Annotated in this window: 41 protein-coding genes and 6 pseudogenes (2 of these 47 cut by a window edge); 20 read left to right on the top strand and 27 right to left on the bottom strand. The window is 68.2% G+C overall.

What is annotated here, in order from left to right:
- Together ABZ434_RS22720 and ABZ434_RS22715 are read left to right on the top strand one after the other, a co-directional pair.
- Positions 1–727, top strand: partial view of a phospholipase D-like domain-containing protein gene (locus ABZ434_RS22720; protein ID WP_359139695.1) — the 3' portion only. It extends 497 nt beyond the left edge of the window; the window shows 727 of its 1,224 coding nt (coding positions 498–1,224); the start codon falls outside the window, past its left edge; its stop codon occupies positions 725–727.
- A 442-nt stretch (positions 728–1,169) separates the two neighbouring features.
- Entirely contained in the window at positions 1,170–4,706 is a 3,537-nt protein-coding gene (locus ABZ434_RS22715) for an AAA family ATPase (protein ID WP_359139692.1), read from the top strand.
- Between the two features lie 366 nt (positions 4,707–5,072).
- On the opposite strand, the pseudogene ABZ434_RS22710 reads toward ABZ434_RS22715, so the two are convergent.
- The 4 genes and pseudogenes from ABZ434_RS22710 to ABZ434_RS22695 form a co-directional block, all read right to left on the bottom strand.
- Positions 5,073–5,618: pseudogene (locus ABZ434_RS22710) on the bottom strand (Tn3 family transposase); the annotation flags it as partial.
- Between the two features lie 167 nt (positions 5,619–5,785).
- Positions 5,786–6,535, bottom strand: coding sequence for a hypothetical protein (locus ABZ434_RS22705; RefSeq protein ID WP_359139689.1), 750 nt, complete (start codon positions 6,533–6,535; stop codon positions 5,786–5,788).
- A 427-nt stretch (positions 6,536–6,962) separates the two neighbouring features.
- Positions 6,963–7,631: a DUF6000 family protein gene (locus ABZ434_RS22700; RefSeq protein WP_359139731.1), complete on the bottom strand. Its 669-nt coding sequence runs from the start codon at positions 7,629–7,631 to the stop codon at positions 6,963–6,965.
- 538 nt (positions 7,632–8,169) lie between these two features.
- Positions 8,170–9,726 carry an RICIN domain-containing protein gene (locus tag ABZ434_RS22695; protein ID WP_359139686.1) on the bottom strand — a complete coding sequence of 519 codons (1,557 nt, stop codon included), beginning with the start codon at positions 9,724–9,726 and terminating at the stop codon, positions 8,170–8,172.
- A 383-nt stretch (positions 9,727–10,109) separates the two neighbouring features.
- Here ABZ434_RS22695 and ABZ434_RS22690 point away from each other — a divergent pair, with 383 nt between their 5' ends.
- Complete coding sequence (locus tag ABZ434_RS22690; RefSeq protein ID WP_359139683.1) at positions 10,110–10,418, top strand: hypothetical protein; 309 nt, start codon at positions 10,110–10,112, stop codon at positions 10,416–10,418.
- A 320-nt stretch (positions 10,419–10,738) separates the two neighbouring features.
- Here ABZ434_RS22690 and ABZ434_RS22685 read toward each other — a convergent pair whose 3' ends face one another.
- Together ABZ434_RS22685 and ABZ434_RS22680 are read right to left on the bottom strand one after the other, a co-directional pair.
- Positions 10,739–11,011 (bottom strand): hypothetical protein, encoded by a 273-nt coding sequence (locus ABZ434_RS22685; RefSeq protein ID WP_359139680.1) that lies wholly within the window; start codon positions 11,009–11,011, stop codon positions 10,739–10,741.
- Entirely contained in the window at positions 11,008–11,286 is a 279-nt protein-coding gene (locus ABZ434_RS22680; protein WP_359139678.1) for a hypothetical protein, read from the bottom strand. Before ABZ434_RS22680 ends, ABZ434_RS22685 begins: the two co-directional genes overlap by 4 nt.
- Before the next feature lie 667 nt (positions 11,287–11,953).
- Here ABZ434_RS22680 and ABZ434_RS22675 point away from each other — a divergent pair.
- Positions 11,954–12,289, top strand: a complete 336-nt coding sequence (locus tag ABZ434_RS22675; RefSeq protein WP_359139676.1) for a hypothetical protein — start codon at positions 11,954–11,956, stop codon at positions 12,287–12,289.
- Positions 12,290–12,336: 47 nt separating this feature from the next.
- Here the strand turns inward: ABZ434_RS22675 and ABZ434_RS22670 are convergent.
- A protein-coding gene (locus ABZ434_RS22670; protein ID WP_359139728.1) for an IS5 family transposase occupies positions 12,337–13,160 on the bottom strand; the annotation gives its coding sequence in 2 pieces (ribosomal slippage) (positions 12,337–12,852 and positions 12,855–13,160; 822 coding nt in all).
- Positions 13,161–13,644: 484 nt separating this feature from the next.
- Here ABZ434_RS22670 and ABZ434_RS22665 point away from each other — a divergent pair.
- The 4 genes from ABZ434_RS22665 (at position 13,645) to ABZ434_RS22650 (ending at position 22,044) form a co-directional block, all read left to right on the top strand.
- Positions 13,645–15,837, top strand: coding sequence for a discoidin domain-containing protein (locus ABZ434_RS22665; protein ID WP_359139673.1), 2,193 nt, complete (start codon positions 13,645–13,647; stop codon positions 15,835–15,837).
- 239 nt (positions 15,838–16,076) lie between these two features.
- Positions 16,077–18,206 carry a discoidin domain-containing protein gene (locus ABZ434_RS22660; RefSeq protein WP_359139724.1) on the top strand — a complete coding sequence of 710 codons (2,130 nt, stop codon included), beginning with the start codon at positions 16,077–16,079 and terminating at the stop codon, positions 18,204–18,206.
- Positions 18,207–18,345: 139 nt separating this feature from the next.
- Positions 18,346–19,437, top strand: a complete 1,092-nt coding sequence (locus ABZ434_RS22655; protein WP_359139671.1) for a DUF1996 domain-containing protein — start codon at positions 18,346–18,348, stop codon at positions 19,435–19,437.
- A gap of 162 nt (positions 19,438–19,599) precedes the next feature.
- Complete coding sequence (locus ABZ434_RS22650; RefSeq protein WP_359139721.1) at positions 19,600–22,044, top strand: glycoside hydrolase family 3 C-terminal domain-containing protein; 2,445 nt, start codon at positions 19,600–19,602, stop codon at positions 22,042–22,044.
- Between the two features lie 238 nt (positions 22,045–22,282).
- Here the strand turns inward: ABZ434_RS22650 and ABZ434_RS22645 are convergent, their stop codons facing one another.
- Entirely contained in the window at positions 22,283–23,593 is a 1,311-nt protein-coding gene (locus ABZ434_RS22645; RefSeq protein ID WP_359139668.1) for an ROK family protein, read from the bottom strand.
- 178 nt (positions 23,594–23,771) lie between these two features.
- Here ABZ434_RS22645 and ABZ434_RS22640 point away from each other — a divergent pair, with 178 nt between their 5' ends.
- The 4 genes from ABZ434_RS22640 to ABZ434_RS22625 all read left to right on the top strand — a co-directional run bounded on the left by ABZ434_RS22640 (position 23,772) and on the right by ABZ434_RS22625 (position 28,435).
- A complete protein-coding gene (locus tag ABZ434_RS22640; protein ID WP_359139665.1) occupies positions 23,772–25,085 on the top strand; it encodes an extracellular solute-binding protein in 1,314 nt (437 codons plus the stop codon).
- Between the two features lie 11 nt (positions 25,086–25,096).
- Positions 25,097–26,089 carry a sugar ABC transporter permease gene (locus tag ABZ434_RS22635; RefSeq protein WP_359139662.1) on the top strand — a complete coding sequence of 331 codons (993 nt, stop codon included), beginning with the start codon at positions 25,097–25,099 and terminating at the stop codon, positions 26,087–26,089.
- 37 nt (positions 26,090–26,126) lie between these two features.
- Complete coding sequence (locus ABZ434_RS22630; protein ID WP_359139716.1) at positions 26,127–26,966, top strand: carbohydrate ABC transporter permease; 840 nt, start codon at positions 26,127–26,129, stop codon at positions 26,964–26,966.
- 68 nt (positions 26,967–27,034) lie between these two features.
- The gene (locus tag ABZ434_RS22625) at positions 27,035–28,435 is read left to right on the top strand and encodes a GH1 family beta-glucosidase (RefSeq protein WP_359139659.1); all 1,401 of its coding nucleotides are present in this window, start codon (positions 27,035–27,037) and stop codon (positions 28,433–28,435) included.
- Between the two features lie 233 nt (positions 28,436–28,668).
- Here ABZ434_RS22625 and ABZ434_RS22620 read toward each other — a convergent pair whose 3' ends face one another.
- From ABZ434_RS22620 to ABZ434_RS22610, 3 genes are read right to left on the bottom strand one after another with little or no spacing between them, the layout of a single operon-like run.
- Entirely contained in the window at positions 28,669–29,022 is a 354-nt protein-coding gene (locus tag ABZ434_RS22620) for an STAS domain-containing protein (RefSeq protein WP_359139656.1), read from the bottom strand.
- Positions 29,019–30,302 (bottom strand): SpoIIE family protein phosphatase, encoded by a 1,284-nt coding sequence (locus ABZ434_RS22615; RefSeq protein WP_359139713.1) that lies wholly within the window; start codon positions 30,300–30,302, stop codon positions 29,019–29,021. The genes ABZ434_RS22620 and ABZ434_RS22615 overlap by 4 nt, the downstream gene beginning before the upstream one ends.
- Before the next feature lie 2 nt (positions 30,303–30,304).
- Positions 30,305–31,105 carry an alpha/beta hydrolase gene (locus ABZ434_RS22610; RefSeq protein WP_359139653.1) on the bottom strand — a complete coding sequence of 267 codons (801 nt, stop codon included), beginning with the start codon at positions 31,103–31,105 and terminating at the stop codon, positions 30,305–30,307.
- A gap of 121 nt (positions 31,106–31,226) precedes the next feature.
- On the opposite strand from ABZ434_RS22610, the pseudogene ABZ434_RS22605 reads away from it, so the two are divergent.
- Positions 31,227–31,486 (top strand): annotated as a pseudogene (locus tag ABZ434_RS22605) (hypothetical protein); the annotation flags it as partial.
- A 487-nt stretch (positions 31,487–31,973) separates the two neighbouring features.
- Here ABZ434_RS22605 and ABZ434_RS22600 read toward each other — a convergent pair.
- The 4 genes from ABZ434_RS22600 to ABZ434_RS22585 form a co-directional block, all read right to left on the bottom strand.
- The gene (locus tag ABZ434_RS22600; RefSeq protein ID WP_359139650.1) at positions 31,974–32,099 is read right to left on the bottom strand and encodes a hypothetical protein; all 126 of its coding nucleotides are present in this window, start codon (positions 32,097–32,099) and stop codon (positions 31,974–31,976) included.
- Positions 32,100–32,538: 439 nt separating this feature from the next.
- Positions 32,539–34,698 carry a cellulose binding domain-containing protein gene (locus tag ABZ434_RS22595; RefSeq protein ID WP_359139647.1) on the bottom strand — a complete coding sequence of 720 codons (2,160 nt, stop codon included), beginning with the start codon at positions 34,696–34,698 and terminating at the stop codon, positions 32,539–32,541.
- A gap of 485 nt (positions 34,699–35,183) precedes the next feature.
- Complete coding sequence (locus ABZ434_RS22590) at positions 35,184–35,720, bottom strand: hypothetical protein (protein WP_359139644.1); 537 nt, start codon at positions 35,718–35,720, stop codon at positions 35,184–35,186.
- A gap of 188 nt (positions 35,721–35,908) precedes the next feature.
- Positions 35,909–36,805: an aminoglycoside phosphotransferase family protein gene (locus tag ABZ434_RS22585; protein ID WP_359139641.1), complete on the bottom strand. Its 897-nt coding sequence runs from the start codon at positions 36,803–36,805 to the stop codon at positions 35,909–35,911.
- A 799-nt stretch (positions 36,806–37,604) separates the two neighbouring features.
- Here ABZ434_RS22585 and ABZ434_RS22580 point away from each other — a divergent pair.
- Positions 37,605–38,729 (top strand): hypothetical protein, encoded by a 1,125-nt coding sequence (locus tag ABZ434_RS22580; protein ID WP_359139638.1) that lies wholly within the window; start codon positions 37,605–37,607, stop codon positions 38,727–38,729.
- Between the two features lie 986 nt (positions 38,730–39,715).
- Here the strand turns inward: ABZ434_RS22580 and ABZ434_RS22575 are convergent.
- Positions 39,716–40,438 (bottom strand): winged helix-turn-helix domain-containing protein, encoded by a 723-nt coding sequence (locus ABZ434_RS22575; protein ID WP_359139634.1) that lies wholly within the window; start codon positions 40,436–40,438, stop codon positions 39,716–39,718.
- Positions 40,439–40,574: 136 nt separating this feature from the next.
- Here ABZ434_RS22575 and ABZ434_RS22570 point away from each other — a divergent pair, with 136 nt between their 5' ends.
- Positions 40,575–41,123, top strand: a complete 549-nt coding sequence (locus ABZ434_RS22570) for a GNAT family N-acetyltransferase (RefSeq protein ID WP_359139631.1) — start codon at positions 40,575–40,577, stop codon at positions 41,121–41,123.
- A gap of 117 nt (positions 41,124–41,240) precedes the next feature.
- Here ABZ434_RS22570 and ABZ434_RS22565 read toward each other — a convergent pair.
- Both ABZ434_RS22565 and ABZ434_RS22560 read right to left on the bottom strand, forming a co-directional pair.
- A pseudogene (locus ABZ434_RS22565) lies at positions 41,241–41,869 on the bottom strand (helix-turn-helix domain-containing protein); the annotation flags it as partial.
- Between the two features lie 167 nt (positions 41,870–42,036).
- Positions 42,037–43,191, bottom strand: a complete 1,155-nt coding sequence (locus tag ABZ434_RS22560; RefSeq protein ID WP_359139628.1) for a pentapeptide repeat-containing protein — start codon at positions 43,189–43,191, stop codon at positions 42,037–42,039.
- Positions 43,192–43,914: 723 nt separating this feature from the next.
- On the opposite strand from ABZ434_RS22560, the gene ABZ434_RS22555 reads away from it, so the two are divergent.
- A complete protein-coding gene (locus ABZ434_RS22555; RefSeq protein WP_359139710.1) occupies positions 43,915–45,207 on the top strand; it encodes an MFS transporter in 1,293 nt (430 codons plus the stop codon).
- Between the two features lie 699 nt (positions 45,208–45,906).
- Positions 45,907–47,340, top strand: a complete 1,434-nt coding sequence (locus ABZ434_RS22550; RefSeq protein WP_359139625.1) for an endonuclease/exonuclease/phosphatase family protein — start codon at positions 45,907–45,909, stop codon at positions 47,338–47,340.
- 607 nt (positions 47,341–47,947) lie between these two features.
- Here ABZ434_RS22550 and ABZ434_RS22545 read toward each other — a convergent pair.
- A pseudogene (locus tag ABZ434_RS22545) lies at positions 47,948–48,652 on the bottom strand (transcriptional regulator); the annotation flags it as partial.
- A 91-nt stretch (positions 48,653–48,743) separates the two neighbouring features.
- Between ABZ434_RS22545 and ABZ434_RS22540 the strand changes: the two are divergent.
- The 3 genes and pseudogenes from ABZ434_RS22540 (at position 48,744) to ABZ434_RS22530 (ending at position 51,915) form a co-directional block, all read left to right on the top strand.
- On the top strand, positions 48,744–49,526 hold the full coding sequence (locus ABZ434_RS22540; RefSeq protein ID WP_359139622.1) for an aminoglycoside phosphotransferase family protein: 783 nt from the start codon (positions 48,744–48,746) through the stop codon (positions 49,524–49,526).
- A gap of 140 nt (positions 49,527–49,666) precedes the next feature.
- Positions 49,667–50,564 (top strand): annotated as a pseudogene (locus tag ABZ434_RS22535) (transposase); the annotation flags it as partial.
- A 226-nt stretch (positions 50,565–50,790) separates the two neighbouring features.
- Positions 50,791–51,915, top strand: coding sequence for an MFS transporter (locus tag ABZ434_RS22530; protein ID WP_359139707.1), 1,125 nt, complete (start codon positions 50,791–50,793; stop codon positions 51,913–51,915).
- 3 nt (positions 51,916–51,918) lie between these two features.
- On the opposite strand, the gene ABZ434_RS22525 is transcribed toward ABZ434_RS22530, so the two are convergent.
- From ABZ434_RS22525 to ABZ434_RS22490, 8 genes and pseudogenes are all read right to left on the bottom strand, one after another.
- Positions 51,919–52,164: a hypothetical protein gene (locus tag ABZ434_RS22525; protein WP_359139737.1), complete on the bottom strand. Its 246-nt coding sequence runs from the start codon at positions 52,162–52,164 to the stop codon at positions 51,919–51,921.
- A gap of 195 nt (positions 52,165–52,359) precedes the next feature.
- Positions 52,360–52,440: pseudogene (locus tag ABZ434_RS22520) on the bottom strand (hypothetical protein); the annotation flags it as partial.
- Between the two features lie 108 nt (positions 52,441–52,548).
- Positions 52,549–53,895: a metallopeptidase TldD-related protein gene (locus ABZ434_RS22515; protein WP_359139619.1), complete on the bottom strand. Its 1,347-nt coding sequence runs from the start codon at positions 53,893–53,895 to the stop codon at positions 52,549–52,551.
- 1 nt (position 53,896) lies between these two features.
- Complete coding sequence (locus ABZ434_RS22510; protein WP_359139616.1) at positions 53,897–55,318, bottom strand: TldD/PmbA family protein; 1,422 nt, start codon at positions 55,316–55,318, stop codon at positions 53,897–53,899.
- Positions 55,315–56,391 carry a hypothetical protein gene (locus tag ABZ434_RS22505; RefSeq protein WP_359139613.1) on the bottom strand — a complete coding sequence of 359 codons (1,077 nt, stop codon included), beginning with the start codon at positions 56,389–56,391 and terminating at the stop codon, positions 55,315–55,317. The genes ABZ434_RS22510 and ABZ434_RS22505 overlap by 4 nt, the downstream gene beginning before the upstream one ends.
- 68 nt (positions 56,392–56,459) lie before the next feature.
- A complete protein-coding gene (locus ABZ434_RS22500) occupies positions 56,460–56,660 on the bottom strand; it encodes a hypothetical protein (RefSeq protein WP_359139610.1) in 201 nt (66 codons plus the stop codon).
- A 70-nt stretch (positions 56,661–56,730) separates the two neighbouring features.
- Positions 56,731–57,477 carry an ABC transporter permease gene (locus tag ABZ434_RS22495; RefSeq protein ID WP_359139608.1) on the bottom strand — a complete coding sequence of 249 codons (747 nt, stop codon included), beginning with the start codon at positions 57,475–57,477 and terminating at the stop codon, positions 56,731–56,733.
- A gap of 3 nt (positions 57,478–57,480) precedes the next feature.
- Positions 57,481–57,671: the final stretch of a hypothetical protein gene (locus ABZ434_RS22490; RefSeq protein WP_359139605.1), read on the bottom strand. The gene runs 544 nt beyond the window's last position; the window shows 191 of its 735 coding nt (coding positions 545–735); its start codon lies beyond the right edge, outside the window; its stop codon occupies positions 57,481–57,483.

Raw genomic sequence — 57,671 nt, 5'->3', positions numbered from 1 at the left:
CGCCGAGGAATGGTGCGGGGATGCGCGCAACGAGAACGAGTGGCGCGACACACACGTCCAGGTTCGAGGCCCGGCGGTGGACGGCCTCGCAGCCGCGTTCGCCCAGAACTGGGCCGAGTGCCACGACGAACTCTTCGACGATCGCGACCGCTTCATCGAACACCGCCAGGAGGGGAATTCGATCGTGCAGGTGGTGCGTGGCTCAGCCAGCTTCGGCTGGCAGGACATGCAGACCCTGATCCGCGTCATGGTTGAATCGGCAGAGGAACGATTCCGGCTGGCCACCGCTTACTTCGCACCTGACGCCCACTTCATCGAGTTGCTCTGTGCCGCCGCACGGCGCGGTGTGAAGGTGGAGATCCTGCTGCCGGGCCCGCACACCGACAAGAGGGTCTGTCAGTTGGCCGGCCAGCGCTACTACGAGGATCTCACTGCCTGCGGGGTGAAGATCTTCCAGTACCAGCCCACGATGATGCACGCCAAGGTCATGACCGTTGACCACGTCGCCGCCCTGATTGGGTCAACGAACTTCAACCGGCGCTCTCTCGACCACGACGAAGAGGTCATGCTCGCGGTTCTGAATCCGGAGTTCACTGCAACGCTGGACGAGCACTTCGATCAGGACGTAGCCGTGAGCGAGCCAATCCGGGAGGGCCGCTGGAAGAGGCGCTCGTTCATGCAGCGTGCCCGTGAGACAGCTGTCGTGCCCATCCGCAGGTATCTGTAAGCACGGGCGACCACTTTGGCCACGTAGCCCCACATCTATGCCTGACTCGACGGGGTGCCCGGTGAGGACCGGGGGCCGGCCGCCGTGCTTGCCCTTGCGGGCCGCGGTGTCGAGCCTTTCGCGCAATGCAAGTCTCAGAAGGGGTGCGACCCGCTTTTGAGTAAGAACGGGTTCTGAGAGCGAATCCGGGGTCGTCGGGGGTCTGGTGGCTCGTGATTGATCTTTCTCGCGCAAAGGATCGTTTGTGAGATCCGTTGTGGCTGAGTGCCTCAGTCGGCGAATTTGAAAGCTAGTTGGCGATAGTGCAGGTGTGGGTGTGCTGCCGCCGGGCGGAGCCGGTCGAGCCGAACAGTCATGCATAGGGTTGGCTGGAGCACGTGGGGCGATAGCGGACTCTGATTCTGATGGGGGATGTGTGGACCGTCGTCCGGTAAAGCTTGTCGTGGACGTCTTGCTCATGCTGCTCGGGGCGCTGTTGGGCATGGCGGCCAACTACGCCACCAGTCAGACGGATCATGTCCCGTGGCCACTGCGCCTGTTACGGGAATGGTCGGTGCCATTGGTAGCGGTCGTGCTCCTGCTTCTCGTCGCGGGACAGGTCTGGCTGCACTTCCTGGAGCGGCCCGTCGCGATCACGCGTACGTGGAACTCCTCGCAGCCGCCGTACCCCGGGCTGGAGGCATTCACCGAGGACGATGGCGGCGTGTTCTTCGGCCGTGACCGGGAGATCAGGGATCTCGTCGGCAGGCTCAATCCGTCCGCCCCGGCCCGTGCGCACCGGTTTGTCGCGGTGATCGGTCCCTCGGGGAGTGGCAAGTCCTCGCTGGTGCGGGCGGGGCTGCTGCCCGCCCTGGGGCGGCGGCGCGGCCGGTGGGTGATCGCGCCGGCGTTCGCACCGGGCGCTGATCCGCTGGTGAGCTTCGCATCGAGTCTTGCGGCGCTGCTGCCCGATACGACCGTCGATCATATCCGGGCGGAACTGGTCCAGGGGTCTGCGGGCGTACGGCGGTGCCTGGACCGGCTGCGCACGGCGCAGGGCGGACATGCCGCGCCGGTGCTCCTGGTCGTCGACCAGCTTGAGGAACTCCTCACGTTGACCGGAGCCCAGGACCGGCGCGCGTTTCTCTCGCTGATCGACGAGTCGCTTGCGGCGGACCCGCATCTGTGGGTGGCGGCCACCTTGCGATCGGATTTCCTGACCGACTTCCTGGGGACCGGACACGCCGGGCTGATTCACCAGCCGACGCTGGTTGGCGTGCTCGGCCGCACAGAGCTGTTCGAGGTGATCGAGAGACCCGCGGAACAGGCGGGCCTGAGCTTCGCTCCCGGGGTCGTGGCACGGATGGTGGACGACACCGGAGGCGGGGACGCACTGCCGTTGTTGGCGTACACCCTTCAGGAACTCTTCCTGAGGGTCGGCTCCGGTGGGACGGTGACGGAGGACGACTACCGTCGCCTGGGCGGGGTCGCCGGGGCACTGTCCGACCACGCGGACCGGATCACCGCCGACTTGCGTACGGCCGACGCGGACACGCCTGTGCTCTCCACACTGCTGAAATTCGTGACCATGGAGCACGGCGAACCGACCCGCCGCCGCGTGCACCGCGACGACCTCACGCCCGAAGAGCGCACCGTGACCGATGCGTTCGTCACCGGACGCCTGCTCACCAGCGACAATGCCGTGCTGGACGTCGCCCATGAGGCGCTCTTCCGGCAGTGGGCTCCGCTGCGTCAAGCTGTCGCTGCCAGTACGGACAAGCTGCGGCGCCGTACGGAGCTGGAAAGGTGGGCACAGGACTGGGAACGCTCGGGCCGGCAGGACGCCTATCTGCTGAGTGGCGAACGGCTGGCTGTCGCACGCGAATGGTCGGGCGAGGCGTCCGAAGCCCTCACCGGCGTCCCGCTCGTCGCCGCCTTTCTGGAACGCTCCATCCGCCAGGACAGAGCCTCCATGGAACGTGTCGCCGACGCGGTCGCCCACCGGGCTCTGGAAAGCGCCGAACGTGACCCGGAGCTGGCGATCCTTGCGGCGCTCGCCGCCATCGAGGAGTGCGCGCCCACCTCGGCGGCCCAACAGGCGCTGCACACCGCTCTGGGTGCCTCCCGGCGGCGTGCAGTCTTCCGCGGTCACGAACAGGACGTCAACGCTGTTGCCTGGTCTCCCGACGGGTCGCGACTGGCGACCGCGTCGGACGACGGCACGGTCCGGATCTGGGACGCCCGGGAGGCCGGGGACCCCGTGGTCCTCACCCGCCGCCACGGCGACAGGGTGTATGCCGTGGCCTGGTCACCGGACGGGAAGTGGCTGGCCGGCGGCTCGCGGGACCGCAGCGTCACCATCTGGGACGCCGAGACCTGGGCCGAAACGGGCGTACTCACCGGTCATGGCGACAGCGTGGGGGCTCTCGCGTGGTCACCGGACGGCGACCGGATCGCCACGGCGAGCAGCGACCGTACCGTACGGATCTGGGACGCGGAGACGCATGCCGAACTGACCGTGCTGACCGGCCACGAGCTGCCGGTGTGGGACCTGGCCTGGTCACCCGGCCGACGGCAACTTGCCAGCGCGTCGGACGACGGCACGGTGCGCGTCTGGTCCCTGACATCAGGCGGGCGTACCACCGAGCTGACCGGGCACCGGGCCAGTGTCTCGGCCGTTGCCTGGTCTCCCGACGGCTGCCGTCTCGCCTCGGTGTCGGAGGACCGCACGGCGCTGGTCTGGAACATCGCCGAAGCAGAGGAAGAGGGGAACGAGCCGCAGGCCCGGAAGCTCACCTCGCTGACACCGCTGAACTGCGTGACGTGGTCCCCTGACGGCCGCCACATCGCCGTCGGAGACGACGACTGCACCGTTCGCGTCTGGGACACAGACACAAATGAGGAATCCCTGCTGATCGGCCACACCGACAGCGTCCACGGCATCGCCTGGCACGGCCGACGTATCGCCACCGTCTCCCGCGATCGGACCGTGGCCCTATGGGACGCCACTCGGCGCGGCAGCCGGACCGGCACCCTGCTCGGCCACGATGACTCGGTCCAGAACGTCTCCTGGTCGCCCGACGGCACCCGCCTCGCCACCGCGTCCCAGGACGGCACGGCCGTGATCTGGGACGTCGCACAGAACTCTGCGGTGGCCACGCTGAGACACGAAGGTGCCGTGTCCGACCTGGCGTGGTCCCCCGATGGCGAGCGGCTGGTCACCGTCTCCAGCGGCGCCGCTGCCCGGATCTGGGACGTACGCGGCCGGACGCAGCTCGCCGTACTGCGCGGCCACGGCGAGGAACTCACGACGGTCTCCTGGTCCCCTGACGGCACCCGGATCGCCACGTCATCGCGCGACAGCACCACCCGTATCTGGAATGTCTCGGACGGCACCGAACTCACCGTGCTCCGCGGGGCCAGGTACTGGATAGGTGGGGCCGCATGGTCTCCCGACAGCCGCTACCTCGCCACCTCGTCGACCGACAAGGCGCTCTGTGTCTGGGACATCCGCCGGGGAACGGCCGTGACGACCCTGCACGGGCACACGGACTACGCGTGGCGCGTCGCCTGGTCACCTGATGGCCGTCGTCTCGCCAGCGGCTCCCGGGATCGCACCGTTCGCCTCTGGGACCCCTTCAGCGGTGACGAGCTCGTGACCATGACCGGGCACCAGGAACGCGTTCAAGGCGTCGCCTGGTCACCTGACGGGCGACACCTGGCCACCGTGTCCTGGGACCGCACCGTACGGCTCTGGGACCCCGACGACGGCCGAGAGCTGACCGTCATCGGGGTCCACGACGACCAGGTCAATGGTCTGGCATGGCATCCGGACGGCTCATACCTGGCCACTGTCTCCCGAGACCGCAGCGTGAGAATCTGGGAACCCGCCACCGATATGGACAGCCTGCTCAGACTCGCCCGGTCCCGGGTCTTCCGCCGGCTCACCGACGACGAACGCCGCAGCTTCCTGCTGCCGACAACCCGAGCAGGAGTGTGAGGGCATCGGGTCCTTCGGACAGGGGTTCACCTCGCTCCCGGTGAGGAGTTCGTGGGTCTCGTCCTTCGCCCTCATGGTGCCGATTCGGCCGTACCGTCTGCTGCTGGCTTCCCGGCCTCCGCATACGGCGCGGCGCGTGGGCCGGGCACTGACGCCCCGAGGGCCAGGTCGAGCCGGTAGTTCATGTCGAGCTCGAACCGGCCGTATGGGTTCACGTGAGGCCAGACCAGCGGGGACGTTGCACACCGGTCGGCGTCGGTGAGCCGCTTCCGCCCTTTGTCCTCGCCGGTGTACTGCCGGTCGATCCTCCACGTCCGTGCAGTGCCGCAGCACGCCCTCGATCATCGCGGCGACCTCGGAGGCCGAGCAGGACTTGAGCCGGCTGTAGACGCACAGCGATTTCTTCTCGACGCGCCAGTAGATCATCACTCCGGGTCCGCGGTACCGCTGGTGCCACCCGGTCATGAAATTGCTTGAGCAGGAACCGAACTTCTTCGCATCGCTCGCGCAGGCGGTGCCCTCGCCCCACCACGCCTGATCGCGGGCGGCGAAGGTGGCGTTGACCAGCCGTCCCAGCGCCGAGCGCAGGGTGGTCCGGTTGACGAACAGGTGCCCGACCCGGAGCAGGAAGGCCTCGCTCTCGCCATGCTTGCCGGTGAGCGCGACCCGCTTGATGCCCATGTTCGTCCCCAGCGCGAACAGCACCAGCAGTAGCCGGCGCCGCAGTACCGCCTTCGGGACCGCCTCCCGCTGGCGACCGACGTGAACTCGCCGGTGAAACCGGTGGCGAACTCGGCCTCCTTGAGGATGTCGATCAGATCGATGATGCCCCAGCGGCGCTCGATCTCCGCCTTCGGGGCGACGAGGACCGGGGCCGCACCCCCTTCGTCGGATGGTTGTCCAGGCCGCCATGCGGGTGGGTGCATCACCTCACGGCGTGCGCCACCTCGAATCCATCGCACCGGATGAGGTGTGCGACCTTCGGACAACCCTGTGCGGTTACGACCGGCACGAGCCGGGGGTGTGCCGGGAGGACGGGTGAGCCGGTGGGAGTTGTGCGCGGCGGAGGCCGCTGCTGCTCAGGTGCGGTTCTCGTCGGCGAGTCGTACCAGGACATCCAGGTCGGGGACGTCGAGCGCCGGTATCCGCAGCCAGGCGAACGGGAACCCGTTCGCGCCGCCGTCGACCTCGTACTCCATGCGGAGCATCGCGCCCAGTTCGTCCTCGTCCTCGTGGAAGATGACGAAGGCGTAGCGGCATGAGGTGATGGTGTGCCAGGGGATCTTCCTGCCGTCATGGTGCAGCCCGTCCGCCGTGGCGGTCAGTGGGCCGAACTCCACCTGGCCGCCGGCCGCGAGTGCCGCCTTCGCCCTGGCGAGATGCAGTTCGGTCACCGGTGCGTTGACGCGTTGCATCACCGGCGCGATGACAGAGGGCGGCGAGGATGACAACCGGCCGGTGCGGAAGGCGGCCTCCGGCGTGACGACGGGCGGGTCGGCCAGGAGTGAGTTCACGACCGTGCCGTCGGTGAACTCCAGCAGCAGTTCGTGCAGCCACTTCGTGATCATCGAACCGTCGGCTGCTTCGCCGTCCATGTCGTTGGCGCGCCACACATGGGCGACCTCCGACCACCCATAGGTGCGGCGCTCATCGCCGTCGGTCAGCACCACCCCGTCGTCGTGCACGGCGAGCGTCACCGCCCGCCGCCCGCCGGGTCCGTCAATATGCGCAGGCAGCGTCCCGTGTGCCGACCCGGCCAAGAACTCCGGCGTGTCCGCCTCCGGCACGTTCTTCTCCCGCGCGGACTCTCTTCGCCACCAACCAGCCATGAGCTCTCCCCCCGGCGCCGGCATTCAACACCGGTGGCCGTCAACCGAGTCAGCCGCTTTGCCCCGGCGATCACACTATCCGCTGGACAAGTACCGGGACCAGAGCACCGCAACGCCGCCGTCCCTCCCGCTTCGTGGTCGCCGCCGACGGCATCCCCCGGCCGGCCGTGACTGAGGGCTCAGTGATCATGCTGCTTCGCTACCGGCGGAGGGGCGCGAGCCGTGCCCACTTCGTCCAACAGCGGTTACTCTGCGCAGAATCAGCTCCGGACACTCCCGGCACGCCGACCTAGGCGCCGAGGCGCTCGGAATCGTCCACATGCCCAGCGCGCCGGCGACGTCGTACAGAGCAGCCCGGTTCTGGTCGCCTCCATCTGGGCCGAACGCTGCTGGAAGCCGGGCCGGTCCTGGAGGACGACGACCCAGTTCAGCAGTTTCGGCGCTGTATCAACGACGACTCGTCGCCCTTGGCGTCCACCGCGGGTCGACTCGGGTTGACACACTCTTCGACGAAGGCACAAAGCCGGCGAATGAGGCTCAAGTAGGAGGCGGGGTCCGTGGTGTCCTGCATGTGAGGTGCACCCTGGAGCCACTGTTGCCACAGGGCGCCGGGTGCCAGGAACCGGGCAGCTCGTTCGCCTTTGAGGTTCAGGTCGACGAACAAGAGAGCGCCCATGCCCACGGGCTGATCGTATGCAAGGTCGGGGCGGCGAAGGTAGTGGTCGAGGTAGGCAACCAGCAGATCAGCGTCGCGCGGCGTTCCGAAACTGGCCAGGGCTACGCAGTAGGCCGGGCCGGCACAGCAGACCTCGCTGGCCAGCAGGAGTTCCCCGAGGCGCTCACGGAACTCGGTCCGGCGGGAGACAGCCACGAGCCACGCCGCAGTTCTCCGCTCGCGCCACCCGCCCGCAAGGAGGGTGGCGATCTCGCTTGCGGTGATGACTCCTGCGTCCTCGCTCAGCCGTCGCAGCAATCGGTCGTACTCAGGCCCCTGGATGCGCAGCAAGTTGCCGCTGAGCTTCATGTAGCGCCGCTCGGGCGTGACAAAGCGCCGAACCAGGGCCAGCAGATCGGGATCCTCGTGGGGATGACGCATCACAGGAGCGATCCTGCCTCTCGGGGCGCGACGAGACCACCCTCTTTTGACGTTGCGCCACTCGTGGACGAGGGGTGCGACCGGGTGGCGTTGTGTTCTGGCTGCCCAGACGTAGGTGTCCGGGTGCAGCCCGCCGCCGCTCTTGCGGTGCCAGTACGCCACGTCGGCTGCCGTCAGGCGGGGCACCTTGCCTGGGCAAATCCGATTCAGGATCTCGTCCTGCCCCGGCTCGGTCAGCAGCGCGAACAGTGGGCCCGGGCCGTGTTCCGTGCCTGCGCGGCCTGGTTTTACGTCGACGAGTCGTTGCCGGCGCACGATCATCGTGTCGCATTCCAGCGGATGCGGGTTCCAGGCGTCCTCCAGCAGGCCCGCGACCTGGCGAAGGACTCCGTCCACCGCACCAGCAGCTGGGTGAGGTCCTGGTCGGACACATGGGCCAGCACTCCAGCTGTGTGGTGCACATGCGCGATCGCCTTCCAGCAAGCCGGACGGCTGGGGGCGGCAGTCCCTGGCCCGGTTCACGCGTGATGAATATCCCTCACCACCCTGTCGGCAGGCTGCTGAGGAACGGGGCAAGCCGGTCGGCGATCACCCGGTCGTCGTGAGCCGAGGTGTGCCCGTCACATCCGAGGAAGTCCAGGCCGGACTGATCGAGGAACCAGTAGTGGACCCCGCCGTCGCCGGCGTCGTTGCGCGCCTCGACCACCTGCCGCACCTGCTCGGCGTTCCTGTCGAAGCCAACTGCCACGAGGGTGGTGTCGGCACCGTAGCGCGTCCGCAGTTCCCGGAGGAACTCCTCGTAGGCGGTGCGGTAGGCGGCCGCGAGGCTGTCGGGCGTCCAAGTTTCACCCGGGGTGAGGTCGGAGAAGTCGTTGGAGCCGAGGTTGACCACCACGATCTGGGGGCGCCACGTCGCCGGGTTCTCCCAGACGTCGCCGTCCACGTTCAGCAGGGCGCGGTCGTAGTAGGTCCGGTACGTGAGCTCCGGGCAGATGCCGGCGACGTTGCGCACCATGCCGAGGCCGGAGAGGCCGTTGATCTGGTAGTCGGCGTTCAGCTGCCGGGCGGTGAGGGCCCCATGGCTCACGTCGGCGTTGGTGTTCCGCTTGAGCTGCGCCGGATTGCATTCGCGGGTGCCCGAGACGTTGCCGTAGCCCACCGTGAGGGAATCCCCGATGAACTCGATCTGGCGGTCCCGGGGCGCCGGCTTGCTCAGTACGGCGCCGCCGGGCGCGGCGACGAAGCCTCCGAACGTGCTGATGCTCCCCGGGCTGTCGTTGCGTTTGACGACCCGGACCGTGTGCTCGCCGTCCCGCAGGCCGTTGATCCAGTGCGTGCTGTCGCCGGGTGTGACCAGGGTAGCGACGGTGGCCCCGTCGACCTGGACGTCGTAGTCGGCGGCTGCGCAGTCGATCAGCACCCCGAGGCCGGTCCCGCGGAAGCGGCCCTCGAAGTACACCCCGGGCCAGCTGAACTGCACCGTCTTGCCGAGGTCCTTGACCCGCCCTGCGGTGTGCACCTGCTCCGAGACGCTCTGCACGGGCACCAGTTGCCACTGCTGGTTGGCGCCGCCCCAGTCGGTGAACTGCACGACCTCGGCGCCGTCCGTGGTGGCAGCGTTCCGGACCTCGACGGCCTTGCCGCTGTTGCGGTTGATCAGACGGACGTAACCGTCCGCCGAGTCCTCCAGTCGGAACTGCTGGTTCGAGCCGTTGGTATCGCCCCACTGCACGATGTTCGCGTGGTCGGCGCCGGACCAGCCGTGGACGTCGAGCACCTTGCCCGAGTGCTGGGCCTTCAGCCGGTAGTAGCCGTCGCCCGAGTCGACGAACTGGAACCGCTGATGGGCACCGCCGGTGCGGGTCCACTGCCGAACGGCGGTTCCCTCAGCGATACTTGCGCCGGATATCTCCAGCGCCTTGCCGCTGCCGTGGTTGATCAGCTCATACCACGAGCCCGCGTCCACCGCTGCCGCTTGCACGGTCCCGGTCGCGCCCGGCCCTGCCGGCGGAGCCGCGGGCAGGGCCGTCACCGCGGCAAGCGCCGCCGGGCGTCTCCCGCGCCCCGGCTTCGGGTCCTTGTCTCTGAAAGTCATCTGCTTGCCATCTCTCCAGCCCTGTGGCGCATCGGGGAGTCAGGGCTGAACCTCCGATATTCCGCACCGGAATGCCAACCGATTTGAAGGGATGAAACAGATCAATAGGTGTCCAATTAGCGCGACTTGCTGAACTCTCTCCACTGAGAGAGCCGCCCTCCCACCCAGCCGAACACAGCACGGACGAGGGCTCGCCACTGCCCGTTGCGTGTAGACCCCCTCAGCCGGCCCCAGCTCACAGCAACTGCTGCGAGCCCTGAGATCCCGCCGCTCTCCGCTCTGGGAGTCGATCTGCTGATCGTTTCAGAATGACGTCCTTGGCCAGACAGTTGTGTACTGCGAGGATGTGACTGCGACCTGGTGGCTGAGAGCGGGGGCGAGGCGTGACGCAGTGGCAGCTCTTGCAGGGGAACGTGTTGATCGGTGAGCTCAGCGAGTACGGATCTGACCAGCCGTTCCTTTTGGCCCGCTTCACTCCGGGGCCGGGCTGGGAGAGCGTGAGGGCCTTGTTCGAAGCATGGGCGGCCCTCCGGGGCCCGGACCCGGATGGCTCTCGCACCGTCGCGGTGGTGAAGCCGTTGCGGGACCTGGAGCTCACGCTGGCTCCGGTCGGCGGCGAGCAAGCTTTGCTGCAGGTCTTCAGGAACTGCACGATGCGTATCGACGGGTCCGAGGCACGCCTTCGCTACTGACCCGGCGAGCGGCGATTGTGCTGGAGTCTTCGCAGGCAGATCACGCTGCAGGCCAATTCGAGGAGGCCCCGATGATGACGGTCTGCGCGTCGCTCGTAGCGGATGCGGAGCAGTCTGCAGGCGAGGGGCCGACGTGATCCCCCTTGAGGGCCCGGGCATGTGAAGTGTTGATGGCGCAGTCGTCCAGGTCAAGCAGGTCCGGTCGCGAAGCCAGACGCGCCCGAAGGCGGTCTGAACAAGATCAGCACGCACCCGCACAGACTGCCGACCAAGATCACCAGGCGCAGGACCTTGGGCTCAACCCATTTTTGAACGATCAGTTAGAAGAACCAGACGAGGACGGGAACGCGGATCTCTTTCGCGTCTCGCATGATCATGTACTCCACGATGACAGGCTCTTCGGGTACTTCGAGGGAGTACCGCACACCGATGTCGTCCATCGGGTCGCCTGGCGGGCGCCGCCCGAGATCGAGCGCACCTCCCACCTCGATCGCCAGTGCCCTCAGGAAGTTTCCTGTTTTCCCCCGTAGGTCCGCAGGCATGTCCAGGACGGTCTGCGCAGGGATCTCCTCGGTCCAGACGCTCCAGCTCATGCGGCGTCGATGCGGGCGATGAGATCGTCCACGGAAAGCAAGGACTGCCCACTCTCCGCGTTCATTCGACTGCGTGCGGCACCAGGGGCACGGCTGATCATGGCTGTCTTCCACCAGCGGCGCATCACCCCGGGTACGGCTGCTTCCTCCGCGGCAAGTACTTCCGATTTGAAACGGGCGCTGTCAGTACCGTCGAGGGCGTCTGCGATGGCATTGATCGTGTGCGGAATGCCAGGGATCCGGCGGTCTCGCGGGGTCTCGGGCTGGGCGCTCATGCTCGTCCTCCAGGTCGGGACTTCGAGTGTCCTACACGATCGCGCGCGGCGTGTCCGGCGCGGGGGACTTCCATCGTCCTTCATCACGGCCGGAGCGTCTGGACAACGCCGTCTTGCAGCCCCAGTCCGGTCTGTTCCGGCGTCGCGGTCAGCCTAATCCCCCCAAAGTGCATTCGTGTCGCCGGAGCGACCTGCGGGGGACCGGGCGGCAGACCGGCTCGGCGGGGGCGGCGAGCGTGCCTGGCCTCCGGTACAGGGAGGCGGATCACCGTGCTGACCGCCTTGCATCATGGCCGGGGTGCTGACTCCGGCGGAGGTCGGCACGGCCGTTATGCGAATCGCCGCCTGCAGCGACTTCGAGCCCGAGGGGAGGAGCAAGGGCCGTGCCCGACCCACTCGGCACGTTCTTGCACGGGCTGCTCACCATGTCTGACGTTGCTCGCCGCCGGCGGCTAGGGCGTGTTTGAAAGTCGTGTCCCATTGCCGGGGGCGACGATGGAAACGGCAGTCCGTCCCCGGGAGCGAATCTATCGGGAGTCCACCCGCCAGCATCCGAAGTGTCACGGGGCACGCCTATGAGAGCATCGATCACCTTGTACGCGGCCGGTCCTCTTTGCGCCTGCGCCTACCGTCGGGGTCTCGTTCGACCAAGGCGTCTGATGTGTGGATGCTGGTGGCAGCATTCCGCGAGGAGGGAAGCGTGGTTGTGCCACAGCCGGAGGGGTTGATTTCGGTTCTGCTGGACAGGGCTGCTCGTATCGACGAGCGCGATGATGCCGCGATGGACCTTGAGGCGTACTCGGGTGAGCACGTGGTGAAGGCGCTGGTTGAGGTGGCCAGTTCGCCGGTCGAGGACGAGCTTGTGCTTGACTCGGCAGCGGAGTCCTTGGGTCGGATTCTGGCCCGGGACGGCGGGTGCCCTGAAGCTCTGCTCGCGTCCCTTCGACCTGACGCAAAGCGGATTGTGGAGGAAATACTGCGAGCGAGTCGCCAAGTGGAGTAGACGTCGGTGTCTCTCGGGTCAGGGGCATTGTCGCCAGGTGATCCTGGTCAGAGCCATTCGCCGATGGCAGCGATGGTTACAGCGGCCTGGTAGCGGACAGCAAGCTTGTCGCACCGGGTCGCAACGGCGCGGTTCCTCTTCAAGCGGTTGATGCCGCATTCGACGGCGTGCCGGGCCTTGTAGCCCTTGCGGTCGAAGGTCGGCGGACGTCCGCCGGCCGAGCCGCGCAGTTTGCGGTTACGGATCTGGTCGGCAGGCTCGGGGATGGTGCAAGCGATACCGCGCCGTCGCAGCAGCGGGGAGGAGTAGGCCTTGTCGCCGCGTACCCGCCCCGGGCGGCTGCGCGGCCTTCCCGGACCGATTTTCGGGACGCGGATCGCATCGAGGAGGTTCGTGAATTGGAGTGAGTCGCCACGTTGTCCGGCGGTGATCAGCAGGACGAGCGGACGCTGGTCCTGCTCGACCGCCAGGTGAATCTCCGTCGTCAGCCCACCGCGGGATCGTCCGAGCGCGTGGTCGTCCCGTTCGGTGGCGAGGCCGCCGGGCGGTTCGCGCTGCAGATCCCCTCTTTCCGGGCCCCGGCCGCATGCTGGTGCGCGCGGCAGACTGTGGAGTCGACAGTCACGTCCCACGTGATCAGCCCTGCCGCGTCCGCGTGGGCCTGCAACTGCTCCAGTACACGCGCCCAGGAGCCGTCGCGCTGCCAGCGCCGGAACAGGCTGTACGCGGACTCCCACGGCCCGTACCGCTCGGGTATGTGACGCCATGGCGCGCCTGTCCGCGTACGCCACCGGATCGCGTTGATCTGATCGCGTCGTGTCCACTCCGCCGGCCGGCAGCGCTTCCGCGCAGTCGGCAACAGCGGCTCCAGAGGAGCTCATTGCCTCTCAGTCAGATCTCCTCGTCCCACCCGATGATCGTCTCAGGCCAAGATCCACTTTCAAGCAGACCCTAGCCCCGTAGCCCCGTAGCCCCGTAGCCCCGTAGCCCAGCGGTCCGGTAGCCCGGTTGCGTGTTCGCGGCGGAGGTGGCGGCTTTCCGGCACCGACCTGTCCGAGTCCGACCCGAGTAGGCGATGTTCGCCGAGCGGCAACCGGTGAACTGCCAGGTTCCTCGCACCCCCTGATCCGTTGTCAGTTCGGCCGCCGCGCGGGCGTCACGCCATCGGCATGTTCCGCTACGACACCTCTGCCGCGCGGCGTGGCCGGAGCACGGGCGGCCGCCCGTAATGAAAACCAAGGGTTAACTCAAGGCGGAAGGAAAGTCCCGTCAGGGTTATTGACCCCGCACGGCTGGGGCGGCATCGTACGGGAGAGCGCTCTCCCTCGCGCTTCGCACTTTCAAGGAGACTCCCTATGTCCCTATTCGGTATGCCCGCGACTGCTCCACCACCCGCCCGCGTGCGGGTGCGGCGTGGTCTCACGGGTGCTGTTGTCACCGCGCTGGCCGCCACCCTTCTCTCGGTTGTGCCGGCGACATCGGCGCAGGCCGCCCCCACGCTCCTGTCTCAGGGCAAGACGGTCACGGCGTCCAGCCAGGAGCACTACGGGACGGCGGCCACCGGCGCGGTCGACGGGGATCTCGGGACGCGTTGGTCGAGCGCCGCCTCCGACGCGCAGTGGCTGCAGGTGGACCTGGGCAGCCAGGTCGCGCTCAGCCAGGTCGTGCTGAGGTGGGAGGCGGCATACGCCAAGTCCTACCGGATCGAACTGTCGACGGACGGCACCACGTGGTCGACCGCCTACTCGACCACGACCGGAGCGGGCGGAACCGAGACCGTCGCCGTCTCCGGAACGGCCCGGTACGTACGCATGCAAGGTGTGACGCGAGCGACCGGATACGGCTACTCCCTCTGGGAGTTCCAGGTGTACGGCGGCGACAGCGGGGGACCGGCCCTCCCAGGCGGCGGAGACCTGGGGCCCAACGTCCACATCATCGATCCGTCGACCCCGGACATCCAGGGCCGACTGGACGAGGTGTTCAAGCAGCAGGAGTCGGCACAGTTCGGATCCGGCCGCCACGCGTTCCTGTTCAAGCCGGGGACGTACAACAATCTCAACGCGCAGGTCGGCTTCTACACCCAGATCGCGGGGCTGGGGCTCAAGCCCGGCGACACGACCATCAACGGTGATGTGACCGTCGACGCCGGCTGGTTCAACGGCAACGCCACCCAGAACTTCTGGCGCGGCGTGGAGGGCCTGACCGTCAACCCGGTCAGCGGGACCGACCGCTGGGCCGTCTCCCAGGCGTCCTCCTTCCGGCGTATGCACGTCAAGGGCGACCTCAGCCTCGCGCCCGCCGGCTACGGCTGGGCCAGCGGCGGCTACATCGCCGACTCCAAGGTCGACGGCCAGGTCGGCAACTATTCGCAGCAGCAGTGGTACACCCGCGACAGCTCGATCGGCGGCTGGTCCAACTCCGTCTGGAACCAGACCTTCTCCGGTGTCGAGGGTGCTCCCGCCACCGGTTTCCCCGAGCCCCGCTACACCACGCTCGACACCACTCCGGTCTCGCGCGAGAAGCCCTACCTCTACCTGGACGGCAGCGAGTACAAGGTGTTCGCGCCCGCCAAGCGGACCAACGCCCGGGGCACGACGTGGGCGAACGGCACCCCGCAGGGTGAGTCGATCCCGCTGAGCAAGTTCTTCGTGGTCAAGGCGGGCACGACGGCCGCCACGATCAACCAGGCACTGGCCCAGGGCCTGAACCTGCTGTTCACCCCGGGCGTCTACCACGTCGACCAGACGATCAACATCAACAGGGCGAACACCATCGTCCTCGGCCTGGGTCTCGCCACGATCATCCCGGACAACGGTGTGACGGCGATGAAGGTGGCCGATGTCGACGGAGTGAGGCTGGCAGGCTTCCTGATCGACGCCGGTCCGGTCAACTCCCCGACGCTGCTGGAGCTCGGCCCGCAGAACTCCTCGACCGACCACGCCGCCAACCCGACGACCGTGCAGGACGTGTACATCCGCGTCGGCGGCGCAGGCGCAGGCAAGGCCACCACCAGCGTGGTCGTCAACAGCGACGACGCGATCATCGACCACACCTGGGTCTGGCGCGCGGACCACGGAGACGGCGTCGGCTGGGAGACCAACCGCGCCGACTACGGCGTCCGCGTGAACGGCGACGACGTGCTCGCCACCGGTCTGTTCGTCGAACACTTCAACAAGTACGACGTCGAGTGGTACGGCGAGCGTGGCCGGACGGTCTTCTACCAGAACGAGAAGGCGTACGACGCCCCGAACCAGGCGGCCATCCAGAACGGCACCACCAAGGGCTACGCCGCCTACCGCGTCGATGACTCGGTGAACACCCATGAGGCGTGGGGGCTCGGCAGCTACTGCAACTACAACGTCGACCCGAACATCCGCCAGGACCACGGCTTCAAGGCCCCGGTCAAGCCGGGAGTGAAGTTGCACAGCCTTCTGACCGTCTCACTCGGCGGCAACGGCCACTACGAGCACGTCATCAACGACACCGGAGCCTCGACCGTGCCCGCCGGCACCTCCACGGTTCCGTCCACGGTCGTCTCGTACCCCTAAGTCGCCGCCCGCTTCACGCCGTCCGGCGATGAGGCCTCCGATTCCCTTCCGGGCCGGGATTTCTGGTCCCCGCGGCCCGGCCCGGAAGGGCCCGCACCGCAGCACCGTGTTTCCCCCTCACAACAGACGCCGGACGCAGTCCCTTCAGCAACCGGTCTGCACCCGGCGTCATGAATCAGCCAGGAGCACACGTGTCCAGACCACCGTCCGTACTCACTCCTTCCAGACGCCGCACCGGGATGTCTCTCGCGGTACTCGGCACCCTGCTGGCGTCCTCGCTCACTGTGGGCCTGTCCTCGCAGGCGCAGGCGGCGGAGACGCTTCTCTCCCAGGGCAAGGCGGCCACGGCCTCCTCGCAGGAAGGCGAGGCGTACGCTGCGGGAGCCGCCGTCGACGGCAATCTGAGCGGCACCCGCTGGTCGAGCGACCGCCGTGACGGCGAGTGGCTCCAGGTCGACCTCGGGGCGAGCAAGAACCTGAGCCGCGTCGTCCTGACCTGGGAAGCCGCCTACGGCAAGAACTACGAGATCCAGGCATCCGACAACGGCACCGACTGGCACACCCTCAAGGCCGTCACCGGCAGCGACGGCGGCACGGACGAGATCGCCGTCTCCGGCTCGGGCCGTTACGTCCGCATGCAGGGAGTCACACGCGCCAACGGCTACGGGTACTCCCTTTGGGAGTTCCAGGTCTACGGCAGTGACGGCGGCGGAACCAATCCGTCTCCTGGTGGTGCGGTCAAGGTGACCGGCTCCCAGGGCAACTGGCAGTTGACCGTCGGAGGCCAGCCGTACACGGTCAAGGGTCTCACCTGGGGCCCGTCCGTCGCCGACGCCCCCAGATACCTGCCCGACATCAAGTCCATGGGCGCCAACACCATCCGCACCTGGGGCACCGACGGCTCGACGAAGCCGCTCCTCGACGCCGCTGCCGCCCAGGGGCTCAAGATCATCAACGGTTTCTGGCTGCAGCCCGGCGGTGGCCCCGGCGCCGGAGGGTGCGTCAACTACGTCACCGACACGACGTACAAGAACAACATGCTCACCGAATTCGCCAAGTGGGTCGACACCTACAAGTCCCACCCGGCGACCCTCATGTGGAACGTGGGCAACGAGTCCGTCCTCGGTCTGCAGAACTGCTACGGCGGCACCGAGCTGGAGGCCCAGCGCAACGCCTACACCTCGTTCGTCAACGACGTCGCCAAGAAGATCCACACCATCGACCCGGACCACCCCGTCACGTCGACCGACGCCTGGACCGGTGCGTGGCCGTACTACAAGCGCAATGCCCCCGACCTCGACCTGTACTCGATGAACTCCTACGGCAACCTCTGCAAGGTGCGCCAGGACTGGGTCGACGGCAACTACAACAAGCCCTACATCATCACCGAGGGCGGGCCCGCCGGCGAGTGGGAGGTCCCCGACGACGCCAACGGCATCCCGGACGAGCCCACCGACGTGCAGAAGGCCGACGGATACACCAAGGCCTGGGGCTGTATCACCGGCCATCAGGGTGTCGCGCTCGGTGCCACCCTCTTCCACTACGGCCTCGAACACGACTTCGGCGGTGTCTGGTTCAACCTGGTGCCCGACGGGCTGAAGCGCCTGTCCTACTACGCCGTGAAGAAGGCGTACACGGGCTCCGCCGCGGGCGACAACACTCCGCCCGTCATCACGAACATGGCCGTCACCCCGGCCTCCGCGGCCCCGGCGGGCCGTGAGTTCACGGTACGCGCCGACATCCGGGACCCCGACGGCGACAAGGTCACGCCCAAGATCTTCCTCAGCGGGAACTACGCCAACGGCGACAAGCGGCTCGTCGAGGCCCAGTGGCGCTCCACCGGTGACGGCACCTTCGCCGTCACCGCCCCCGACAAGCTCGGGGTCTGGAAGGTCTACATCCAGGCCGAGGACGGACACGGCAACGCCGGCATCGAGACCAAGTCCGTCAAGGTCGTCGCGCCGCCCGTGTCCGGCACCAACATCGCCCTGAACCGGCCCACCTCCGCCTCCTCCTACCAGGCCCAGTACGGCGACTGCCCCTGTGCCCCGGGTCTGGCCACGGACGGGAACGCCACGACGCGCTGGGCCAGCGACTGGAGCGACCCGCAGTGGATCCAGGCGGACCTCGGCGCGGCCAAGCCCATCCGCACGCTGCAACTGGTCTGGGACCCCGCCTACGCCAAGTCCTACGAGGTACAGGTCTCCGACGACGGCACCACGTGGCGCCCCGCCTACTCCACCACCACGGGTAACGGGGACATCGACACGATCGACCTGACCGTCACCGCCCGTCACGTCCGTCTGCAACTGACGGCACGCGGCACCGGGTGGGGCTATTCCCTCCACGAGTTCGGCGTCTACAGCTGACGACGCCGAATCCCGTGAGGGGGTGGCGGGGCCCGCCGCTGGGCTCCGCCACCTCGGCACCACCGCACATTTCCACCTCACCACTCGCGCGTCGTCTCCGCGTACGCGCGAAACCACCCCCCATGGGCAGGAGATCCCCATGAGATGGAGTCCGAAGCGACTCTCCCTACTCCTCGTCGGCACAGCGCTCATCGCCAGTGTCCTCGGCGTCGGCACCATGGCCTCGGCCACGGATCCGGCCGTCGGCATCCCGCCCGCCGTCGCCGCGGCCGTCAACCACACCGGGCATCAGATGGCCGCGTCGACCCAGGCGTCGGGCGACGACGCCGACGGGGACGGCTACATTCCCGCAGTGCCACAGGTAACCGGTGTCACCCCGTCCACCGCCACTCCGCCGCCGGCCTACTTCCACGAGTTCCAGGCCAACTGCGAGGTCACGCACACCGCCCCGGACGACCCGATCGTGTATCCGGGCCAGGCGGGCAAGTCCCACGACCACACGTTCATGGGCAACCGTTCCACGAACGCGGCCAGCACCACCGCTTCGCTCTACGGCGGGAGCACCACCTGCAAGGCGCCGGCGGATGCCTCCGCCTACTGGATGCCCTCGCTGTACAAGGGCGAGCAGAAGATCCTGCCGGTGGGCCCGCAGGTCATCTATTACAAGGCGGGAGTGACGGACTACCGGAGTGTCCGTCCCTTCCCCAAGGGGCTGCGGTTCGTCGTCGGCAACCCGATGCAGACCGCCCAGGAGTTCCGCGCGCACAAGGGCTTCGTCGAGGGCTGGGAGTGCGGTGACAGCTTCTTCAACACCGACATCCCGGCAAGCTGCCCGAGCCGGCCCGACGTACAGCTCAACCTGCGCATGCAGGCACCCAGTTGCTGGGACGGCCTGCACCTGGACACGCCCGACCACAAGAGCCACATGGCGTACACGGTCGTCAAGCCCGGCACCAACGACAACATGTGCCCGGCCTCCCACCCGGTCGCCCTGCCGATGATCGAGTTCAAGATGGCGTGGCCGGTCAACGGCGACATGAGCCAGGTCCGCCTGGCCAGCGGGCGCGGCTACTCCTTCCACTACGACTTCTTCAACGCGTGGGAGGAGCGCACCCTCAAGGCCATGGTCGACCACTGCATCGTGGGCGGTCTGCAGTGCGACCCGCGCGGCTACGACCAGAACCAGCCGCAGCGCGGCGCCGCACTGAACGCGGAGTACCGCCTGCCCTGACCCGGCCGGCCGTCCCGACACACAGCCCGGCCGCTTCGGGGAGCGGCCGGGCCCTCGATGTACCCGCTCTTCCCTCTCCGGCCCGCCGAGGGGCGGGGTGGGAAGAGGACCGGAACAGCAAGTTCCGTCGAGCGAAATTCAAGGTAGAAGCAAGTGGTGGCGATGCGTGACGACATGCTGGACCGGTTGATCGCGAAGCTGAACCTGGCGCAGAAGGTGTGCCTGCTCACCGGCTCCACGACATGGCGGACAGCCGGTGAGGAGACGATAGGGCTCAGGCCGATGGTCTTCTCCGACGGACCGGCGGGCGTGCGGGGCGAAGCATGGGACGAGCGGAGAACCTCCGCCCTGCTGCCCTCCGCCTCGGCCCTCGGCGCGTCCTGGGACGAACAGCTGCTGCGGGACCTTGGGGGTCTGCTCGCGTCCGAGGCCATCCGCAAAGGCGTCGACGTCGTCCTGGCGCCCAACCTGAACCTGCATCGCACACCACTGGGCGGCCGGCACTTCGAGTGCTACTCGGAGGACCCGGAACTGACAGCCCGTACCGGTGCCGCGCTGATCAGGGGCATCCAGGACCAGGGGATCGCCGCCACAGCCAAACGGTTCGTCGCCAATGACTCCGAAACCGACCGGCTTCACGCCGACGTCCGGATGGATGACCGCACCCTGCGCGAGGTCTATCTTGCGCCCTTCGAAGCGGCCGTCCACGCCGGAGTATGGCTGGTCATGGCCGGTTACAACAGCGTCGACGGCACCACGATGACGGCCCACCCCCTCCTGGCCGAACCGCTCAAGGGGGAGTGGAACTTCGACGGGGTCGCCGTCTCGGACTGGGCCGCCGTCCGCACCGCCGAGGGACCTGCCCGAGCCGCTCTCGACCTGGCCATGCCAGGACCGAACAGCCCCTGGGCGCAGCATCTGGTCCAGGCCGTCGACGACGGTCTGGTCGCCGAAACGGCCATCGACGACAAGGTGCGCTGCGTGCTCCGGCTTGCGGAACGAGTCGGCGCCCTCCAAGGGCGCCGCCGTCGTCCGGCGGTGCGAACCAACGCGACCCGGCAGCTGCTGCGTCGCGCGGTCGCGGCCGGAACGGTACTGGTGCGCAACGAGGGCGTCCTGCCGCTCGACGTCGGCGCCCTGTCGACGGTGGCGGTGATCGGCGAACACGCCGCATCGCCCCGAGTGCAGGGAGACGGCAGCGCCGGCGTTTTCCCCTTCGCGGTCGTCACACCCCTCGACGGCATCCGCGCGCAACTACGCGGACGAGGCCGTGTGGTCTACGCCCCCGGCCCTTCGCTCGTCATGCAGCCCTCGCCGCTGGACACCGACAGGTGCACGGACCCCCGGTCGCATGAACCGGGTGTACTACTGCGCTGCCTGGACGCCGAAGGGCGAGAGCTGTCCGCGGTACGCCGCTTGTCGGGCAGGCAGCTCGAACCGGATCTGCCTTCCGGCGCGCACACCGTGGAGATCAGCGCACTGCTCCGGCCCAGGACGACCGGCATGTGGACCTTCGGTATCGGCGGCTTCGGCAGGGTGACGCTCGGTGTCGACGGGAACCCCGTCCTCGATGACACCTACCCGTGCGAGACCGATGATCCGGCGATCGTGCACGTGACCCCGCCCCTGCACACCGTCCGTACGCACCTGGTCAAGGGCCGGACCGTCCACCTCGTGGCTCGCCGCGAACTGCTCCCCGGAACCGGCCGCGCCATCGTCGTAGCTGCCGCACCGCCGGAGCGTGACCCGTCGGCCGCGCTGGCAGAGGCCGTGGCGGCGGCCCGTGACGCGGACGCCGTGATCGTCGTCGTCGGCACTGCCGAACACAGTGGCAGGGAAGGTGACGACCGCAGGGACCTGGCACTCGGGTACCGGCAGGACGAGCTCGTACGCGCGGTCGCCGCGGCCAACCCCCGGACCGTCGCCGTCGTCAACAGCGGGGGACCCGTCGAACTCCCCTGGCGCGACGGCGTGGGCGCGCTGCTGCTCACCTGGTTTCCCGGCCAGGAAGCCGGTGCCGGCCTGGCCGACGTCCTGTTCGGTCGCAGTGAGCCGGGCGGCAGGCTTCCCACGACCTGGGCGGCCTCCCTCGTCGACGCGCCCGTCACGCAGACCCGTCCCGTGGACGGTCGGCTCGACTACACCGAAGGTCTGCACATCGGCTACCGAGCCTGGCTCCGCGAAGAGCGGCGGCCCGCCTACTGGTTCGGACACGGCCTGGGATACACCACCTGGGAGTACGAGCACGTGGACGCACCGGCGCAGATCGAGGCCGGAGCCCCGTTCACTGTCCGGGTGACCTTGCGCAACACCGGGAAGCGCAGCGGGCGCGAGGTCGTCCAGGTGTACTTGGCCCGTCCCGGATCGGGTGTGGAACGGCCCGCGCGGTGGCTGGCCGGTTACGCGGCGGTCCGCGCCGACCCGGATCACTCGGTGACGGCCGAAGTGGTCGTGGCCCCGCGGGCATTGCGGCACTGGTCGTCCGAGGAAGGGGCATGGAGCACCGAACCCGGGGAGTTCCGGCTCATGGCGGGTCGCTCTGCGGGAGCCATGGAATGGCAGGCTCCCCTCCGTGTGAGTGCCGCGGAGGAGCATGGGGCTGAATGACGGGCACGCGTCCCCTTGCCCCGGCCGTGCCGCTGAGGTGGTTGATCGACTCGGGCACGTTCAGCAGAAGCGACCGGGCATCGTCGGTTCGCGCTCCCAGGCGGTGTGGATCTTTCCGGCCCGTCAGGCGAGACCGGACGAGGTGGTGCCGACGGGGGCCGTGGGCGTGAAGGGGCACCCTGAGTGTGCCCGCTGCCCCCGTGGCACCAGGCGGGGAGAATCGTGTGCCGGGGTGTGCTCAGTGCGCGGCCCGCTGCCGGAGTGTGCTCTTCCACGCCGGCGCCGGATCGGTGGTCTCCACGGGCGCCCGGTGGCCCCCACGAGCGAAGAAGTCGGCGAGCGGCAGGATCGCCGCCCCGACCGTCACGGCATCCGGTCCGAGCGTGCCGAGTTCGATGCGTACATGTGCCGCAGGGTAGGAGAGGGCATAGGCCGTGGCGTACGTCTTGACGCTGTCGAGGAACCGGGCACCGAGCTGGAGGCCGGCCCATCCGCCGACGAGGATCCGCTCAGGCTGGAAGAGATTGATCAGATCGGCGAATCCGGCGCCCAGGTACTCGGCGGTCTCCTCCAGGACGGCGAGCGCGGTCGCGTCGGCTTCCGCCTCCGGGTCGGTGGGGTAGGCGGCGGCGAGGACCGCGGTCAGCGCGGATTCCTCGTCCGCGCCGGCCGGTGGACAGCCGCCTGCCTCGCGCCAGCGCTCCAGCAGCGCTTCCGCTCCCGCGTAGGCCTCCAGGCAGCCAAGGGCGCCGCAGCGGCAGCGGCGGCCCCGGACGCGGACGGTCAGATGGCCCCACTCGACGGCCCGGCCGGAACGCAGGTCGTCGCTGACGACGCACGCCCCGACGCCGGAGCCGAAGAGCACGACGACGGCACTGCTCGCTCCGCGTCCGGCGCCGAACCACATCTCCGCCTGGCCGAGCGTCTTGGCCCCGTTGTCGATGAAGAACGGCACCGAGGGGGGCAGCGCCACCGACTCGCGCAACAGACGTTCCAGCGGCACGGCGTCCCAGCCGATCGTCTGCCCGTGGACCGTCGCGCCGTCCTGCGGTGCCCTGGCAACGATGCCCGGGACACCCACACCGACGCCCAGCAACTGCCCAGCGTCGATGCCCGCCTGCCGGAGGACCTCCGCAATGCCGTCACGGACGTGGGCGATCACGACGGTGACGTCGTAACGGTCCTCCCTCCGCGGCCCGCTGGTGGCGAGCGGCTTCTCCCTGCGCGCCAGTTCGGTGAGGGCCAGGTCGAAGAGCTCGATCCGGACCCGGGTCTCGCCGATGTCGACACCGATCATGTAGCCGCTCGTCTGGCGGATGCGCAGAAGTGTGCGCGGCCGGCCGCCGGCGGAGTCCACGCTGCCGGCCTCCTCCACCAGGCCCTCGGCAACCAGATCCGCCACCACGTTGCTGACGGAACCCGAGCTCAGGCTCGTGAGCGGGCCGAGCGCCAAGCGGCTCAACGGGCCGTCGAAATACAACCGTTGCAATATGGCGCTGCGGTTGTCCCGCCGCAGGTCAAGCACCGTACGACCGCTGCGCACACTCACCGGACACCCTCTTCCTTAGGCCTTGTGTGCAACATACCGCCGCAACGACTCTTGACGCGACCTTCTCCCGAGGTTTAACTCACACCATAAATTAAGCCGAGAGGCTAGGTGGGGGATCGACCGCGGGGCATCGCCCACCCTCCTTGGCTTCCGACTCCCTGAAAGGGACTCCAGGACCATGCGCAAGATCAGAGTCGCAGCCGTTGGCGCTGTCACCCTCTCCCTCGTCCTCACAGCGGCCGCCTGCGGCGGATCCACGGGTGGAGCCGGATCCAACGAGAACCCCAAGACGCTTACGTACTGGGCTTCCAACCAGGGCGCCAGCATCGAGGTCGACAAGAAGGTCCTGCAGCCCGAACTCGACAAGTTCGAGAAGGAGACCGGGATCAAGGTGAAGCTGGAGGTCGTGCCCTGGGCCGACCTGCTCAACCGGATCCTCACCGCGACCACCTCCGGCCAGGGTCCCGACGTCCTCAACATCGGCAACACCTGGAGCGCGTCCCTCCAGTCCAGCGGAGCCCTGCTGCCCTTCGACGCGAAGAACTTCGACTCCGTCGGCGGCAAGAGCCGCTTCGTCGACTCCGCGCTCGGTTCCACCGGCGTCCAGGGACAGGACCCGGCCGCCGTCCCGCTGTACTCGATGGCCTACGCCCTCTACTACAACAAGAAGATGTTCAAGGACGCCGGCATAGCCAAGCCGCCGACGACCTGGGACGAGGTGGCCGCAGCCGGCAAGAAGCTCAGCAAGGACGGCAAGTGGGGCATCGGAGTCGAGGGCTCCAACCTGTCCAACAACATCCACCAGGTGTTCGTCCTCGGCAAGCAGCACAACGCCGACTTCTTCACCGCCGACGGCAAGGCCGACTTCACCTCCGACGGCGCCGTGGCCGCCGTCAAGCAGTACGTCGACCTGATGGCCACCCAGAAGATCGTCGCTCCCGGCAACGCCGAGTACGCCCAGAACCAGTCCCTGAGCGACTTCGCCAAGGACAAGACCGGCATGGTCCTGTGGCAGACCGCCTCTGCCACGTTCAAGAGCCAGGGCATGAACGAGGACGAGTGGGGAGTGGCCCCCGCCCCGGTTCCCTCGGGCACGCCCGGCACGGGTGCGCAGACCAACTCCATGGTCGCCGGCATCAACATGGCCGTCTTCAAGAACACCAAGAACCTCGACGGTTCCCTGAAGTTCGTGAAGTTCATGACCAGCGACAAGGAACAGATCCTCCTCAACAAGGCCTACGGCTCCATCCCGTCGGTCAAGACCGCCCAGCAGGACCCCGCGTTCAACAGCCCCTCCCTGAAGGTCCTGCGCGACACCCTCGCCACCAGCGCCACCGCCCTCCCGCAGGTTCCCGAGGAGTCGCAGTTCGAGACGGTCGTCGGCACCGCGGTCAAGGAGCTGTTCGCCGCAGCCGCGGCCGGCAAGCCCGTCACCACAGAATCCGTCAAGGCCGAGCTCAACAAGGCTCAGCAGCAGATGCCGAAGAAGTAGGCGACAGCACCATGACCCATACCGTCGTCACTCCCACGCAGGAGCCGGCGGTGCGCAAGGCCACACCCGGAGGGGCGCCCGCACCGCGCCGCTCCGGGCGTCGCCGCATCGCACTGCCCTACCTGCTGCTCCTGCCCGCCCTGCTCCTCGAACTCCTCGTCCACCTCATACCGATGCTCATGGGCATCACCATGAGCTTCCGCGAGCTCACGCAGTTCTACATCAGCAACTGGTCCGGGTCCCCCTGGTCCGGACTCGACAACTTCTCCGTCGCGATCGACTTCGACGCCCCCGTCGGCCAGGCACTCCTGAAGTCCTTCCTGACGACATGCGAGTTCACCGTGCTGTCCGTCGGCCTGTGCTGGCTCCTCGGCACAGCCGCCGCGATCTTCCTCCAGGAGAACTTCCGCGGCCGGGGCATCCTCCGCACCCTCTTCCTCGTCCCGTACGCCCTGCCCGTCTACGCCGCCGTCATCACCTGGGCCTTCATGTTCCAGCGCGACAACGGCATCATCAACCACGTCCTCCACGACCAGCTCGGCGTGGGTGACAGCCCTGCCTTCTGGCTCATCGGGGACAACAGCTTCTGGGCCCTGCTCGTCGTCTCCGTGTGGAAGGGCTGGCCCTTCGCCTTCCTCACCGTCATGGCTGCACTGCAGAACATCCCCCGGGACATGTACGAGGCAGCCGCGCTCGACGGGGCCGGCGTGTGGAAGCAGATCAGGCACATCACCCTGCCGTCGCTGCGCTCCGTCAACCAGGTCCTGGTGCTCGTCCTGTTCCTGTGGACGTTCAACGACTTCAACACGCCGTTCGTGCTCTTCGGCAAGGCGGCGCCCGAGGCCGCAGACCTCATCTCGCTCCACATCTACCAGTCGTCCTTCCGGACGTGGAACTTCGGCACCGGCTCGGCCATGTCCGTGCTCCTGCTGCTCTTCCTGCTCGTCGTCACGGGCGTCTACCTCCTGCTCACCAGCCGGGGAAAGAAGGCCACCGATGCCTGAGGCCGCCCACCCGCGCACGACCCGGCAGCGCTCCCCGATGGCTGCGCCCCGCTCCTTCCTGTGGACCCGGCGGATCTTCCTCACCCTGCTCACCACGTTCGTGGTGCTGCCGGTGTACGTGATGGTGTCCAGCTCGGTGAAGCCGCTGGAGGACGTCTCGGGGAAGTTCGAATGGATCCCGTCCCACTTCACCCTGACTCCCTACGCCGACATCTGGGACACGGTCCCGCTCGCCGACTACTTCGTGAACTCGATCATCGTCGCCGGCGCCGCCACCGTCTTCTCAGTGGCCATCGCGATCTTCGCCGCGTACGCGGTCAGCCGCTACGACTTCCGCGGCAAGCGGGCCTTCACGGTCACCGTCCTGTCGACGCAGATGTTCCCCGGCATCCTGTTCCTGCTGCCGCTCTTCCTCATCTACGTCAACATCGGCAACGCCACCGGCATCGCTCTCTTCGGCTCCCGTGAGGGCCTGATCCTCACCTATCTGACCTTCTCGCTGCCCTTCGCCATCTGGATGCTCACCGGGTACTTCGACTCCATCCCGCGCGAGCTGGACGAGGCGGCGAAGGTCGACGGCTGCGGACCGGTCGGTGCGCTGTTCCGTGTCATCATCCCGGCTGCCCGGCCCGGCATCGTTGCCGTCGGGATCTACGCCTTCATGACTGCCTGGGGTGAGGTCCTCTTCGCCTCGGTCATGACCAACGACGAGACCCGCACACTCTCCGTGGGACTCCAGGGCTACGCCACCCTCAACGACGTCTACTGGAACCAGGTGATGGCCGCCTCCCTGGTGGTGAGCGTCCCCGTCGTCGTCGGGTTCCTCCTGCTCCAGCGCTACCTCGTCGCCGGCCTCACGGCGGGCGCGGTCAAGTGACACCCGGCGCGGCCGCCTCACCCCCGGCCCTGCCGATCATCTCCACACTGAATACGAAGAGGCTCCCTGTGTCCGTCCCCCCTTCCGAACCCCTCGACTCCGCCGCGCTCGACCTGGCGGCCTTCCCGCCCTCCTTCGTGTGGGGCACGGCGACCGCCGCCTACCAGATCGAGGGCGCCGTTGCCGAGGACGGCCGGGCCCCGTCCATCTGGGACACCTTCTCCCACGTCCCCGGCGCCGTCGAAAACGGCGACAACGGCGACACGGCCTGCGACCACTACCGCCGCTGGCCCGAGGACCTCGCCCTGATGAAGGAGCTCGGCACCGACGCCTACCGGATGTCGATCGCCTGGCCCCGGATCGTCCCCGGGGGAGACGGGCCCGTCAACGCCGCCGGACTCGACTTCTACGACCGGCTCGTCGACGCCCTTCTCGACGCCGGCATCACACCGTCCGTCACCCTCTACCACTGGGACCTCCCGCAGGCCCTCCAGGACCGGGTCAAGGACAGCCACGGCGGCTGGACCGAACGGGCCACCGCCGAACACCTCGCCGCCTACGCCTCCGTCGCCGCTGAGCGCCTCGGTGACCGGGTCACCCAGTGGGCCACGCTGAACGAACCACTCTGCTCCGGCTGGATCGGCCACCTGGAAGGACGGATGGCCCCCGGCCTCACCGACCTCACCGCCGCCGTCCGCGCCTCGTACCACCTCCTGCTCGGCCACGGCCTCGCCACCCAGGCCATCCGTGCCGCAGCCCCGGGCGCGCAGGTCGGCCTGGTCACCAACCACTCCACCGTCGAAGCCGCCTCCGACCGGCCCGAGGACCTCGCTGCCGCAGTCCGTATGGACGGCCACACCAACCGCTGGTGGCTCGACCCCGTCCACGGGCGCGGCTTTCCCGCCGACATGCGCGAGTTCTACGGCGTCGAACTCCCCGAACGGCCCGGCGACCTGGACATCATGGCCGCCCCCCTCGACTGGCACGGCCTCAACTACTACTTCCCGGTCACGGTCGCGGACGACCCCGACGGCCCCGTCCCGCACGCCCGCGAGGTCCGCCTCCCCGATGTGCCCCGCACCGGCATGGACTGGCAGATCGACGCCGGCGGCCTGGAGGCCCTCCTGCTACGCCTCACCGAGGACTACGGCATACGGAAGCTGTACGTCACCGAGAACGGCTCCGCCTTCCCCGATGCCACCGGCCCCGACGGCTCCGTCCACGACCCCGACCGCACCCGATACCTGGAGCAGCACCTCGCCGCCTGCGCGAGCGCCGTCCGCAAGGGCGCACCGCTCGCCGGCTACTACGCCTGGTCGCTCCTGGACAACTTCGAGTGGGCCTTCGGCTATGACAAGCGCTTCGGCCTCGTCCACGTCGACTACGCCACTCAGAAGCGGACCATGAAGACCAGCGGCCGACGGTACGCGGACATCATCCGTGCCCACCGGCAGGCGGCCACCGCCTGACGGATCCCGAGAAGCGCGACCTGGTGTGCTGCGGCAGTGCCCGTGGCCTTTCCGGCCGGCCTCCGAAGCGAAAGCCCGACCGGATCGAGTCGGGCTTTCGCTCTTCCCGGGCCGACGAACGAAGGCCGAGTTGACGTTGCCGGGTGAGGAGCGGGCGCACTCGGGGAATGGGTGCGGCCGCCGATCCACACCATCTGCTGCCCATCACTCCATCGACCAGCACAGCGCGATGTTCAACCTGCGAGGGAATCGCGGTCCGTGGCCGTGGTGGCGTCCGGGTGAATGGTGAAAACCCGGTCCAGACCGGTGATGCCCAGGATGCGCGCGGTGTTGGCGGGGACCGCAGCCAGAGCTACGTCGCCGCCCTGCTCGAGAGCCAAGCTCCTGGCCGACAACAGAGCACTGATCCCGCTGGAGTCGCAGAATTCCAGGCCGGCGAGATCCAGGACCAGCAGCTGCCCGCCGGCCATGGTCAGCTCCTTCACGGCGCTACGGAGTTCGGGCGCCGTCACGTAGTCGAGGTCACCGGTTATCTCCAGTACGGGACCGGTGGCCGTCTCGAGGGCGGTGATCGTCAGCAGGCTCATGTCGGGTCTTCGCTCGCAGGGGTGGGAAGCGGTGCGGGCACGCCCAGGGCGAGCAGCGCGGTGTCGTCGTCGAGTCCGTCGCCGAACCCGTCGATCAGCCCGGTCAGTGCGCTGATCAGGGCCTGCGGGCCGGCCGCGGGCTGACCGGCGGCGAAGGCGCGCAGGGCGTCCTCTCCGTACAGCTCGCGCTCGGGCCCGGTACGGGCCTCGGTGAGACCGTCGGTGTACAGAAGCATCGTGTCGCCGGGGAACAGGCGGGTGCGGGCGGCAGTGAACTGGACCTTGGGCAGCACGCCGATGAGCATCCCGCCGGGGGTGGGCAGGTACTCGGCGCTGCCGTCCGCGCGCTGGATCAGCGTGGAGGGGTGTCCACCGGAGGCGAGGTGCACTTCGACCTGGCCGGCGCCGGGGTGCAGGGTGCCGAACACGGCGGTGCAGTAGCGGGTGTCGCCGCTCGCGTAGCGATCGTGGAGCACGGTGTTCAGGGTGGTCAGCACGGTGACGGGGTCGGGGTCGTGCAGGGCTGCGGCGCGCAGGGTGTAGCGGGTCAGTGAGGTGACCGCGGCAGCTTGGGGGCCTTTTCCGCACACGTCGCCGAGGAAGAACGCCCACCGGTCGGCGTCGAGCGGGAACAGGTCGTAGAAGTCTCCGCCGAGCTGGACGGGGGAGGCAATGTGGTAGTAGGAGGCCGCCTCCAGGCCCGGGATGACGGGCAGCTGGGAGGGCAGCAGACTCTGCTGCAGGGCCGCCAGGGCTTCTTGGAGCCGGTCACGGTCGGCTTCGGCCTGTCGGCGGGATTCCTCGGCCGCCTGGCGGCTGCGCAGCAGTTCTTTCTCGTAGGCGCGGCGTTCGCGGGCGTCGAAGACCGTGGTGCGGATCAGTATCGGCTGGGCACTCTCGCTGGTCTTCACCTTCGAGGTGACCAGCACCGGCATCCGTTGCCGGCCGGCGGTTTGGATGTCCATGGCGATGCCGCTGACCTCGCCCTGCATCTGCAGCGTCGGGGCGAAGTGCGTCTCGTGGTAGAGCTTGCCACCTACCGTGAGCAGATCGGTGAACCGCATCCGCCCCACCACTTGAGTCCGCTCCAGACCCAGCCACTCGAGCAACGTGGAGTTTATCTTTGCGATGGTGCCGTCCATCAGCGTGGACAAGTACCCGCACGGGGCCTGCTCGTACAGCTCCTCCGTGCTGTCCTCCAGCATGGACGTGAACACCGCGTCCGTGGCGGCCACGTCATTTCCCTCGCCCGGCTCGGATGCCTGGTCGGTGCGGCACATCATTAGGCGGCTCCGACGAAGTCGATGATCGCTCCGGCCGTGGCCTGCGGTGCGCTCAACTGCGGACAGTGCCCTGTCGCCTCCAGGGTGATCAGCCGGCTGCCGGGAATCGCCTCACGGACGTAGGCGCCGACTTCCCGGGGGGCGATCACGTCCTGGCGGCACTCCAGGATCAGCGTCGGCACCGTGACTGTCTTGAGGTCGCCGCGGCTGTCGGACAGGAAGGTGGTGCGGGCGAAGACGCGGGCCATGGCCGGGTCGGTCGCGCAGAACGAGGCGGTCAGTTCCTGGCCGAGTTCGGGCCGGTCGTCGTTGCCCATGATGACCGGGGCCATGGCTGCCGACCAGCCCAGGTAGTTCGATTCCAGCGACTCCAGCAGCTCGTCGATGTCCTCCGCGCTGAACCCGCCCCGGTAATCGTCGTCGTCGATGTAGCAGGGCGAGGGAGCGACCATCACCAGCTGGGAGATGCGCTCCGGCGCCTTTGCCGCCGCGAGCACCCCCACCATCGCGCTGACCGAGTGCCCCACGAACGTCACGTCGCGGAGGTCCAGCTCGTCGCAGACGTCCAGCACATCCCGCGCGTAGCCCTCCAGCGAGCTGTAACGCCGCTCATCCCACGCCGAAGCATCCGCCCGGCCCGAGCCCACGTAGTCGAAGCACACCACCCGGTAGCTCTCCGCGAGCGCCGGAACGACCAGACGCCACATGTTCTGATCGCAGCCGAACCCATGGGCCAGCAGAAGCACCGGCCCGTCCGCACGTCCGGTGACGGTGACGTTGTTCCTGCGACGGATATCCATGTCCGCCAGTCTCCCACCCCCTCGGTTCACCGAAGTCAGGGGCCTGAGTGTCCCGTGTCTCACAGAGCTACGGCTGCTCCGCTCAGCGAGACGGCGCAGTCTCCGGTCCAGTCAGGCGTCGGAGGATGAGACGCTCGGCCCCTGGTTGCTGGAGGACGCGGAGAGACCGGGGCACCTCCTTGGGACAGACAGCCTCGTGCTGACCGGCCTGGACGGCTACGAAGGTCCGCCTGAGGGACACAGGGACGTGTTCGCGTGCATGACGGGCACCGGTGGCTGGGATCCTGCCGGGAATTTGCCCGTGTCCTGCCGCGCAAGCGGCCGGCGCCCCCGCTCGTCCTGCGGGGGCTCGCCCCGGGTGATCAGCTGCGGGTTGCCCTGGCACCGGACGGCGAGCCCTACGACCTGTTCGGTGTGGTCCTCGATCTCCTGGCCGAAGGTGGCATGCACGTCACCCTGGCGTGATCTACGGCGCGTCACCTGGGCATCGACCATGTCGTGACGGTTCCCTACCACTTGTCCGCCGAGTCATCGACGATGTGCAGGTCGAGACGGTTACGGTCGCGTTCGGCACGAATGAGAGATACTCCTCGGCGGGCAGGAGCGCAGGTTGGGCGACCGCGCAGTCACTTGTCGCCGACTGTGCGCACGGACCAATGATCGGCTGGACGGTTCCTGCTCCGGCCGGCCGGGGGTCTTGTTCCTGTACCGGGAAGACGATCTTTTCGTAGGTTGGCGTCGGCAGGAAGTCCCCGCGTCGGACGACCTGAAGGCCCGTGCTGTCGAGGGCGAGGGCCCTTCGGCCGTTTTCGTCGCCGGCCTGCTGCGCTCCTTGACCGGCAGGCTCAGGGCGACCGCCACTTGATGGTCAGCGGAGTCGGCGGGCGGTTCCGTCCTCCTCCAGCGCCTTCGCCACCTGCTGTACGCCCATCTCATGTCCGTTCAGCGCGGCGTAGGCGCGCAGTCCCTCGATCCGGCCGTGCCGCGCCAACATGGCACAGGTGGTGGATCGCGTCCCGTGGGGTCCAGCGCGGTCCAGGTGCGATGCATAGGGCCAGGTCAGCTCACCGTGGCCCAGGCGCGTTTACGCAGTTGGTGAGACGCGTGTGAGAGAAACATCCCCGCTGGCTGGTGCCCGCGGGGGGTCACCGCGAGCGGGGGGCGTGCTGGAATGCCACCTCGCTCCGTCCCGCCACGCAGTCGCGACGAGGCGGAGAAATCGACTGCTCTAGGTCCCGGGGCTGAGTGACCGGTGGCGCGCTGGGAGGCTGGTGGGCCGTGTCACCCGAGAATGGGCGCACGACTCCTTCCGTCGAACTGGGAGAACAGCACCGGCGGGCTCGACGCCCGCCTCCTCCGGGGTGCGGGCGACGATCCTCATGCGCGCCTGCGGCCTGGCCCGCCCTCCGGTGGGCCGGGCCGCAGGCGGTGGGTCAGGAGGTGCGGCAGATTGTTCCGTTGAGGGTGAACGCCGTCGGGGCGGGGTTGGCGCCGTCGTTGGCTCCGACGAAGCCGAAGGTGGCGGTGGAGCCGCCGCGCGGGGCCAGTTCGGCGTTGGCGCCGTTGTCGGTCACATGGACGCGCGTGCCCGACCCGGTGACGTTCGCGTTCCAGGAGCTCTGCACGGACTGGCCGGTGGACGGCCAGGCGAACTCCAGGGTCCAGCCGTTGATCGGGGCGTTCCCGACGTTGGAGATGGTGACGGTGGCGACGAATCCATTGCCCCAGCCGCTGTCGACCCGGTAGTTGACCAGGCAGCTGCTGTCGCGCGGAGCCGTGGTGGCGAACGTCAGCGGCTCGGACGGGCGCGAGAGGCGGCCGTCGGCGTCCCGGGCGAGGATGTTGACCGTGTGCTCGGATCCCGGCGGCAGGTTGTGCAGCGTCGCCGAGGTGGAGGTCGAGGTGGCGAGCAGCTGGGCGTTGGCGCCCAGGCGTTCGTACACCTCGTAGCGCACCGCCTCGCCGTTCGCGGGGGCGGCCCAGCTGACCGTGGCGGTCGAGCTGTCCACCGCGGTGGTCTTCGGTGCGCCGGGCGCGCCGACCGAGGCCGCGGCGGCATGTGGGGCGACGGTGATCGTGGTGATCGAGTACGGCGGCAGCACCTGGTCGCCCCCGGCGGTGGCGGCCACCCGGGTGACGTCGGTGTCGCCGCGGCCGTACCGGTGCACGACCGGTGCCTGGGTGGTCGGCGTGTATCCGGCGTAACTAATGTCTGCAGTGCGGGAGTTCAGCGGGTCTTTGTTGATCAGCATCACGCTCAGCGTGCCGTCGGCCCGGTGCACGGCGTGCGCGGATACCTGGTCGCTGTCGGTGGAGGATGCGACCATCGTGTCGCCGGGACGGCCGAGCTGGGTCAGCGACTTGAGGCCGTAGTACGGATGGAACGGCGTATTCACGGCCGGCTGGCAGACGTCGCCGACGCAGCCGCCGCTGGAGAGCAGGCCGAAGTCGTTGAAGTCGGTGTCGCCGTCCACCGTCTCCACCTTGTCGGGCCCGTTGTGGACGTTCCACCAGTCGACGTTGAAGACGCCGTTCTCCAGCGCCGTCATGTAGGTGTCTGCGGCGAACAGGCCGTTGGGGCGGCTGTTCATCTGGACGTTGGAGTTGACCTCGGTGAGCGCGATGCCGATCCTCGACGAGCGTTCCCCGGCGTACCGGTCGATCTGCCTGCGGACCTCGCGGAGTTGTCCGGGCAGCCGGGCGGTCCGGTCCAGGGCGTCGTCGGCGGTGGCACCGCCCGGGTAGGAGTGCACGATGGCGAAGTCGATCGTCCCGGCGACCGCGGACAGCACGGTGTGGTTCCAGTCGGCCGAGTCGCCCGGGCCGGTGATGCCGTCCGGCCAGTCGCCCGGCGTGGTCAGCACGGCGCCGATCTTGATTGTCGGGTCGACGGCCTTCATCGCCTCGGCGTAGGAGAGGACGTTGCGGGCGTACTCGCGCGGGCTCTTGTCCGCGTGGTCGTCGGCCTCCCAGCCGCTGCCGTAGTGGCCGTTGCCGTAGATCTCGTTGCCGATCTCCCAGTACTTTGCCCCGTAGCCGCGGGTGACGTTGGCGTACCGGACCCAGTCGGCGGCCTCCTGTGGGGTGGCGGTGCCGTAGTTGGCGATGATCATCGACTGGGAGCCGGAGGCGCGGACGCTGCCCATGAACTCGTCGAAGGTGGTGCCGGGTGCCACGTATCCGCCTGGGGCGGTGTGGTCCTTCCAGTGGTAGATGTCGCCGTAGGAGCCGCCCGGGTAGCGCATCATGCCGACACCCGCCTCGCCCAGCAGGCCGGTCACCTCGGGGTCGTTCATGTGCGAGTCCCAGAGCGCGTGGTTGACCCCGAACGCCGCCTTGTCGATGGTGCCGAGCCCCACCCCCGCGTTGACGGAGACCGCGACGGCCGACGCCTCGTCGGCGGCCGTCGCAGTGGCGGCCGGATCCGGGGTGGCCCGGCCGGTCGCGGCGGGTGCCGGGGGAGCGGCGGCGAGGGCGACGACCGTGGCCAGGGCGCAGACGAGCGCGGCGGCGGGGCGTCTGCCTGCGGTTCTTCCGACTCTGCGGGGCGGCCGGCCCAACCGGCCGGCGGCGGGGAGGTGTGCGAGCGGCATGACGTGTCCTCCTAGGGCGCGCGCCGCGTCGGTCGGCAGGACGCCTGGTGTGAGTGGTCGGTGGGATGCCTTGCATACGGCGCCTGTGGGAGCGGCGCCTGTGGGAGCGCTCCCACGATGATGCGGGGGAGGCATGACCGCGTCAATGGTGCGGACGAGGGTGACCGGAGATCGGACCGTGGGCGGTGAGTTCGGGATCGACGCCGACCGCTGGACCCCGCCGCACGCCAGCGCGGAGGGATGAGTGGAGGATCTGCCCTTGGCTCACGGTTTGCATCCGGCCGCGGCGCTCGGCGGCCGGGAACACCTGGGCCGCGCGCGCAGAGGGGCTTCGGCCAGGTCCGTCATACTGCCGGGCTCATTCGGGTCGGGCGCCTGGACCGCGGCCCGCTGCCCCTGTGACCGGGACCGTCAGAGGAGAGTGCATGCGGCACCGGCCCGCCCGTGGCCCTGAGAATTCCGCATGTCCGTATGAGTAGGGGCTCTCATGGCAGGTGCTTGCGTACGTCGATCCATGAGCTGAGCCGGTCCTTCGTCGGTCCTGACGGGATGAGGTGCACCAGTTGGTCCACGTGAGCCGTCATGTTCTTGTGTTGCCGCAGTTCGTTGATCCGTTCGGCCGGTAGGCCGTGCCAGCCGGTGGACAGCGAGCGGGCCCGGCCGGGGGCGAGGGTGAGAACTGCCAGCGTGTCGGCGGCCAGCGCTTCGGGGTCCCAGTCCGGGTCGGTGCCGGGGCCGACGTGCTGGATGATCCAGGTGCGGAGGGCGAAGTTCTGGCTGCTTTTCCGGGCATCGTTCCAGGACGTGCCGCCGGGAAGCCGCTTGTTGGCCTTCAACGACAGTTTGGCCCAGCGCAACGGAGCGCTGTCCGGATCACCGCACCCGTAGGCGCGGGACTGGGCGATGACTCTGATGCGTTCCAGCTCGCGGCCGTCCTGGGCAGTCGCAAGGGCTTCTTCGAGGCGAGCGACTGGCCAGGTGCTGAGATCACGGACCGTATGGTCGTGGTAGGTGTCGTTCATACGCCCTCGTTCCGGACGGCAGGAAGTCCGAGGCTGACGATATCCGGAGCAGGAACTTCCGGTCGGCGCAGATCACGACAGACGGCCGAACCTTTCACCTTGGTCAGTTCCCCGGCCGGGTCTCGCCCGCCACCGCGACCCGGCTGACCACGCAGTGGCAGATCGAGAACCGGTTCGAGAAGCGTGCGTCAAACGCCCTTCAGAACCCGATCAAGTGCCGCCCGGCCTGCAGGTCCCCAGTGCGGCTTGCCGCCGGGAAGGCCCCGATCGCCGTTCTGTCCCATGAGCATCAGGAACAGGCTCTTCATAGCAGCCAGCCCGCGGGCGCGCCGGATCGCCGTCTCGTCTGCATGCGCGTACATGTCGAAGAACCGTGAGGCTGTGCCCGCGGGCAGCAGCACCCATGCGGCGGCGAGGTCCCACGCTGGATCGCCGGCGAACATGTCGCCGAAGTCGACGATGCCCGAGAGTGTTCCGTCCGAGACAACGACGTTCGCGGGATGGAGGTCGCCGTGCACCCACACCCGCGGGCCTTTCCACGCTTGGGCCGCAACGGCGTCGTCCCAGACGGCCCGGACATCGGCAGCGATGTCGTCGGGGGCAACAGCCTGGAAGAGGTTCTCGAAGCCCTCCGTGCAGTTCTTGGGATGGCCACCGCGGTCCGTGGCGATCGGCGCCTCGGCGGGCGCCTCCACATGGAGTGCCCGGAGGAAGCCCGCCAGCGTGTCGGCCGCGTGGTCACCGCGGCTGATCGAACCGTGGTCCAGCGGCTCGCCGGGAACCCACGTCATCACGGTCCAGTGCTTGGGGAAGCGCTCGGACGGTTCGCCGGACCGCACTGGGGTCGGCACCGGGAGCGGCAGGCGTGGGGCCAGCACGGGGAGCCACCGCCGTTCCTTGAGCTGGAGCTCCGGGGTGGGGTCCATGCGCTGCATGCGCACGGCCAACTCGTCCCCGAGGCGCCACATGTGGTTGCCCCAGCCGCCCGCCACCTCGCGAATGGTCAGCCCGGCAAGGTCCGGATGTTGCTCCTGCAGCAGGTCGCGGACCAGGTCTGGGGTGAGCTCGATCTCGGTGTCGGTCATGCGAAGTCACAGTACTGAGGCGGCAGACGGAGCGGGCTTTCGCTCTCCGGAACATCTCGCTGTGATCCGTCGGGCATCACCAATTCGATGCCATGTCTCAAGCTGCCCTTCGCCGCCTGGTTGCCACGGACGATCGAGGTTGCAGTCATCCCCGCCGAACGCGGACTTGAGCACGCCGGCCGCTGCTCGACCTCCCGCAGGCTCTCGCCCCAGACACAGAAGGCGCGGGTCCTTTCACCGGGCTGCGCCCGCACTCCTTCGGTAAGGCGGTGACCGCACTGCGGCGCGAGGGTGTCGATGTAGGGAGCCAAGGGCGCCTCGGCGGCTGCAGTTGGAAGCCTGCATACTGCGCTGGCGGGTGGGCTCGTCGCGGTCGAATTCCCAGACAGCCGGCAGTCGGGCCGTGGCCCAGTCGTGGATTCGTGGCCTTCGGCGCCGTCGCTTCAGGAGAGCTGCTGCCCTGCCTCGTCGGGGGCTGGTCGATGGGATGGTCGATGCGGGGGCCGTGGACCTGCTGGGACTTCGGCACGGCCATGACGTGGGACAGTCCTGCGTCTTCGAGGAAGCGTCCACGACATACGCCGAAGTTGGGCCGGAGCATGGGGTATGCGCTGCGCAGCGGCTTGCTGGGTGTGACCAGACTTGTTGGCATGCGACTTCCTCATCGGCAAGACGATGGTGCGGTTGCAGGGTTGAGCGTCCGCTTCGTTCCCGGCGCACTTCGCTACGTGCTGTATCCGGGCGCTGACCCGAACGAAATCTCCGGGGCGCGCATGGACGGGGTCACAGGGGGGCATTCGTGGCCCGTACTTACCGCTGCTCTCGCGCCTCGATGAGGCGCCTGGACGACAAGGACGACTACCTGATGAGAAGACCCCGCTTCAGAGCCGTGCTGGGCGTCCTGGCCTTGATCCTGTTACCCCTGCTCGGGTCGGCTACAAGCGCCTCGGCCAGGACGACCGCCGAGCCCTCCGGCACTGTGCTGCCGATCTCGTGGCACGCGGACATGGCCGTGGACGCCGTGCACCACAGGCTCTACATTGCCGACATTGTGACGAGTTCGGTGCTCGTGACCGACTTCGACGGCAAGCTCATAAGGACCCTCAAGAACAAGCCCGGTGCGGCGGACCTCGTACTGTCCGCCGACTCGCGCACGTTGTACGTCGCGCTGAGCGGCGGTGATGCGATAGCCGCCCTCGACACCGCCACCTACCAGGAGAGGGCCCGGTACTCGACAGGGGCGGGCACCGCACCGTCGCGGCTGGCTCTGGTGGGCAAGACCCTCTGGTTCAGCTACGGTTCCGGCTTCGACAGCAGTATCGGCGCTCTCGCCCTGAGCGGCACAAAGCCGACGGTGCGGCTCGGGCTGGTGCCGTGGGGTACGTGGGGCGGGCCTCCGATGCTGCTGTCCTCGCCGTCCGTGCCCGGCATCGTCATCGCTGGTGAGCAGTACAATTCCTCGGGCACCGTGACGGTTTATGACGTGACCTCGGGCAAGCTCGTCGTGCGCACGACGCAGGACAACCCTGGCGAGATCAGCTTCGTAGGGGACCTGGCCCTGTCCCCGGACGGTGCCACGCTGTTCATCGTCGGCGGCTACCCGTACAAGCACCTGGCCTTCCGGCTCAGCGACCTCTCTGTCGCGCACGCCTACCCCACGACGACCTACCCGGATGCCGCCGCGGTGTCTGCCACGGGCGAGATCGCCGCGGGCATCGACAACTCCTACGGTCAGGACATCTACCTCTTCCGGCCCGGCGCCGAGAAGCCGTCCCGGGTCATCGATCTGGAGCCGGGCTCCGCCCGGGGCCTGCGGCCGCACGGGCTGATCTGGTCCCCGGATGGCACCAGACTGTTTGCGCTGATCGGCGACGAGGGTCGGTCGCCCCTGGCTCTGCACGTAATTGCGGCTCAGGGCGCATAACAGGGCCCACGGCAGGGTGGCCCGGATCGGAGCATCGATCCGGGCCACCGCGGGTTCGCGATTCAGACACACGTGAGGCTGTGCGGAGCATCGCGCTGGAAGCGGGCACGGCACTCTGCCGCCACGGCCGCGCGGCGTGGGCGACGGGACGGATCTGGTGCTGGAGATCGCTGCCGATGAGGACACGGCTCACACGCGGACCAAGGACGAAGCCGGCGGTTGCCTGCTGACCGAGCACTGCCCGCCCTACATCGCCCCGCTTAACCGGGGCGGTGCAGGAGCGGGCTGACTGAGCAAGTCCCCTTCGATATCGCCCGGGTCATCAAGAAGGGCTGCCCTGCCGAGGTGGGTCAGGCCGGAGTGCCGCCACCTATGCAGCTCCCAGCCCGTGCCCGGCCCACCACCGACGGCGGTGTGCTCGTCCAGCAGCATCCGGGCCTGCCCGTACGAAGGACGCGCGAGCCCGGTGTACCGGACAGGTATCGCGCGGGCTGACGACCTTGCAGGGCCGGGCTTGCGATGAGTGACGAACACTGGCCCGCGGGTACGCGCCTCGAGTAGGTGAGGCAACAACCGGGCGGCGCCAGCGTCCCAGCAGACCGTCTCCAGGGCGAAGTCTTCCCGGGCTGAGCCGCGGCGACGCGTACGAGGCCGGGCGCCCTTGCCCTTCACCGGGGCCCGGCGTCCGGCAAGGTCCAACTCCTCCATGTTGACGCCCAGGATCTCCTAAGCGCTGGCAGGGGTCTCGTGAAGCATGCGCCACGCGTCTTCTTCCGCAGGTGCACCTCCCGCCGCGCGATCAGCCGGTCGATCGCCATTTTCGAGCGGGCCCACGTCTGCACCGCAGCAGAAGGTCGGCTATGGCTTCGGCCCGGCTTCTCGCCATGAGTTCGGTGCGGAAGGGACGTCGGCGCCACTCTGGCGGCAGGGCCCCGGAGAGAATCCCGGTCGCCCGACTTGGTCACGGGCGTGGGTGAGGCCCGGGATCAGAGTTCGTCGGGTGGCAGGCCGAGCTGGTCGTGCCATGCGCGGCGGCCGGTGGGCGTGACGAGGAGGGCGCGGGTCGTGCCGACGCGTGTCATCCATCCGGTGGCGAGTGCGTGGGCGCACAGGGCGGCGCCCACGGCGCCGGCCAGGTGGGGACGGCGCTCGGTCCAGTCGAGGCAGGCGCGTACCGGGGGTCGGCGTGAGCCGGTGGGCACCGTGATACCGGCCTCGGCGAGCCAGCGAGTGCCCTTTTCGGTGAGGCTCGGCTCGGGACCCCACTCCAGCAGTGCGCGCTCGACCATTGCGTCGGTGATCGCCAGCGCGAGGCTTCCGGCCAGGTGGTCGTAGCACAGTCGCGCACGGGACAGTGCCTGCTGCCGACCGGAGGCGGCCAGCGAACGCGGTCGGGCGCTGCGCTGGGGAGCCAGCGCGGCGAGGCTCTCGATCAGCTCGATCACCCTGCGGTCGGCCACCCGTACGTAGCGGTGGCGTCCGTGCCGCTCCTCGATGAGGAGACCGCCGTTCACGAGCTGGTTCAGGTGCGAGGTCGCGGTGGACGGTGCGATGCCGGCGTACCGTGCGAGCTCGTTCGCCGTCCACGCCCGGCCGTCGAGCAAGGCCAGGCAGAACGCGGCCCGGGTGCCGTCGGCCAGCAGCCTGGCCACGCCTGCCAGGTCCACCCCCACATCCTGACCCGCGCGCTGCATGTCCACGATGCCCATTGTCGCCGATATCCCTTCGACGTCCGTCGAAGCGTTCCCGTCCTAGCGTCGGTACCCCCCGTGCAGGGCTCACCGGCCCCGGCACCCGCATCCGCCCGCGAGGCCGAGCCTCCTGCGCTCACACACTGGAGCAACCATGACCGCGTCTGACGCGACCGTCGCCACCTCCCACCATCCCGAGCCCCCGAGGAACCTTGCGGTCACCGACGCTCCCGCCCCGGCGGACATCGCGGTGATCTCGGACGCTCTGGACCGCTTCAACACCGAGCACACCGCAATCGCGGACCGTAGAGCGCTCGCCGTCCTGGTCCGTGATCCCGCCACGCGCCAGGTGGTCGGCGGGCTGACCGGGCGGACCTCGCTCGGGCTGTTCTTCCTCGACCTCTTCTACCTACCGCCGCAGCTACGCGGCGGCGGGCTGGGAACACAGATCCTTGCGCAGGCCGAAAACGAGGCGCACGCCCGTGGCTGCCGCAGGGCCGTGCTCTACACGATCACCTTCCAGGCCCCCGCCTTCTACGAGAAACACGGATGGACGCGTCTGGGAGAGGTGCCCTGCGACCCGACAGGCACCAGCCGCGTCTTCATGACCAAAGAACTCGCCGCTCCGACCGGCGCGCGGCGGCACCGTGACGGCCATGTCGGGCAGACCGCGGCTGCGGTCTGCCCGGCGCAAGTCCGATGAGAGCCAGGCCGGTCCGGCGTAGGTCGCACCGGGCGGCAGGAGCTCTTCAATGAGATCAGAAGGCGGTGGCGCCTTCCAGTGTCCACCAGGTGGCGTTGTAGTTGTCGACCTTGCGCAGGGGTGCCGCTCGGGATGACCGGCGGGAGCCCAACCGGTTCCTCCGGTGGGCCGGATGCCGAGCGGGCCGAACTCGTCGAACGCGAACACCCGGTCCGGGAAGCGACCCAGGACCTCTTCGATCCGGTCGAGCTTGGCGTCGCGCGCAGGGTCGAGCGACTCCTTCCACGTCTTGGTCCGCTGGAAGGTGACGCCGCGGCGGGCGAGTAGACGCCGTAACGCCTCGCGGCCGATCCGGATCACACGACCGTGGACCCGGTGCAGGTAGATCACGAGCCTGCGCAGGGACCAGCGGGTGAACGGCTGGCCCAGTTTGGTCGGGCGGGTGGTGGCCGTCTGGACGACGAAGTCCTCGTCGTCAGGACTGAGCAGGCGGGGACGGCCTCCCGCCCACCGAGGGTCCAGGCAGACCAGGCCGATTTCGTTGAACCGGTGGATGACATCGCGGACGGTGTCCTCGTCAGCCTGCGCCAGTTGCGCGATCACCGGGACCCGGTTCCGCCGGCCGAAGCCAGCAGCATCATCGCGCGCCGGAACCGCACCGAACTGGTGCTGCCCCGGCGCACGATCTGATGCAGATTCTGCCCCTCCTGGCCGGTCAGTCTGCGTACCCGCACAGGCTCGACCACCACACCCCAAACGGTCGGACGAACGTCACCGCACATCCAATCGCCCCGACCACGAACCCGGCGAACCAATGCGGTCAGAGCACCAGCGCTCCGATGCGGATCTCGATGCGTGAGCGGCATTGGCCGCCGGGCGTTGAGCCAATGCTTGGCCGGGGCAAGGAGTGCGGCTAGCCCTGGCCGGAGCTTGCAAGATCAGTCCCGGTCGCGGAGGGTGGTAGTCCGCGAACCCCTTTGGTCCTTACTCCGGTGAGCTTGGCTCCCGTCAGCTGTGCCCCTCGCAGGTCGGCCCTGGTGAGGTCGGCTCCCGTGAGGTTTACACCGCGTAGGTCCGCATTTGTCAGGTCGGCTCCCGTCAGGTTGGCGTTCGTCAGGTTCGCGCTTTCCGTGACGGCGCCAGAAGTAATCTTCCCTTGCAGTGACCCGTCAGCCGCGCTGAGCTTTGCGCCATGCAGGTGCGCCCCAATCAGGGTGGCGCCCGTCATGTTGGCGTCAACCAGGATTGCCCCGGTCAGGTTTGTCCCAGCAAGGCTTGCACCTGTGAGATCCGTGTCCCAGAGCACCGCGTGGGTGAGATTGGACGGTTCGTTGGGAACGGGCGCGTTGGGCGCACCCAGCACCGTCTCGTGCAACTTCGCACTGCTGAGGTCTGCGCCGGTCAGATCTGTCTCAAGGAGCACTGCACCGGTCAGGTCTGCTCCGGCTAGCTGGGCATTGGTCAGATCTGTGCGCAGGAGTGTCGCCCCGCTGAAGTTGGCCTCGCTGGCGAATGCACTGTGCAGGTCTACTCCCGCAAGGACGGCATGTCGCAGGTCTGCACCCTCCATGACCGCGTAGCTGAACGAGGAGCGCGTACTGGGACGTTTACCGCCCTCAGGAATCTTCGCGATGACTCTGAGACCCCAGGTGGACAGCGTTAGGCCTCGAAGGTCTGTTCGGCTCCAATCGAGCTGCGCGCCTCCGTCGTGGCCCGGTGGGCGGCGGGCCAGCACGTTCATCACGGCCGCCTCGTCCGTGGACGGGCGGTGTCTGAGTGTCTGCTCGATGTCCTTGGGCTCCTCTGCGAAGCCACTTGCCGGAACAGGGGCGTGACGTCGCACATATGCCGACAAGACCGAGATGATCCTGGGCTGATCGCGAGGGGAGTCCTGCATGATGCGCTCCAGAGCGTAAATCCCCCCGAAGCGCACGTCCATTGACTGCGACCCAAGGTTGGTGATCGCGTCGTTGAACCGGCTGGTGAGCTGCCCCTGTTCGGCGACCCGCACTTCCCGCCAAGTGAACAGGAGCGCGACCACCGCGGCCAAGCCGGGCAGGGTGGCCACCGTGAGCGCCAACCATTGAGTCCGGCCTGGCCCGCTCGCATGGTGCGCACCCGCACCGTGGCGGCGCCGTTGTCTGGCCGACCGTCTATGCGCGATCCGACTCAGCCGGCCGCCTCGCGTATGGCTCCTCACCCTGCCCATGGCAATCGACAGACGCCGAGACGAGATGACACCACGCTGGGCAGGACGCCCGATCGACGCAGTGAAATCTTCCAGACGCCCACTGATCGGGTGACAACAGCCGCAGCGCGCCAATACCGGGGAGGAGTCACTTCGTTTCAGGATGCCCCTCCGAGGTGAATACCACCGACCCCCGCCTCTGCGCGGCCATCGTCGACAGACTCACCTTCAACGGCACCATCCTCGAGACCGGCACCGACTCCTACCGCCTCGCCAGCACCCGACGCACGAGCCGAGGAACCCGCCAATGCAGGTTGCGTCCGGCGGCGGTGAGAACGGCCTTAACGTGTAGTTGAGAACGCAGAGGGGCAGCCAGCTCGAACAAACAGGTGGCATGAAGCCGTGCGCTCCGTCTACCTTGCGCCCGTGACTGGTGATCCGAAGCGCGTGCCAAGTAGCTTGCCCGCAATTTCTACGGAACCGACCGTGCCAGTCTCCGACGATTCGGCAACGGCAGCCGATCGTCTACCGGCGCATCCCGGGCCCGCGGATGGATTGTTCTCCAGGCGGTACGCCGCCGCCACCTCCAGTTTCGCCGCGGTGATGTTCCTGACCGGGTTTGCCGCGCTGGCCGTGGTCCCCACATTGCCGACGGCAGCGCGAGACCTGAACGGGGTGTCGCTCTTCCCCCTGGTGGCGGGATGCTTCGTAGCTGCGGGTCTGCTCGGTGGGGTATTGGGCGGTCATTGGGCAGACCGCGCAGGGGCGCTACGTCCGCTCTCTGCGGGCGTGGTACTGGCAGTGGCCACCCTGCTGGTCTCGGGCGCCAGTACGTCGATCTGGCAGCTGGCGGCCGGGCGCTTCCTGGACGGGCTGGCGGGCGGGATGGTCGCGGTTTCGATCAACGCCGCCATCGGCCGGGCCTACCCCGAGCATCTGCGGCCACGCGTACTGGCGTTGATGAGTGCCTGCTGGATCGTCCCCTCGCTGGTCGGCCCTCCGCTGGCGGGCCTAGTGGTCGGGTGGTGGTCCTGGCGGGCGGTGTTCTTCGGTCTGGCCGCTCTCACCGTGCTGCCCGCCCTGGTGGTGGTGGCGGTGCTGCGCAGCGCTTCCTGGGGGGCCGCGCCCGCACCGTCGGGAGGCAGGCTGCCTCGCCCCGCTCTGATGGTCGCGACAGCCGTGAGCCTAGGTGCGGCATTGGGGCAATACGGCGTCTCGGGCTGGGACATGCGCCACCTGCTCTTCGCAGCGGTCGGGTTTGCCCTGCTGGTGGTGTTCGCATCAAGATTGCTGCCGCCGGGTACCTGGCGTGCCGCGCGCGGCCTGCCGGTCACGGTGCTGCTGTGCGGCCTGGGATCAGGCGTGTTCTTCACGCTGGAGGCCTACGTACCCCTGCTGCTGATCACCGACCGGGGTGCGTCTCCCGTATTGGTCGGCATGGCCTTCACGGGAGCTGCCTTGGCCTGGGCCGGCTCCTCCTGGGTGCAGGGCCGTCTACTGGAGGACTGCCCCCGCCACCGATTGGTCGTGGCGGGCGCACTGGTGCAGGCAGCGGCAGTCGCGCTCGCGGTTGCCGGGACACTTCCCGCGACGCCCGCGTATACCGCCGCAACGGCGATGGTCGTCGCGGCCGTCGGCATGGGCATGTACGCCCCGTCCCTCACCGTGCTGTCACTCACCCATAGCCCGCCCGGTCGGCAGGGCTACGCCAGCAGCGCGATGCAGACCACCCAGAACCTGGGCCAGATAACAGTGCTGGGTCTCTCCTCCGCCCTGCTCAACGCCTGCCTCGGCGCCGGCTCGACCGACGCCGTCGGCTACAGCGCCGCATTCGGAATGCTGCTCGCACCGTGCACCCTGGCAGCCCTCCTCGCCACCCGCGCACGCAGCATCTGAGTCGCAACCTTCCCAACAAGCCGTCATTTGGCGGTTCTCACACAAGCCTTGGGGAGTCATCGCGGAGCGTTGCCTCGCTGTCCGATTGTGAGGGAACTGTTCGCGTGAGACCGCGTACGCCTGCGGGCCGGAAGGCGACTGGGACCAGCACATCACCGACATCGAGAACCGCACCGTTCCTGTCCCGGAAGACGTCACCGCTCTTCTCGTACAGCTCCGCACCCGCCTGGACGCCCTGGCCGCGGACGCACCCCTTGCCGCACTCCCGGCCGTCGCCGCCTCGAGTACCCCCTCGCCGAGGCCGCCCGTACCGCCGCCTATGCCGTCCGCGCGGACGACCAGCCCTGGGACACCATCGCCACCGCCCTCAACCTCACCGAGCACGACACCCGCACCCGCCCGCACCACTGCGCGCGGCGCCCCTGAGCTGGCCGCGCCGGCCGCTGATGGCGGTTCGGCGGTTCGTTATCGGCGGGCCGCGTCTGACGGACCTGCTCGTCGTTTTGCGCCTCCGGTCGAGGGCGAGATCGAGGCAGCACTTCACGGTGACTGAGCCGACCCGGATCCCCAAGTCCCTTTGTGGGGTGGCGGACTAGATCCGTCGCAGAGTCGCAGGTAATCACCTATAGTCTCGGCCTGTAATTTTGCCGGATGTTCATGATCGACATACGTGTGCAGAACGTGTGAGGAGCGACAAGGGTGAGACGAATACGGTTCGCGGTGGCGGCTCTGCTGTCCGCGATGGCCGCCGTGGTGGCGCTGGCCGCGCCGCCGGCGGTAGCTGCGGAGGCGCCCCAGGGGTCGGCTGGGCAGCGGTGGGCACTGAAGGTCGACAACCTGTACGTGACGGTGGACGCCGGCGCCGACGGGGACATGAAGCTGAGGGCCAAAGGCACCACGGCTGCCGGGTGGGAGAAGTTCACCCTGCATACCGACTACGTATCCGGCTCCGGGTTCGGATCGTCAGTCATTTTCCGCTCGGAAGCCACGGGCCGGTACGTAACGGCGGAGGACGACGCCAGCGGCAACCTGCTGCGCACCCGAGTCGAGAACACGGGCTCCTGGCAGCGGTTCTCACTCGTGTCCCTGACGACCGGCGAGTACGGACTGAAGGCCCACAACGGCAAGTTCGTGGCCGCGGAGCTGGGTACCTACCCCGACCGCGGCCTGCTGCGTGCGCGGACCGACAAACCCGCTTCCGAACTCGGCAGCTGGGAACGTTTCACGCTGGAGCCGATCAGCGCGCCGGAGTCGGACGCCACCCACATGCCCGCACCCTCCACACCGGCGGTCAAGGCTCACAACGTGGTGTCGTGGAACATCTGCGCCAACAACAACAACGACTGCCCTCTCAAGTACGCCCCGCCGACGACGATGGCGCCAAGGGTTGCAAGCGCGCTGTTCAACGCCATGGGCACACGGCGGCCGGACGCGATCTTCTTCCAGGAGATCTGCGAGAAGCAGGCCAAGCCGTTGGAACTGGCACTCGAGGACAGGTGGCCGGGGCTGGATGTACGGTTCATGCCGACGTACTACAAGGTCACGGGCACGAACATCCTGGCGCAGAAGAATTGCTCAGACGGCACCGACAACGCCGACCGGGGCGCTTTCGGCATTGCTCTCGCCGTCCCCGACAGCAACACCTGGTTCCAGGGCACGGTCCTGCCCTCACCTGACAAGCCTGTACCCGACAAGAAGGAGCAGCGACCGATGCTCTGCGCGGTCGTCCCCGACGAGGGTTCCGCGTATTGCAATGCCCACTTCAGTAGCGGTTCCTACATCAACTCCGACGGCAAGCTCGTCGGCGACGACATCGATCCGAGCGATCCGTTCCGGCCCAAGCAAGCCGCAGAGATGCGCAGTCAGGTGGGCGACTACACGGCCGCTGGCTACACCACCTACTACGGCGGCGACCTCAACACCACCACGGCCGACGTCACCTACCTCGACCCCCTCTACTCCAGCGGGCAGGAGTGCGGGCAGGCGGACCCGACCAAACCGCACACGGGCGACCCGACCGACGGAAACAACAAGATCGACTACGTCTTCGGCCCGCAGGGGCTCAAGTACACCTGCCGCGTGACCGATCCGGCGCTCTCCGACCACCGGATCATCGAAGCAGAGACGTCCTGAACGCCGATGCTCTGACTGCGGGTTGCCCACACTCCTGAAACGCATCCCGTAACCGCAGAAGACGGGGCGTGCGGCCGCATGCCGCACGCCCCTCATGCGCCGGTATTGGTGCATCGTCAAGGACGCGCGGGCCGCCCGAACCTACTGACGTCGCGGTTGATGAGGATCTTTGAAAACGGCCGGCGTCGCTCCTCTCCCCACTGGCTTGGTCCTTGAACGAGGAACGTAGGGAATCCGACTGGGTCAAAGCACCAGATTCAGGACCGGTACGAGTGGCTGTGCGTTCAGGACTACCTGGACCTGATCGGTGAGGCAGAAGCCGACCGACACATCGCGTTGGCAGCCGACCACCAGCCTACGCATCCGATGAGCTGAGCGACGGCATGGATGTGACGGATTGCCCAGTCTGCGGACGGGAAACCCTCGCCGTATCTGGCATCGACGACTTCGGGGTCGGCTACGGCTCGGGCGTCTGCCTGGTGTGCTCCTGCGTCCGCAGTCCCGACGCTGCCCGGTAAGGCATCTGGCTCCCGCGGACTCGCGTGAACGCGCCCTGCACGGCCCAGCCGAGCTCTGCTTCAACGGTGACCATCTGCCGCTACGCTCCCTATTCCCCAGTGTCCCGGGCGGTGACCTCACCGGTTTTGATGTACCGGGCGAGATTGGCGACCTGGCCTTGCGCGCCGGGCTGCTCCAGCACCCCCGCACCCCACAGCACGTCCTGGGTGCCTTCGTGCTTGACCATCCCGGGGGAGACGCCCAGGCGGAACGAGCCGGGCACGGTCTTGCCGTCTCCGTCGTAGGGCAGGACATTCAGGGGGGTGGGGCCGTCGGCGGTGTGGCCGGCGCAGTCGGAGAGGACCGCGACGGGGTAGCGGCCGGTGGCGGCGGCCAGAGCGGTCATCTTGCGGCGCATGTTGATGCGGGCCCGGGAGGTGGCGGTGGCCCGGATGTCGGGGCGCCACATCGGCCGGGCGAGAGCGGGCCAGGCCTGCCCGGGTACCCAGTTTCCGCCGCGGGCCTTCTCCTGGAGCTTGCCGATGCCGCCCTTGACGGTCATCTTCACCGCGTCCAGCGCGATTCCCAGCTCAGGATCCCGACCTTGTGCCCGTTCATCGCCTCAAGGAACTGGTCGGGCGGCAGCTTCTCCGCGACGCCGAGATCCGCCATCGTGGCGACGTAGGCGTCGCACAACCGCTTGTACGAGCCGTCCAGGAACCGTCCGCCGTGCGGCCGCACCCAGGCCTCGACCCGGGGCGACGTCGTCGCCGAGCCCGACGGCGTACGCCACGGTCGGGGGCGCGTACAAGGCCGATACCTTGAGCTTGTCCTTTAACCTCCGTCGACTCTTACGCTCCGTTAAATGGGCTGATCATGACGGGCTGATCCGACACACTGGTTTGATGCGGCACGATGATGAAGAGCCTTTGTCCGGCGGCAACGTCAGCGATGGTGTCGTTCGCGTCGGAGACACCGTTCGACGCCCGGCCGGACCATGGACTCCCGCGGTGCATGCCCTGCTTGCCCACCTGCATGACGTGGGATTCGGCGCGGCGCCTCGCCCACTCGGTATTGACGATCGGGGGCGTGAGGTCCTGACCTTCATGCCGGGAGATGTGGTCTGGCCCGACCGGTTCTCGCTGATGGAACCCGCTCGACAACTGGCTCGCGTTGCGCGGCTGATCCGGGACTTCCACGACGCCGTGCAGGACTTCGCGCCGCCGTCCGATGCGCAGTGGCAGACGCTGATCCCCGCTGAGGGCAGTGACATCATCGCCCACAACGACCTGGCCCCGTGGAACCTCGTGGTCGCAGGTGAGGCGCGGTGGGCCTTCATCGACTGGGACACTGCGGGCCCCGGCTCGCGCCTGTGGGATGTCGCATACGCCATTCACGGGTTCATCCCGCTGTCCGCGCATCCGGACTGGCAGAGCCCGGACGCGGCGGACCGACTGCGAGTCTTCGTCGACGCCTACGGTCTCGCAGAGTCCGAGCGTCGTCGGTTGGTCCCCGTGCTGGGGCGCCGTACGCGTTCCATGCACGATTTCCTGCGCGACCAGGCAGCCCAAGGAACCCACCCCTGGGCAAGGCTGTGGGCTGAAGGCCATGGCGACGCCTGGCGAAACGATGCCGAATACATCGAGCAACGCGAAGACCAGTGGATGCAGGCCCTACTCGCTGGCTGAGGCATCAGTGCCCGTGCCTGGCTCCCGCCGTCGAACGACATCTCGAACTGGATCACTCACCTGGGCATTCGCCGAACATGGAAGCGGCCTTCGTCTGATCATGTGCTCCGACCAAGGTGCACGTGACCAAGACGAAGGCCGTGAGGGTGGGTCTCCTGCCAGATACTGTCCGGAGGGAAGCGTCACGCTTCCGGGGCGAGTTCTACGAGTGTCTGACCGCCCGGCGCGATGAGTTGTTCGAGCTGATGGACGCGGTGCTGTGCGCGGACGTGGCGGTGAAGTCTCCGGTAGACCTGATGCTGTTGCCTGAGCATCGTCGTGGGCACGGAGCGATGTACGGCGGCTTGAACCACGGCCGGATCGACGTCAATCGGCTGCGGACGGTGCTGGCCGGGTTGCCGCTGTCGCGTTTCTCCGGCGGCCGCCTGGTCCTGGCGGTCGATGTGTCGCCGTGGCTTCGGTCAGATGCGCCGTGCTCGGCAGAGCGTCTGTTTTGATCGTCAGCGAGGCCGGATACGACGTCACCCGCCTGGCCCGGGTCCTGCGCGGCCTGCCCGTCGAGCTGGTCGGCAGGGCCCGGTCCGACCGCGTCATGCGTCTGCCGAAACCACCGACGGCGCCCGGTGTCAACGGCCGGCCGCCCAAGCACGGCCCGGAGTTCCGCTTCACCAAACCGGAGACCTGGCCCGAGCCCGCGATCGCCGCCTCACCGAAACCACCAACTACGGCAAGGCCGAAACCCAGGCATGGGACCGGGTTCACCCAAGGCTGACTCACCGCTCCTCCTGGCTCGACCACGACGGTGAACTGCCCTTGGGTGAAGGCACGTTGATCCGACTGAAGGTCGAGCAACTGTCGAAGGAACGGGACGCTCCGCCAGCGTGGTTGTGGTCGTCGAAGACCGGTGCCACCCCGAACGACGTGGACCGTTTCTGGCAAGCATTTCTCCGCCGCTTCGAACTGGAGCACACCTTCCGCTTCGCGAAGCAGACTCTCGGCCGGACCACACCGAAGCTCCGCACCCCCGAGGCCGCGGAGTAGGTGTTTTCGAACCCCGGGTGAATTGGCGATCCCGAAGGTCGGTTGATCCTTTGGTCGTTCCCCATACAGCAGATGAATTCAGTTGCGGTGGGGTCGTCGGCCCCGGTGAGGTACCTCCATGGGCAATGCCACGGAGCAGGCGCAACGGGTGCGGTCTGGCAGAGACCGGACGGCCACGGTGCAATCGACGTCATGGCACCGGTCGGCGGTGCTCGGGGCCCTGATGCTGGCCGCCTTCACCTTCAATACTGCGGAAAATCTGCCGATTGGCCTCCTGGAGCTCATCTCCGGAAGCCTGCGGGTGTCAGTGTCGGCGGTCGGCTTCCTGGTCACCGGTTATGGCGTGACGGTGGCCGTGGCGTCTTTGCCGCTTGCTCACGGCGTGCGGGCAGTGCCACGACGTCATGTGCTCACGGGGCTACTGACCGCGCTGGTCGCGTCCAGTCTGGTCGCTGCACTGGCCACCTCCTACTGGCTGCTCCTTGTGACCCGGCTGCTGACCGCGCTCGCCCAGGCACTGTTCTGGGCCGTGATGGGGCCGGTTGCGGTGGGCCTGTTCGCGCCCGAGGTCCGCGGTCGTGTGGTCGGAGCGCTGTCCGTCGCCGGTTCGCTTGCCCTCGTGCTTGGTGTTCCCATCGGATCCTGGCTGGGCCATCGGAGTGGCTGGCCAGTGCCCGTTGCGATACTGGCCGGTTTGGGGCTCATCTCCCTCGTGACAATCGCTGTTCTGCTGCCGACCTCACCTCCGGAGGAACAGCCCGCCGCCTACGGGGCCAGTCCCGACGCTCGCCGGTTCGGGGTCGTGCTGGCGGCTGGGGCCCTATCCGCTACTGGGGCGTTCGCAGGATTTACGTACATCGTGAAGTTCCTGGGCGACGTGAGCGGGTTCTCCCCGAGCACGGTCAACGTCCTGTTCGTAGCATTCGGTGTGGCGTGTCTGGCCGGGGTGAGCATCACCGGGGCGCTGCTGGACCGCGCTCCGCACGCCGCGCTGACCACGGCTGTAGCCACGCAGGCCGTGGGCATGCTCGGCCTATACGTGTCAGGCACTGATCCGGTGGCGGCAGTGGTGTTCCTGGTGCTGGTCGGCGGTGCGCTCGGGCCGGTGTTCATGAGCACGCAGAACGCGATGCTGCACTGCGCACCGGGGCGCACGGATATCGCACTCGCGGCGAACTCCGGTTCCTACAACGCCGGTATTGCAGCGGGCGCCACGCTCGGTGGTCTGGTCCTGCCGCTCGCCGATGTGCGGGGCACCTTCCTCGCCGGCGGCCTGCTGACCCTCGGGGCTTGCGCGGTGCTACTCGGCGGGCAACTGCTTCGTCACAGACCGGATCCCGCCGAATAACCCTCAGCCAGGGGACGGTGGCTTTCTTCGTCCACTGGTGCGGCGGTTCTTGCGGATCAGGCGCCGAGTCATAGAGGCGGCGCGCACCCCTGTGAGCTGGGTGGTGGCGAGCTGGGTCCGTTCGTCGTCGGGGCAGCGGACCAGGTGCGGATCGAGCGTGCCCGTGATCACCCGGGTGAGCCGGCCAAGGATCTGCCGGAACTGCCGCTTGCCGTAACCGATCCAGTCCGCGGGGTCGTCCGAGAACATGTAGCCGTCCCTGCGGGTCCAGGTGATCGGGTCAGGACCTGCGAGTCGGTGATGCGGGTAGCGGCGATGAGCTGGTAGGTCTGCAGGCCCGCAGGGCGCGCTTCCATCAAGGCGACACGGACCAGGTAGCCGTGCTCGGCAAGGGGACGCGCCTCGGATCCGGTCCCGGGTCTCGGCGGAGTTGTCGAACTGGGCACGGTTGAGGAGCATCCTGGTGGTGCCGTGTCGCATCGCCTTGCGGGCAACGTCCGGGCGGCGCAACAGATCCGTAGTCACCTGCTGGGCGACGGTGTCGTCACGGGTCAGCTCCGCGCGCTGGTACGCGGTCGCCGGCCCCCTCTCCTGAAAGGCCGTGCGGGCGAGAACACCCCGGCTGGGTGGACTTCACGCGACGTTCTCGAACCGGAGGGAGGAGAGGCCGAGGCTGAGCCACGTCCCGCCGACGGAGTGGGTACGACCGGGAAAATAGGAGCGTGTCGGTGTTGTCGCCGTGATGGCCGAAAGCACCTCCGCCGTTGTCGCCGTGAGAACCACGGTCCCGGCTCCGTGAGCCACTTTGCCCTCACTCAGCCTCGCGACATCAAGGCGGACCGTGAAGCAGCTGCCGGAGCGCATGCGTTGGACTCCGTCGCCCCTCAGATCGTAGGCGAGCAGCCCCTCGTACTCGTCGTGGGCGTAGTCGGAAGGAGCGGTTTCGAGACGCACGTTGGACGGCAGTGCTTCGGGGACTTCACTCTCTCCTCCCCGGGCGGCGTGACCGGTGAGGGCAACGGTTCCCTGCCCGTCGCCACTGCCTCGGCACGTCAATCGCGTGCGGGTTCCGGTCCGGCCGAGCAGCACCGTCGGCCCACTCGGAGCGCCCTCCTCGTCGAACGGATGGACGTGGTACCCGCCGACGGCGGCCGGGTCGTCCAGCACAGCGGCGGGAAGCGGACCGGTGCTGACCGGGAACCCGTCGACCAGGTCCTTGACCACCAGTCCGAGCAGTGATGCCGCCGCTCTCGGAGCGAGCATCAGCGTGTTCCCGGCACCCGGCCCCGGCTTGGCATGCGAAGCAAGCATCGCTGCGCCGCGCCAACCCGCCTCTTCCAGCATCTCCTTCATCGGCAGTTCCCGCAGACGGTGCCCGTGGCGGGCGGCCCAGAGCCGGATTCTCCGGCCGGCCCGCTCGACCTCCACAAGCGTACGAAGTTCAAGCCGGGTCACCCCGTACCCGGCGGCCTGCGGACGCTCCGGGGAAGCGAACGCGGTTGCCCGGTGATCCACGGTCAGGACGCAGTCCGCGATCCTCAAGGAGACGCCCTGGTGGGAGCCCACGAACTCTGCCAGGCCCTGGAGCTCGGTGAGCAGCCAGGCCAGGCTGTCGGGAGCCTCCGCGGTGTTGTCGAAGAAGGCCACCTGGTCCCAGGTCGTGTCCGGCAGCAGCGGCCGGGCCTCTGCGTAGACGCGTCCGAAAGGCAGCAACCGGCGGGCGGCCTCCAGAGCGCCGACCAGCGAGTCCGGTGCGGTGCCGTGGACCGAAGTGTGTACGTCCCGGCCCCCAGCGGCGAGACGGACCAGCGTCGTGTCGTTCCGCAGAGGCGCTCCCGAGCGCACTCCGGCGTCGAGGATCCGGTGCTTGCGCCGGGTCGACGCCAGGACCAGGGCGTCGACGCGTTCGCGGGCGCGGGCACGTCCGGCGGTGTCCTCCGCCGTACGGCAGGCCTCGTACCGATCGGAATTCTCGTGCACGTCAACACCGCCAGGTGAGCTGTTCGAATCGCATGGTGGGCGAGTGGAGGCCGATACGGACGGATTGCCCCTGCTTCCCGCAGGTCGCGTTGTCACCCTCCACGTCGTCGGCGATGCCGGCGAGCTGCCGAAGGGCATCACGGGCGTCACCGAACAGGACCACGTCCTGCAGGGGAATCCTGTCCCCAGCGGGTGTCAGGAAATGGCTCTCCGACGCCGCGAAGGAGAACTCGCCGCGATCCAGGTTGATTTCGCCCGAGCTGAGGGCGCCGACGTGCAGGAGACCGCCCCGGGGCGGCTCCAGCAGAGCGGCGGTGCTGTCCGGTCCGGGGAGAACAACGGTGTTCGATGCTCTGGGAAGCGAGGCATGACGGTAGTCCTCCCTGCGGCCGCTTCCAGTACTCAGGTCGCAGGAGCCGTACACGGCCCTCGTGCAAGTGAGGCGACCGGCCACGATGCCTTGGTCGACGAGGACCACACGGGTCGCGGCCTGCCCGTCGTCGTCCGTCGCGCAGCTTCCCATGCCTTCGGGAACCCCTGGGTCGTCAACCAGTCGCAGCGGAGCCGATGTGAGAGCGGCACCCATCAGGCCGCTGGTATAGCTCGAAGCCTTGGCCAGGTTGTCCGCCTCCAGCGCATGACCGATCAGCTCATGTAGCAGAGCTGCCCCGACCCGGGGGGCGAGCACCACCGGTGTGGTGCGGACACCGAGCCGTCGGGAGCCGAGCAAGGCCCTGGAACGGTCAGCGGCGGAGAGGATCAGATTCTCCGCGGACAGTGCGAGGTCGGGCCCGGCATCTCCGAGCCGCCAGTGCGGGGCGTTGCGCCGAGTGAATACGCGTGCCTGCTGTCCTTGTCCCCATGCTGTTGCGGCGCAGCGCTGGCGCCCACCGGTGGACCGCCAGCTCCGGCCGGCGCCGGTGGAGTCCACCACTGCCCGCTGCCCGCGGAAGAAGTCCTGTACGAAATCCACGGACAGGTCTGCGGCGGCAGCCGACCGGGTGATGGAGTCGGTGAGGAGGTACAGGTCTCGGTGAGGGCGTTCCTCTTCGAGTTCGGAGCACCGACTGATGGGCTCGGGAGCACGGGGGCGGCCGAAACCCTGGAGCGCGGCCACTCTCTCCGCCAGGAGGCCAGGTTCGGCAAGGGGAGCGGAGCCATACCACCAGGAGTCCCGCCGGCGCAGAAGCAGTCCAACTCCGAAGCGGCGGTCCAGCGACGTCCCGTGACCGGCGCGGGCCCCGTGGCGGACGGTGCTGTCGAGCCGCACGTTCGATGTCGCCTCGACGAATGCCTGCGCGTACTGCGCGCCCAGCCGTACACCTTCCTCGCACCAGTGCGCGGCGACCGCCTCGAGAAGGCGGTCGAAGGACGATTCCGGCTCCGCCCCCACATCAGGAGCGCGGCCGGTCGGCGCGGTCACCGGAACAGCTCCCGCGAAACGAGGCCGCGGCGCAGGAGTACCTGGACGATTTCGTGGGCGCGGCCCGCGGTGAGCGGCGCCTCGTCCGTGCCGGCCGAAAGAGGCTTGTGGAGCGGGACCGCGGCTCCCACCACTTCCTCCGGTTCGCGGCCGTTGCACAGCCCCCAGACGAGTGCGACGTCGGGCTTCACGACGAACTGCCGCCGCAGTTCGTTGTTGAGCAGCACGCCTTCGGTGAGGTGGATGACGTTGTACTGCGGATTCCGCCTCAGAGCTCCTGGCCCCGTCACCCAGAAGGGCCACCGGTTCACCTCGGGCGCGTCCCATCCGAGCAGTTGCGAGGCCACCGAAAGCGTCTGAAGAAAGGACAGGAACTCCCGCATCCCCTTGCGAGGGTCTCCGTCAGCCCAGGAACCGGTCTGGAGGGAGGTGTACAAGCTGTGGGGGAAGTCCTTGCTGACCGATCGGTCGAGCTGGCGGTGCACCCACTTGGTGCCGTAGTACGGATCTCCCGCGGCAGTGGTCAGGGACTTGCCCGCACAGAGCATCAAGGTCTGTCCGACCAGGGCGGCGGTGGTGAAGTCCTCGTCCTCGCAGGAGCCCTTGAAGTCCGAGAGATGGCCGTTGGCCTCAAGTGCCCAGTGGTTCAGAGCCATCTGCCGCAGCCGGTCCTCGTTGTGAGCCAGTCGGCTGCGGAGGTCCGCCAGATTCGGTGAGTCCTTGACGACTTCCATCTGGCGCATGCGCAGGAGCACGTCGAGTTCGTTCTTGGTCAGTCCGGTGGACCGCAGGTCCTGCCGGCTGACGGCCCACTGCTCGACTTTGGCGAAGGCGTCACGGAACCAGTCGAGAGTGTAGGTCTCGACGTCCAGCCTTTCGCCGCCCTCGGTGATCTGGCGTACCTGGATGTCCGTGTTCGAGGAGACGAGGGCGAACACGTCCACGTCGCTGGTCGGGCTGCCCAGTCCTGCCGGCAGGCTGCCGGCGAGGTAGATGGCGTCCATGAGCGGGTCATCGGCGAGCCGGGCGGTCGCGGCACGGGCGGTGACAAGCTTTTCTTCGCGGTATCGCATGGGTTCCTTTGACACGACGGGGAAGGGCGTGGACACCGTTCGGCGTCCACGCCCCACTGCATCTACCTTCAGACGTCCACGACGTCGATCACGTCGACCACGTCGATCACGTCCACGACGTCGATCACGTCCACGACGTCGATCACGTCCACAACGTCGATCACGTCCACAACGTCCACGACATCGACGTTCACGACCGCGGGCGTCGCGGCCTCGACCTGCTCCCGTACTTCGGCTTCCACGTCGCCGAATTCGAGAATGTCCTCCATGAGGAACCCCTTCGTTGGTGGTGCACTGCCCCGCACCGGCAGGCGCGGGAGACCCTGGTGCGCGGCCTGCTCAGCCGCGTGAACCTCTCCGGAGGAAGATCTGCACGAGCAGGGCGCCACCGGCGAACCAGACCAGCCCCACAGCCACCTCCGAGACTGCGGATTCGACGAGGCCCGGACCTCGGCCGACCGGTCCGGAGAGATATGCCGCGACATGGCTGATCGGGAATGCCTCCGAGACGGGACGCAGAGGCGACGGCAGGGCCTCGGTGTTCATCAGAGTTCCGGAGAAGACCATGAGCAGCAGATGCGCGAGGTTGGGAGTGGTGAACACGTCCTTGACCAGGAGCGCGATGCCCGCGGTCAGGACCCCCATACCGAACGCGCTCACCAGGACCAGGATCAGAGCTCCGGCGAACGTGTGGAGGGGCACGGGAAGGACTCCGTACAGCAGGCCGCAGACCAGGTAGGTGATCAGCCCGCTCAGAAAGCCGTCGACCAGATGTGGCAGTCCTCGTTGGCAGATGGCCGCCAAGGTGTTCTGCGGCGAGGCCAGCCACAGGTCCAGCGTTCCGAAGGAGCGCTCGTTGGCGACCGCCAGTGCCAACCCGTATATCACCGCGTGTGCGCAGGCCAGCAGGCTCGCGCCGACGAGCGTGCGGGCCACGGAACCGCCGTAGTGGGAGCTGACCGCCGCGAACGTGACCGCCAGACCTATGGGCCGGATCAGGCGTGAGCTCAGGTAGCCGAGCGGGTTGAGCCAGGTGAAGAGCGCGCGGTAACTGAGTGCCGCGCCCTGGAGGACCGGATGGGACATCGCTCAGGCCTCCAGCGGGATGGCGTGGTCACGGACGGCTTGCTGGAGGCGCAGTACCAGGCCCACCACGATCGCCAGCGAAACAGCCGTGAGCCCGAAAGACACGGCGAGGCTGCCGGCGCCGGCTCCGCGTACCCAGCCCATGACGTGTGACTGCGGCATGAGCCATGAGAGCTGGCGGATCACCGGCGGCA

The sequence above is a fragment of the Streptomyces sp. NPDC005761 genome (genome assembly GCF_040630635.1).
Lineage (GTDB): Bacteria > Actinomycetota > Actinomycetes > Streptomycetales > Streptomycetaceae > Streptomyces.
Note: the sequence above shows the minus strand (reverse complement) of the source record. Positions and strands in the feature narration are given on the sequence as shown.

Excerpts from the sequence above, each read along its gene's own strand:
- ABZ434_RS22600 (WP_359139650.1), bottom strand. The coding sequence starts at position 32,099 with ATGTTGGCGCGGCACGGCCGGATCGAGGGACTGCGCGCCTACGCCGCG.
- ABZ434_RS22505 (WP_359139613.1), bottom strand. The coding sequence starts at position 56,391 with ATGCGATACCGCGAAGAAAAGCTTGTCACCGCCCGTGCCGCGACCGCC.
- ABZ434_RS22495 (WP_359139608.1), bottom strand. The coding sequence starts at position 57,477 with ATGTCCCATCCGGTCCTCCAGGGCGCGGCACTCAGTTACCGCGCGCTC.
- ABZ434_RS22675 (WP_359139676.1), top strand. The coding sequence starts at position 11,954 with ATGCTGGTGGCAGCATTCCGCGAGGAGGGAAGCGTGGTTGTGCCACAG.
- ABZ434_RS22610 (WP_359139653.1), bottom strand. The coding sequence starts at position 31,105 with ATGGATATCCGTCGCAGGAACAACGTCACCGTCACCGGACGTGCGGAC.
- ABZ434_RS22635 (WP_359139662.1), top strand. The coding sequence starts at position 25,097 with ATGACCCATACCGTCGTCACTCCCACGCAGGAGCCGGCGGTGCGCAAG.
- ABZ434_RS22665 (WP_359139673.1), top strand. The coding sequence starts at position 13,645 with ATGTCCCTATTCGGTATGCCCGCGACTGCTCCACCACCCGCCCGCGTG.
- ABZ434_RS22585 (WP_359139641.1), bottom strand. The coding sequence starts at position 36,805 with ATGACCGACACCGAGATCGAGCTCACCCCAGACCTGGTCCGCGACCTG.
- ABZ434_RS22525 (WP_359139737.1), bottom strand. The coding sequence starts at position 52,164 with ATGTTCTCGGACGACCCCGCGGACTGGATCGGTTACGGCAAGCGGCAG.
- ABZ434_RS22650 (WP_359139721.1), top strand. The coding sequence starts at position 19,600 with ATGCGTGACGACATGCTGGACCGGTTGATCGCGAAGCTGAACCTGGCG.
- ABZ434_RS22595 (WP_359139647.1), bottom strand. The coding sequence starts at position 34,698 with ATGCCGCTCGCACACCTCCCCGCCGCCGGCCGGTTGGGCCGGCCGCCC.
- ABZ434_RS22530 (WP_359139707.1), top strand. The coding sequence starts at position 50,791 with ATGCTGGCCGCCTTCACCTTCAATACTGCGGAAAATCTGCCGATTGGC.
- ABZ434_RS22540 (WP_359139622.1), top strand. The coding sequence starts at position 48,744 with ATGCGGCACGATGATGAAGAGCCTTTGTCCGGCGGCAACGTCAGCGAT.
- ABZ434_RS22615 (WP_359139713.1), bottom strand. The coding sequence starts at position 30,302 with ATGTGCCGCACCGACCAGGCATCCGAGCCGGGCGAGGGAAATGACGTG.
- ABZ434_RS22705 (WP_359139689.1), bottom strand. The coding sequence starts at position 6,535 with ATGGCTGGTTGGTGGCGAAGAGAGTCCGCGCGGGAGAAGAACGTGCCG.
- ABZ434_RS22630 (WP_359139716.1), top strand. The coding sequence starts at position 26,127 with ATGGCTGCGCCCCGCTCCTTCCTGTGGACCCGGCGGATCTTCCTCACC.
- ABZ434_RS22685 (WP_359139680.1), bottom strand. The coding sequence starts at position 11,011 with ATGAGCTGGAGCGTCTGGACCGAGGAGATCCCTGCGCAGACCGTCCTG.
- ABZ434_RS22620 (WP_359139656.1), bottom strand. The coding sequence starts at position 29,022 with ATGAGCCTGCTGACGATCACCGCCCTCGAGACGGCCACCGGTCCCGTA.
- ABZ434_RS22680 (WP_359139678.1), bottom strand. The coding sequence starts at position 11,286 with ATGAGCGCCCAGCCCGAGACCCCGCGAGACCGCCGGATCCCTGGCATT.
- ABZ434_RS22655 (WP_359139671.1), top strand. The coding sequence starts at position 18,346 with ATGAGATGGAGTCCGAAGCGACTCTCCCTACTCCTCGTCGGCACAGCG.
- ABZ434_RS22700 (WP_359139731.1), bottom strand. The coding sequence starts at position 7,631 with ATGCGTCATCCCCACGAGGATCCCGATCTGCTGGCCCTGGTTCGGCGC.
- ABZ434_RS22570 (WP_359139631.1), top strand. The coding sequence starts at position 40,575 with ATGACCGCGTCTGACGCGACCGTCGCCACCTCCCACCATCCCGAGCCC.
- ABZ434_RS22640 (WP_359139665.1), top strand. The coding sequence starts at position 23,772 with ATGCGCAAGATCAGAGTCGCAGCCGTTGGCGCTGTCACCCTCTCCCTC.
- ABZ434_RS22555 (WP_359139710.1), top strand. The coding sequence starts at position 43,915 with ATGTTCCTGACCGGGTTTGCCGCGCTGGCCGTGGTCCCCACATTGCCG.
- ABZ434_RS22660 (WP_359139724.1), top strand. The coding sequence starts at position 16,077 with ATGTCTCTCGCGGTACTCGGCACCCTGCTGGCGTCCTCGCTCACTGTG.
- ABZ434_RS22575 (WP_359139634.1), bottom strand. The coding sequence starts at position 40,438 with ATGGGCATCGTGGACATGCAGCGCGCGGGTCAGGATGTGGGGGTGGAC.
- ABZ434_RS22695 (WP_359139686.1), bottom strand. The coding sequence starts at position 9,726 with ATGACTTTCAGAGACAAGGACCCGAAGCCGGGGCGCGGGAGACGCCCG.
- ABZ434_RS22500 (WP_359139610.1), bottom strand. The coding sequence starts at position 56,660 with ATGGAGGACATTCTCGAATTCGGCGACGTGGAAGCCGAAGTACGGGAG.
- ABZ434_RS22590 (WP_359139644.1), bottom strand. The coding sequence starts at position 35,720 with ATGAACGACACCTACCACGACCATACGGTCCGTGATCTCAGCACCTGG.